Raw genomic sequence first — 57,671 nt, 5'->3', positions numbered from 1 at the left:
CATTCGCGGGCCATTCTTCGAGATTTTCGTGTGGACGCTCTCGTTTGCAGTCGCCACGGTTGTCTTTACCCTGGCGCTGGGCCTGTTGCTGGCCAACCTGCTGCAGTGGGACCAGATTCGCGGCAAGGGCTTTTACCGCACCATGCTGATTCTGCCATACGCAGTGCCGGCGTTTATCTCGATTCTGGTGTTCAAGGGCTTGTTCAATCAGAACTTCGGTGAGATCAACCTGGTTCTGGAGGGCCTGTTCGGCATTCGTCCGGACTGGTTCAGTGACCCTGCGCTGGCCCGAACCATGATTCTGATCGTGAATACCTGGCTTGGCTATCCCTACATGATGCTGTTGTGCATGGGTCTTCTGCAGGCTATCCCCCGGGACCTGTATGAAGCCTCGGCCATGGACGGGGCAGGGCCAGTGAACAATCTGTTCAATATCACCCTGCCGTTGATCATCAAGCCGCTGATGCCGCTGCTGATCGCCAGCTTCGCATTCAACTTCAACAACTTTGTCCTGATTGCACTGCTGACCGGGGGTGCCCCGGATATCATCGGTGCCAGCACGCCTGCAGGTACCACCGATCTTCTGGTGAGCTACACCTACCGCATTGCGTTCCAGGACTCCGGACAGAACTTTGGTCTGGCCGCCGCTATTGCCACTGCGATTTTCCTGGTGGTGGGCGCGTTGTCACTGATCAATCTCAAGCTGTCCAAGATCAAGGTGTAAGGAGCTTCTTATGGCCATGGTTGAACCCCGCTCCACCAAATACCGCGTGCTGGCATCCCACCTGGGGATGCTGGCGTTCATCGCGATCATTCTGTTCCCGCTGTTGATGGTTATTTCCATTTCGTTCCGCAGCGGTAATTTTGCATCCGGCAGCTTGCTGCCGGAGAACCCTTCCCTGGAACACTGGTATCTGGCGCTGGGTATTCCCTACACCGGAGAAGATGGTGTGACCACTCAGCCGCCGTTCCCGGTCCTGCTGTGGCTCTGGAATTCGATCAAGATTGCTGTTGTTTCGGCGGTGCTGATCCTGGCGCTTTCCACAACCAGTGCCTACGCCTTTGCCCGCATGCGTTTTGCCGGCAAGGGATTTGTCCTGAAATCGATGCTGATCTTCCAGATGTTCCCGCCGGTGCTATCTCTGGTGGCTTTGTACGCCCTGTTCGATCAGATTGGCAATCACGTCAGCTGGCTCGGGCTGAATACCCATGGCGCGGTCATCGTGGCCTCCCTGGGTGGCATGGCGCTGCATATCTGGACCATCAAGGGTTACTTCGACTCCATTGACCGCTCCCTGGAGGAGGCCGCTATCGTGGATGGCGCCACCACCTGGCAGGCGTTCCGTTACATCCTGCTGCCCTTGTCGGTTCCGATTCTGGTGGTGGTATTCATCCTGGCATTCATCATGACGATCATGGAGTACCCGATGGCGTCGGTGCTTCTGGTGGACACCGATAAGCTGACCCTGGCGGTCGGTGCCCAACAGTACCTCTATGAACAGAACTACCTGTGGGGTGATTTCGCGGCAGCGGCGGTACTCTCCGGCCTGCCGATTACCGTGATCTTCCTCTACTGCCAGAAGTGGATTGTCGGCGGCCTCACCGCTGGTGGTGTGAAAGGGTAGGCGACTTCTCTTTACGCGATCCCAGCGTCTTCCAGCGTTAACTTTCGCGACCCGGTCAGGTTAATTCCCCCCTGCTGACCGGGCTTTTTTGTGTCTGTCGATCCTGATGTTGCCAAGACTTGGACGCATGACTTGCCGCACATCGGCCGGGAGGTGGTTTTCAATCAAAGGAGCTTCGATTCTTATGGATCGACAGAGTTGATGTGGTTTCTAACGCGGCAGAAAAAAGGGGCCCGTCTGGGCCCCTGAGGAAGTCAGTGGGAATCAGAAATCGATGCAGGGCTCTCGGTAGAGGCGGGGGCAGGCGTTACCGTCCTGGCGGAACAGGTGGCATTTGTTGGCGTTCATGCCCAGGGTCATTCGGGCGCCTTCCTGAATCGGGTTGGAGCCGTCCGTGCGCATGGTGATGACGCCTTCGACGTTATTGACGTCCAGGTGCACCAGGGTCTGGTAGCCCAGGCGTTCAACCACGTGCACTTCCCCTTGCAGATACATGTCGGCTTCCTGATCTTCGCTCAGGTGTTCCGGGCGAATGCCAAGGGTGACGGATTCGCCCTCAGAGAGCTCGGCACCGTTTACCGGCAGTTCCAGTCGGTGGTCACCCGGCATGACGATGGTGACGGACTGGCTGCTGGCGGAAGCAACGGTGCAGTCAATGAAGTTCATCTTCGGGGAGCCGATAAAGCCGGCGACAAAACGGGTAGCCGGGTAGTGGTACAGCTCCATGGGCTTGCCCACCTGGGCGATGGAACCATTGTCCAGGGCAACGATTTTGTCGGCCATGGTCATGGCTTCTACCTGGTCGTGGGTCACGTACACCATGGTGGCGCCCAGACGTTTGTGCAGGCGGGAGATTTCGATGCGCATCTGGACCCGCAGGGAAGCGTCGAGGTTTGACAGAGGTTCGTCAAACAGGAAAACCTCCGGTTCCCGGACAATGGTCCGGCCAATGGCCACGCGCTGGCGCTGGCCGCCGGAGAGGTCCTTGGGCTTGCGCTCCAGGAGCTTGTCCAGTTGCAGCAGGTTGGCGGCGTCCTGGACCCGACGGTTGATTTCGGTCTTGTTGGTCTTGGCCAGTTTGAGGCCAAACGCCATGTTCTCTGCCACGTCCATGTGGGGGTAGAGGGCATAGGACTGGAACACCATGCCTACTTCCCGTTCCTTGGGCGGCAGGTTGTTTACCCGGTCGTTTCCGATGTACATGTCGCCGGAGGTAATGTCCTCCAGACCTGCGATCATACGCAGCAGGGTGGACTTGCCGCAGCCGGAAGGCCCGACAAAGACCACGAATTCTCCGTCCTGAATGTCCAGGTTCACGTCTCGGGTAACCTGGACTTCGTCATAGCTCTTGCAGATATTGCGTAAAGTGACGCTGGCCATATCTCGTGTCTTCTTGTTAGGTCATTGAATGTCAGAGCCGGGCAATGTCGATGCCCCAGGGCCCGAGTGTCAGATCCTTGCCGTGCCACTGGCCGCCCACGAAATCCGGGGTATCCGGTTCAGGCGTGCCGGCGCCGGGCATTGGAATGGTGACGGCGCTTTCACTCAGGTTCAGTGCCACCATCACGGTTTCATCACCCAGACTGCGTGTGTAAACCAGGGTATGCTTCGGGCTCTTGCTGAACTCGATGTCCCCTTTGAGCAAGATGGGTTGGTCTTTTCTCCAGCCCAGGAATGCCCGGTAAGCGGCGAGCACGGAATTGTCCTCAGCGTGCTGGACAGCGACAGCGGCGTTGTAATGATCATCATAAACCGGCAGCCAGGGGCGTGCATCGGAGAATCCCGCGTGGGATTCCTCGTGGTGCCAGACCATGGGCGTGCGACAACCATCCCGTCCCTTGTATTCCGGCCAGAAGGTAATGCCGTAGGGATCGACAAGATCTTCGTATTGCAACTCGGCCTCGGTCAGGCCCAGTTCTTCACCCTGGTAGATGCAAACGCTGCCGCGCAGGGTCAACAGCATGGCCATGTAGGCCTTGAGCTGTTGCTCCGAGGTTGCGTTCCAGCGAGTGGCCACACGGGCTACATCGTGGTTGCCGATGGCCCAGCAGGGCCATCCATCGGTCAGCTTGCCTTCGATGGTGTTCACGGTTTTGTGGAAGAAATCCGCCCCGTGCTGCTCGGTCAGCAGATCGAAGGAGTAGGCCATGTGCAGCTTGTCGCCACCGCTGGTGTAATCGGCCATGGTCTGAAGGGAATTGTCGTCGCCGATTTCGCCCACAGTCGTGGTGCCCGGGTACTGGTCCAGCAGGGCACGAAGACGCTTCAGGAAGTCGATGTTCTCAGGTTGGGTCTTGTCGAACTTGTGGAACTGGTAGGCGTAAGGGTTTTCCTTGCGGACACCAATGGAGCCTTCGGCGACGGCCTTGCTTGCCGGGTTGTCCCGCAGCTTGGGATCGTGGAAGCAGAAGTTGATGGCATCCAGACGGAACCCATCAACGCCGCGGTCGAGCCAGAACTTAACATCCGACAGAACCTGCTTCTGAACTTCCGGATTGTGGAAGTTCAGGTCCGGTTGGCTGGTCAGGAAGTTGTGCAGGTAATACTGCTTTCGGCGGCTGTCCCAGGCCCACGCCGAGCCACCAAAGACCGACAGCCAGTTGTTCGGCGGCGTACCGTCGGCTTTCGGGTCGGCCCACACGTACCAGTCTGCCCTGGGGTTATCACGGCTGGCACGGCTTTCGACAAACCAGGGGTGCTGATCCGAGGAATGGCTCAGCACCTGATCGATCATGATTTTCAGATCCCGCTTGTGGGCCTCGGCAATCAGCTCGTCGAAGTCGTCGAGTGTGCCGAAAATAGGGTCCACGTTCCGGTAATCGGAGACATCATAGCCGAAGTCTTTCATCGGAGAGGTAAAGAACGGAGACAGCCAGATAGCGTCCACGTTAAGGCTGGCGATATAGTCCAGCTTGGCGGTGACCCCGGGCAGGTCTCCGATACCATCGCCATTGGAGTCGTAAAAACTTCGTGGATAAACTTGGTAAATGACGGCGCCACGCCACCAGTCCGGGTTCTTGATCATGTAGCCTCGCTTGTACTTCTGGCGGTGAGAAGTTGTTATTGTTGAAAGTGGTAATCGGATTCCACCCAAATTGACTCGATCCATACTGCGTCTGGCGCGCATTCCCTTCATCCTCCTGCGCCACTTTTTGTTGGCGTAGACGGGGGGATGAGGGGGGAGTAGGAGGGGAGGCAGCATTTACCGGGGTGTAACCACTTCGAAATACTGGGATCGGGAAAACCTTCTGCGCGGAAATGGTGCGATGGCCGGCGAGCCCTGAGCGCTCTGCCTCAAAACAGTGCAATGCTTTCGTGAGAGATTACGCTACCTCGTTGCCTGGTCTTTGTCGGCGCTGGTCTCGGATAGGCTCCCAAATGCCGGCCTGAATTTTGCTACTACTCTGTTTTCGGTCCGTTCGCATGCTAACTCTTGTGTGCGCTCGGGAAGTACCGTCCCCAGGAGTACCTCAATGACACTCAAAAGCAACTCAATGAACCTCACTCCCACGGAACGTCGCTGGCTGCCGGTTTTCGGTGCTGGCGGCAAGTTGGCAATGGGGTGGTCCTGTTTTTTGAACAGGGATATGTACGAAACCAACGAACAGATTTTCGAGAGCATTGCCAGAACCCGTCGAGACGCGTTGATTAGTTGGGCAGAGCACAAGTGGGCGTTCATGGAATCCATGGCAAGCCGAATAACGGACCAGGACGAGGCGACGACCCGGGACATCATTTCGGCCTCGAAAGACCGGTTGCGGGAAATTTCTGAACTGTTCGTGATAGATGAAAACGGAAGAGTGATTGAATCAAGCGCCTCTGGCCGCAAGGGTACGAGCGATCTCCCTCAAGCCGCAGTCGCCGAAGGTCTACGGAACCGACTTTTGCACGGACCCTACAAAGATCCGGTGACACTTCGCCTAGGAGCGACAACATCCCGCTTCCATGATGCGGTCACTCTAATGTTCTATCAGCCAATCCGTCTCGCCGGTGGCGCCCCGGGAGCCCTGTGCGCGAGAATACCAAACGATGTCATGAGTGATCTCATCCAGCGCGAGGCGGGGCATGTTTTTGAGGAATCGGGTGACAACTACATCTTCATGAAGGAGAGTCACTTTGACCGATCTATTCTGCCAGGAACGGCCTTATCGCGGTCAAGGTTCGAGGACGCTACTTTTAGTCATGGGGATAATTTGAAAGATGGTATCCGCACCGGTTTTGGAACTGTCGGTGTCCGTGAACATACTGAATTCGAAATCCGCTTTACGGATCCGGCCACCGGTGAATTACACCCCGGGGTTCGCGAGACCATCGCCAAGGGCGAGAACCTGTATATCAAATATCCCGGCTATTCCGACTATCGCCACATTCCGGTCATTGGGAAAGGGCTCACCTTCCGTTTGCCCGGTTCCCCCGATCAGTGGGGGATGATGTGTGAGGGCGACCTTGAAGAAGTGTATCGCCGTCGTTCGCTGTCCTTCAGACTGTCTATGAGGTTTGCGCTGTTTGTTGCCGCACTGTGGGCGGTTAACTTTACGATGGCGTGGGCAGGTCTGCCGCTCTGGATTGAGGGGCTTGCCAATGGAGTCGTCGCTATCTCCCTGGTTTGGTTATTCAGAGTCATGGCTGTGCGTCCAGTCTCGGACAAACTGAGAGCTATGGCGGAGGTTATTCGCAACATCGCCGAGGGCGGAGGAAACCTCAGACAACGTATGGATCTTTCCGAAATGCGCAGGGACGAAACCGGCGATCTGGCGCGTTGGATCAATAGTTTCATAGACAGCCTGGATGGAATGGTAGGGCAGGTCATTACGCTGGCTTCAGATTCCCGCCAGGCGAGTGATCAACTCATGGAGCAGAACCGCGCCGCTGACAAGAGAATCCGGCATGTGCTCGCACACATGGAGGACATGCTAAAGGGGGCCAAGCAACAGGAGAATGAGATCCGTAATGCCTCAACCACCGCCCACGAAATGCGCTCGGGGATGGACGAAGTCGTTGAACGTGCAAGGGCTCAGTTCGAGCGTGTAAGTCATGAAACACAGAGCATTCGGGCAGTTATTAACCGTTCGGCAGAAGGGATTCGCGCAGCCAATGAAAGGACCGACGAGATTGCGAAAACGGCCTCAGTCATTAACGATATTGCCGCGCAGACCAACCTGCTTGCGCTGAACGCAGCAATTGAGGCAGCTCGCGCGGGAGAGTCCGGCAAGGGGTTTGCGGTAGTGGCGGATGAGGTCAGGAAACTTGCGAGCAGAACCGCCCAGGCCACGAGTGAAATAGGGGAGCGCCTTGATCGGGTGCAGGAGGAGACGCGTCGAGCGGTGATTACCATGGAAGACGGAATGACAGAAATGGAGGATCGTCTTCGAAAAGCCGAAGCTGCGGTTGACGATAATTCCGCTCTTCATCACATGGTTGAAAAACTTTTCAAGGCCATCGATGGAATCGAGGAAACCAATCAGCGTCAGAGCTCTCAGACCTCGGGTGTCGCGGAAAGCGCTTCGGCCATGAGCAGTGTCATCGACCAGCTGGTGCTCAGTTCAGAGCGTACCCAAGCCTCCGCTAACAAGTTGCAGAGGCTAACGGGGCAGTTCCAGGTAACCCAAGAGGTGGCGTAAAACAGGGTGTTTGGTTTCCGGTCCTGGACCGGATAGACTTCTTGTCGGGTGGCCGTGCAGGCTACTGTTTCGGTGAGAAGTCTGATGTATCCGGCGGCGGGAAAATGAATAACCTCGTGGTTTTGAAGTGCCGATTCACACTGTTGCTGCTGACAGGAGTCGTTCTCTGGCCGACGATGGCCTGCGCGGATTGGTACCGGTTCTCTGACACCGCCATGACGACGCCCATCGAACTGGAATTCTGGGCAGACGATGAGGATCTGGCGAAAAAGGTCGGGGAAGAGGTGCTGGCGGTTTTTCATCAGGTTGATGAGCAGATGAGTCGCTACCGGGAGGACTCGGAAGTTTCCCGACTGAACCGCAACGCCGCCAATGGTCCCGTAACCGTCAGTGACGACTTGTTCGCGGTGTTTAAGAAAGCGCGGGAGGTGTCGGTGCTCAGTGATGGAGCCTTCGATATCACCTTCGGCTCAGTCGGTTACCTGTACGACTTCAGAGCCGGCAAGAAGCCAACGGAGGACGAGCTTCGATCAGGCTTGCCCCGGGTGAACTTCCGGGATGTGATTCTTGACCAGGATGCGCAAACCGTTGAATTTCGCCAAGAGGGGATCCTGGTGGATCTGGGCGGTATTGCCAAGGGCTATGCCGTTGATCTGGGCATCGAGCGCCTGGTCAGCTCTGGCATTCGCCATGCGCGGCTCAGTGCAGGCGGTGATATGCGGCTACTCGGAGACAAGCGGGGGCGGCCCTGGTACGTGGGTATCCGGGATCCCCGCTCAGAGGGGCGCAATGCTGTGGTTCTGCCGCTGCAGGACGTGGCGGTGTCCACCTCCGGCGACTACGAGCGGTTTTTCTTGGACGAAGCAGGCGATCGGGTCCATCACATTCTGTCTCCCGAAACCGGTAAATCGGTTCAGGGTTTGCAGAGCGTGACCATTATTGGCGCGGACACTTTGACGACCGATGGCCTCTCCACGGCGGTATTTGTTCTGGGACCTGCGAAGGGGTTGGAAATGATTGAGCGACTGGCGGGTATCGATGTGGTGGTTATTGATGATCAGCGCATGATGCACGTGTCAGAGGGCCTCGTTCCGCCCGAAACAGAATAGGGGCGGAACGAGATTGATCAGCCGGTAATCGTACCGTTTACAACATTCGAGAAGGCTATCAGGCTGTCCTGAGAGGTGCTATTGCCCAACCCATGGCCGTTGAATCGGCTGCCGAAATCAGCCTGTTCCCCGTGTAATGCCATGTAGTTGAGCAACACGGCCTGGACCAGCTGGTTGACGTTGTTGGCCGCTGGGCTGGAAGCGGTTTCCACCGACGCATCAGAGCGCATGAAGCCGATCTGCCTGCGAATCGGGGTGGGGCGGCCAGCAGGGTTATAAACCAGGAAGAAGGAGGCAGCCGTCTGCTGGTTGTCGCCGGTCCATTCGCCCTTGCCACGTCCGTCCATGGAATCGTCGATCCGGCCGTTGCTCGATACCGAACCGTCACTGAACACATAGAGCATCAATGGCATATTCTGGCGAGCTGCGTATTCCAGACAAGCGCCCATACAGCGGCCTGCCAGTTCGTCACGACGTTCGCCGGTTCCGCGCTCACCGGTGTGGTAGTCGTAGCCGCCCATGGTGATTGTGCCGGCACCGGCGTAGCCGCTCAGAACCAGCTTCATCACAGAGGCGGTTTTACGGAATTCGCGGTTACTGTTGAACTCATCGCGGCTGAAGATGCCGGTGGGGCCAACGATTTCGAGATCCAGCTCGGGATCCAGGTCCGCCGGGTTGCCGAATCGGTCGGCGAGATCGGCGCTTTTTACATAGCCACAGCGAACGAGGTCCTTGACGACTTCATCCGTAGAAATGCCCGTATTGACCTGGTTCATCTTGGCGTCGCTGATGCGCTGGATGGATTCCATAACGGCGACTGCATCTTGCTGGTCCAGAATGCCGATCAGATCACCCACGTCCACCAGGCCGGTAACGTCCGACGGCCGGTCGATCTTGGTGGGGCGAACCTCCGGGTTAATCAGGTTCATCGGTGCCAGAGAGTTGCCACCGGATTCCGAACTCTGGGAGCCAACAAGCGAGAGCAGAGAGCCATCAGCACCTGCGCGATGAATGCCATACATCGGATTGTGCGGGTTATTGCCGGTGTCGTTTTCCGAGCGGGCTGCAATAATGGCGCCGTCGGTTGCGGCTCGGGTTCCAGCACTGGTGCTTTGAAGAATGCCACGCAGGAAACCACTGTCCGAATGGAAAGCCAGGCCCAGCTCGGTATTCACGAACGCCGGGTCGTTGGGCAGCATGTCACCGGGTAAACCAAGCTTGTTGTAGCCCGCGGTGCTCAGAAAGTCCATTTGCCCACCGGATTTGCCCATCAGTACGTTGGAGCCGGCAATGTTGGCGCCGCCTGCCAGGTCGAAACAGATGAACGGGATCTTGCCTGCGCCCTGAACCGCTATGCCACAGCTTTGCTTCAAGGTTTCCAGATCGGAAGAGAGCGCTGCGGACGCCATTCTGGGATTACCGAACAGACTGAACAAAGACGCACCGAACACAGTTGCCGAGCCAGCCATAAGGCCCTGGGCGATGAACTCTCGTCGGGTTCTCGGCTTGCCGTGATCGTCATGGAGCAGAGGGCTGCCATTGGCCAGAGGCTTTTTACGTGATTTGCGTATAAACATGATCGGCTTCCTCTACTGAACCAGGGTGGTGGCGCTGCCAAGCACGGCGGCACAGCTTGCTTTTACGACCGTTTCTGTGCGGTCAGGCTCGCAACCCGCGCCACAGCTGGTCAGTCTATCCATGAGCGAACTGAGCTCAGTTTCGATTGTGCTATCACCAGGCTGGGATGCCAGGTTGCTGCCGACAAAGCGGGACAGCAGCGGTCCGGTTACCAGGCTCTTGCCGCTGTGATCGAATGCTGTGCTGGCCGGGGCGGAGAAATCGAACCCGGGGAACATCTGGTCCCGAAGCTGCGCATTAGAGACCAGGGCATCGCAATACTGGATGGCCATTTGGGTAACCGCCATCTGATGAGAGGACAGGAAACCCTGGATCGTCTCTACTGTGGGCAATTGCTGCTTCACGGTGGTGTAAGTGTTGAATACAGCCTGATTGGTTGTGGGAACGCCGGTCATCCGTGACATGGACTCGTTGATCTCGTCAAACGTCTTCAAGCCAATCTCCGATGACGGAGGCAGGTCAGCGGGTTCCGGCTGAGGCGGAAGCGAGGGTTCGGAGCGGGCAAAGCTGTTTCCGCCAAGCTGGTCGAACGTCAGGAAGAACTCATCGTTACCGGGGCCATTCTCCAGAGCAATGATGGTACCCAGGGAGGATAGAGGTTGCCCGGTGCCGGGTTCATAGCTGCTACTGTCCAGGACAACGTCCAGGTTGGCCCAGGCCTGTCCGACAGTCGCTTCTTTGCCATTGATGCCCAGTCGCATGCCACGCAGCGGGATGTTTGATGGCTCGGCGGAGTCATCAAGGCTGATGAAGAAGGGGCTGGTGAACCGGTAGGCGTAACTGTCGAATTGGCTGACTTCGAACACGATGAAACTCTCGGGCACGTCGATCAGGTGAGAGACGCCGAACAGAAGATAGAACTTCTGGCCCACGCCCACCTCAAAGTTGGCCTGGACCTGTTCCGGTGTCAGCGCCCGATTGTGGATGGCGACCATCCGGATCGCGCCCTGCCAGGGCGAGTTGCCATCGGTCTCGTTGCCAAGGACCAGGGCAAAACTGTCGTCCCATTCGGTCAACAGTCCACCGTCGTCCGGATCAACATCGCCGGTTGGAACGCCATTCACAAAGATCTGACGCCCGGTCGCCGGGGTGTAGTTCACCACAACGTGCTGCAGGGTTGCCTGCAGAAGCATGTCGGCGTCCTGGGTCGCGAAAGGCGTATTTTCGTCACTGGTGGTGCTGCGGTGCAGTACCTCGTAACGCTGGAGCGACTGGCTGAGGGTAACGTTTCGCGTGGTGGATGAACCCGAGTAGGTCACGATGCGAGCGTCTTCCTGAGTAATATTCCCCGGGGCGACCCAGGCCTCGATGCTGTATTCACCGGAGGCGGTCAGCAAAGTGTGAAGCTTACGACTCGCGGTGGTGCTGCCCTGGGCCTTGCCGGCCGGCACCATAAAGCCCTGTTCGTTTTCGCCCGCCGGGCCAAGGTCGATGCCCCAGCCGCCAACCCAGTCGACATTGCCGCTGAGGGTCAGGTCCAGCGCCGGCGATACGCCGCTGGTGTCAAAGGCTGTCTGGCCTTCGCCAAACTTGAATTCGTATAGGGCAATCACGTTGTCCTCAAAGCGGCCGCCGGAGTTGGCAAGCAGGCCGTCTGCCTCAAGGTTGAGTGCCTTGCTCGCTACCATCGCCGGGTCGACGGGTTGGGCGCTCAGGTCCTTGACCATTTCAAGAATCTTCAGTTCCATCAAATCGGCGGAAGCTTCGCAGTCGTCGTCCCAGCAGTTGTGGAAGTCATAGCGCAGGCGCTCAACCAGGCGAGATGCGCCCGGGTTCATCGGATCAATACGGCTTTTTGCCTGATCATAGGCAGTGGTGACATCGGCACTGGCAATGTAAGGGGTCTGGCCACCATCAGCATGGCAGTCGCTGCAATACTGCCGGAGTTCGGGGTATACCGTGGTGGAAAACAGGCCAGTGTCGCTGGGCAGGGCAACCGTGGCGCCCGGTTCCTTGATTGCTGGAGCGCGAAGTTCCACGGTTTTGGCCGAGCCTTCCGAGCCGCCTGCCCAGTTGGAAATATAGGTGGTGAGAATGTCTACACAGGCTGACGTGCTCTGCAGCCAGCAATTGTGGCCACCCGCTACCTTGGTCACCATCGCAGACTGTGATGGATCAGACAGATTCACAATGGAGTTTACCTGAGCGTACGCCAGGTTAACGTCCTGCTCGTTGACGAACGTGGGTGCCTGACCATTGGAGCCGTGGCACGCACCGCATTTATCCTGGGTGACGAGATTGTCCCAAACGATGCGTTTGAAGTTGGCAACGTCATCCGTCGCGGGAGCAGGCCCATTGTAGGTAACCGTACCGGAATTCTGAGAGGTATTCGGCAGTTGTTCCGTGGATTCGCCACCGCAGGCCGACAGCAGCAAAGCCAGGGCGGTAACTGAAAGAATCGATCTGAGGGAGCTCTTGGTAATTCCTTTAAGTGTTTTCATAGCGTCCTCACTCCCCCATGCAGTACACAGCGGATTCTGCGAATACCTGCTTCAGGTCGTAACCCTGGCTTGCGAAGCTGGCAACCATACTGCTCACCTGGGAACGGTCTGCGCTGTTCGAGGGCGGTCGCAGACAGACATTCTCGAACACCTTCTTGACCTGACACTCGGCGAACGCCTCGGAGTGGGCGAACTCCATACCCAGGCTCTTGGCACCGCTACCGGACCCCGGGAGTGACTGATCCCAACCCAACCGGCGGTTGGCGCCCTGGCGCCAATAGTTATCCCAGCTGTCGTCCGGGGTGACATAGCCTTGCTCGAAGGTTGCAGCATTGATGTGGTACTTGGCCTGAACCCTGGAACCGGTTTCCGGGTCCATTTCGCCCATGGCGTTGTAGACCAGCCTGCCCAGCTCTCCATCGGGATCGGCATTGGCGTCATATTCGTAGTCGTAGTAGGCAAAGGCCTGGGCCATGGGATCCATGCCGCTGTGGCATCCGACGCAATTGTTCAGGAATACCCGGCTGTCACCACCGGGACTGCGGGAAACATCCTGGCGAATTCGGTCGGGCGGCAGAGTTACGTCTGCAACCTGCTCCAGGTCGTTGCACATATGATTGATCAGCGTGAACCTGAACATCGCCCGGTTGGTGCCGGCGCTGAAGAATGCCCGGGCTGACGCTCTGGACGTCATCACGCCCGCGGTGGCAGCGGGGGGAAGGCCTGTGTACGTCGACTGGTTTACCCGCTCCAGATTGTCCCTGAGGCTCGCCCCGCTGTTCTCCAGGGATTCGTAATGATTGTTGTTGCTGGTGGAGTAATTGGGCAGGTTCAGGGAAGCATCTCCGATGTACAGCACATCGTCGTAAAGGACTTTTCGGAAGTCTTGCCCGTCCCGCACCAGACCGATCACCGTGGCGATATAATCATTGAGGGGCACGAACTTTGACATCGCCTCGTTGGTCCAGGGAGCCGCAAAATTCTTCAGGGTAACGTCGTAGAAGGCGCTGTCATCCATGGCAGTGAACGCTGCGTCAATGGCGTTGCCCGAGGCAATGTCACTTTCCATGGCATCAAGTATGGCGGCGGAAGGGGGCACTCCGGCAATCCGGTCGTGGATTCGTTTGGCCTGTTCCCTGGCGCCTGCCTGAGCGAGGCCTGCGTGCCCAAACACCAATGCAACGAGAACTGCGGTACTGCAAGCCTTGCTGATCAGGCTTCTGATCCTGTTCCGGCCGGTCATGTCCTTTCCCTCGGTGATCATTAGCAATCGCACATTAATGCGTTTTGACATTTGTTAAAAGTTTACGGCTTGCTATATCCTCCGTTTTGAGTTGTAGGCCACGTTATTACATTAGGTTACGTAAAAGCCTTGGAGCCTGCCCTCGGAACCGACTTAATTTATGTCATGGAATGTCATCCAGAACAGGGTTTGTCACGTTGGAAATTAAGTCACCAATTCTCCCTATCCCGCTCACTGCTCGCGTTGCGATTGCGCTCGGCTCGCTGGCGCTGCTATCTGGCTGTCTTTCGAGTAGCGACAGCCAACAGGCGGACCCTGTCGTTGTCGAGAACCCGGTGGCTTATGTTGAACGGGCTCTTCTTTTTGACGAAAACACCGGCGCCCTGGTAGAGGACAATCTTGCCGACCCGAGCGCCTTTCGTCCCGGCGCCAGGCTGATCCTGAAAGCCAGCGCAACCCCCGATGCCGAAACACAGGATATTGCCTCCCGGGCGTTTACCGGTCCGCAATTTCTCGATGAGAACGGCCAGTTGCGGTACGACGTGAAGGATCTCCACGTATCCCACGATGGCTCCCGATTACTGTTCGCCATGCGCGCCCCGGAAATCGAGGACGCAGACGACGAGGATCAGCCAACCTGGAATATCTGGGAATACGACGTTAGTTCCGACGCTTTGCGCCGGGTAATTGATTCGGATGTCACTGCCCGGGCAGGCCAGGACGTTGCGCCTGCCTATCTGCCCGATGGCAGAATCGTTTTTTCCTCCACTCGTCAGCGTATCTCCAAGGCGATACTGCTTGATGAAGGCAAGCCCCAATACTCGGGTTTGGACGAGGAACTCGATACCGAGAGCTTTGTTCTGCATGTGATGGACGATGATGGCCAGAACATTGAGCAGATTACGTTCAACCAGAGCCATGACCTGGACCCTATGGTGGCCGATGACGGCACCATCGTATTCAGCCGCTGGGACAATGCGGGCCAGACCCGCAACAACGGGGTCAACCTCTATCGCGTGAACCCCGACGGAACCGGCCTGAGCTATCTGTATGGTCGTCATTCCCACGATTCGGTGCCTGAAGCGAACGATATTCAGTATCTCCAGCCCAGGAAGTCTGATAGCGGCAACCTGCTGGTGCAGCTGAGGCCTTTCGAGACTGATGATTATGCGTCCGTGTTGGCGGAAGTCGATGTTGAGCAATTTGTCGAGGCCAATCTGCGCATCGATGGGACTGAAGGATCCGGTCAGCGCGCGCTTGTACCCGGTGTGGGTCTGGACGGGCAGCTGTCGCTGAAAGGCAGTTATGCGTCGGTTTCACCGCTGCTCGACGGGACCAACCGCTATCTGGTGAGCTGGACACCCTGCCGGTTGCGGGAAACAGCAACGGACCGGATTGTTAATTGCACGGAAGATCGTCTGCAATCGGAAGATTATCAACCTGCAGAGCCTGCTTACGGTCTGTGGCTTCTTGATATCAGTAGCGAAACACAGCGACCGGTGGTCCCGCCGGTAGAAGGTGTCCAGTTTGATGAAGCGGTCCTGATGAAGGAGCGTGCTCTGGAGGGGTTTATTCCGGAATCCCAGTTTACGGGGGATGAGGGAACCCTTGGTGATGCCGGTTACGGGCTCCTGCACATTCGCAGCGTCTACGATATAGATGGGGTAGACACCACTCCGGCCGGTATCGCTGCAATGGCCGATCCGCTGCAAACTCCGCCGGAGGATCGCCCGGCCAGGTTCCTGCGCCTGGAGAAGCCCGTGGCCATTCCCGATGAGAATGTCCGGGACTTTGACAACAGCGCCTTTGGCCGTAGCCGGGCTCAGTTAATGCGTGAAATATTGGGGTACGTGCCCATTGAGCCGGACGGCTCAGTGAAGGTGGCGGTACCGGCGAACGTTGCATTCGCTATCAGCGTCCTCGATGAGCAGGGTCAACGAATCGGTGACAGGCATCAGAACTGGCTGACAGTGCGTCCCGGCGAGACCCTCGAGTGTTCAGGCTGCCATAACCCGAACAGCCCGACACCACATGGCAGAGCGGATGCCGGCCCGGAACCTGTGTGGAGTGGGGCGGCGACCACCAGCCTTCCTTTCCCGAATACTGACCCGGCTCTGTTTGCCGACATGGGTGAAACCATGGCCGAGGTCTTTGCCCGCATCAACGAGGTTCGCCGGCCGACGCCGGATGTGGTTTATGCCGATGAGTGGTCCGGTGATGTCGTTGATCCCAAACCTGACAGCTTTTCCTATGCCTATGCCGACCTGCAGACCCCACAACCCATATCTGGCGTTTGCGCGAGCGAATGGGCGCCGAATTGTCGGATTGTAATTAACTACGAGGAGCATATTCATCCGCTCTGGAGCCTGAACCGGGAGGTACTTGATCCGGACACCATGGCGGTGCTCGATGATGCCACCTGTACCAGTTGCCACAGTAATAGTGATGCAGCAGGCATGGCCCGGATCTCCGACGCACAATTGGATCTAAGTGATGGTCCGTCACCGGACGAACCTTTGCACTTCAAGGCCTACAGGGAGTTGCTGTTCCCTGACAACGAAGAGGAGTTGGTCGGGGGAGCTATTTTGGACAGGCGAGTAGATTCCGGAGAGGTGCTTAGGGACGAAGAGGGCAACCCCATTCTGGATGCCAATGGCAATGAGCAACCCATCCTCGTGACAGTGCCGGTACAAGCTTCAATGTCCGTCAACGGTGCCCGTGCCAGTAATTTCTTCGATGTGTTTGCCGAGGGGGGTACGCACCACGATTTCCTGACACCATCGGAGCTTAGACTGATCGCTGAATGGCTGGATATTGGCGGCCAGTATTTCAACAACCCGTTCGATGCCCCGGAAGACTGATTCAAGGACTGAAATTCGCGCCATGCCCATTGCCATTCTCGTGTTTCTGTTGATTCTTCCCGCCCAGAGCTGGGCAGGCTGGCTGTGGGGGCAGGGTGACGAGGACGTTGCCCGGGTTCAGGTGACCGAGCCCTACGTTGCCTGGCGGACCGGCCCGGCAACTGGCTACCCGGTTTTTCACACCAGCGAGCAAGGGGAATGGCTGACTATTCTTCAACGCAAGACCAGTTGGATTAAGGTAACCGACTCCCGGGGTCGGGAAGGCTGGGTCGCTGTTGCAGACATTGCCCGGACCGTGGATGCCACAGGAAACCCGGTGGATCTTCAGGTACCGGATTTTGCTTCCTTCAGTAACCGGCGGGTAGAAGCTGGTTTGATGATGGGCGAGTTTGATGGTGCCGCTGTTACGGCAGGCTACGGCGGTTTCTGGATGACGCAGAACCTGTCTGCCGAGCTCTGGGCCTCACAGATTTTGGGCAGTGCGTCGGAAATTCGAATGATCAATGCGAATCTGGTGCATCAGCCATTTCCGCACTGGCGGGTTTCACCCTTTTTTACCCTCGGGGTCGGGCATATCTGGGTTGATCCCAAGGCGACCCTGGCTCAGCCCGAAGAGCGGGATAACAGTATTGGCCATGCAGGCCTGGGCGTCCGCGCCTACATCACCGATCGATATTTCATCCGTGCCGAAGTGAAGGACTACAAAGTATTCACTACCCGGTCCACCAACGAAGAAGCGACAGAATGGAAAATCGGACTCAGCATCTTTTTCTGAAACCAATGTGCCTCGCGGCAGGGTTAAGTGTAGCCGCTGCCGCCCAGGCCCAGGATGATCGGCCATTGATCGAGCCGGATGTTACCCCGGTGCCGGTCACCGAGGCGCTGATTGACACCGAGAACTTTGAAATCGGCGCGTTTGTGGGCGTGCTCAATATCGAGGACTTCGAATCGTCACTGCTGTACGGCGGCAAGCTCACCTATCACCTCAGTGAGTCCTTCTTTTTCGAGGCCCGAGTTGGCTTCGCGGAGGGCGGGGAAACCAGCTTCGAAAAGTTGGCCGGTAACGTGGAGGTGCTTACCGACAGCGAGCGGGATTACAGCTACTACAACATTAACCTGGGCTACAACGTACTCCCGGGCGAGGCCTTCCTCACCGAGAACTATGCGTTCAACACCAATTTCTACCTGATCGCAGGGGCCGGAGCCACCGATTTTGCAGGTGATACCCGGTTTACCCTTAACCTCGGTGCGGGCTACCAGGTGCTGTTGACGGACAGCGTTGCCGTTCACATTGGCGTGCGGCAGCACTATTACCGGATAGATGTTCTGGGGGCCGAGAAAACCTCTATGAATACCGAGGTCAGCACTGGCCTGTCGGTCTTTTTCTGAGAACAGGAGCAATGGTTATGAAAGCATCCATTAAATCACTGGCAGCGGCGGGCATTCTGGCCTGCCTCAGCTCCCTGGCAGGCGCCGAAGCCATCAATGTCCCGGCTCCGGATTTCACCCTGGAAAGCCGTTCAGGTGAGAACCTGAGGTTGGAGGACCATCGCGGGGAAGTGGTGATGCTGAACTTCTGGGCCTCCTGGTGTGGGCCCTGCCGGCAGGAGATGCCCCTGATGGATGAGCTTTACAGCCAGTACAAGGATCTCGGTTTTACGATTCTGGCGGTCAATGTGGATGAAAATCGGGAGGAGGCACACCGTTTCCTGGACAAGGTGCCCGTGGATTATCCGATCCTTTACGATCCGGAGAGCTCGGTGAGTGAACTGTATGAAGTGCAGGCCATGCCGACGACCGTGATGATCGATCGCGATGGTAATGCCCGCTATATCCACTACGGATACCAGCCGGGTTATGAGGATGAGTACGAGCAGCAGATTCGCGAACTGGTGCGCGAGTAATTTTCGGACGGGACGTTTATGCGTAGTTTGTCGATCTTCACTGTCTCCGCTCTCCTGGTTGCCATGGTCTCGGTTTCTGGATGCAGTTCAGTCAAGCCATGGGTAAAGCCCTACGAGCGCGATAATCTGGCGGATCCGGTCATGAGTCTCAGTCGTCATGGCAAAGCGGATTCCTACATGCACCACGTCTATCAGGCCCGGGAATCTGCACGGGGAGCAGAAGGCGGCTCCGGAGGTGGTTGTGGCTGCAACTGACAGACGATGGTTGGTGCGGTCCGGGTTCCTTTTGCTGGCGCTGGTGCTGTTTGGGCATCAAGCCATGGCAGCAACCCTTCCGGTCGATAACGTGGATGTTCTTTACCATCGCTACGATGGCGGTGGCATGGTCATCGACGGACCGTCGGTTCTGGTGCGAAAGGGTATCGGCCCCCAGGTTTCCGTGTCTGGACAGTACTATGTCGATTCGGTCTCGGCTGCCTCGGTAGACGTTCTCGCCACAGCCAGCCCCTACGAGGAAGAGCGAAACGAGTACACCTTTGGTATCGATTACCTGCACGACAAATCCATTCTGAGTCTCGGTTTTACCAACAGTACCGAAAACGATTACGAGGCCAATACCCTCTATTTTTCGGTCAGTCAGGAGTTCTTCGGGGGCATGTCCACGGTGACCATGGGCTATGCCAGCGGCTGGGACGAAGTAGGCCGGGTTGGCAACGATTCCTTCAGTGAGGAAGCCGATCGTCGCAACTATCAGCTGGGACTAAGCCAGGTTATCACCCGCAATAGCCTGGTAGGTCTGGATCTTGAGGTGGTCACCGATGAGGGTTTCCTACAGAACCCGTATCGTCAGAATCGCTATATCGATCCCAACGATTCAACTTCGTTCCTGTACCAGCCGGAACGGTATCCGGAAACCAGAACGAGCACCTCGGTGGCCTTGAGAGCGCTTTATTACCTGCCTTACCGGGCCTCGATCCGGGGTGAATACCGCTATTTTTCGGATACCTGGGGGATCAACGCGCACACCATTGAACTGGGATACGTTCACGGGTTGAACCAGCACTGGACCCTTGAAGGTTCCGTTCGTTACTACGCCCAGAGCGAGGCGGACTTCTACAGCGACCTTTTCCCGTTCGAGAACTCCCAGACACACCTGGCCCGGGACAAGGAGCTCAGCTCACTTTCCGGAACAACTCTGGCGGTGGGCGCGGTGTACGAATGGAAACAGACGTCTCTGCCGGGCATTGATCGCCTGCAGTTCAGCCTCCTGCTGGACTGGCTGAATTTTGATTACGACAACTTCCGGGATGTGACCGCTGCCGGCGACTACCTCCCCGGCGAAGAACCCCTTTATTCCTTCGACGCGCTGGTCACCCGGGCGTCGCTGATTCTTGAATACTGAGCATGCAGGAAGAACGACCATGGCCACTTGCTTGAACTCACGATTTCCGGCGCTTTTAGCGGCATTGACCCTCGCCCTGACAGCCCCTGCATTCGCCCAGACCAATCCTGGTGGGGAAAAGGATGCCACAGCCGTTGCCGAACAGGTCGAGGCCCTCAAGAAAAAGGTAATCCGGCTCAACCGGGATCTGTTTATCCTCGAGGAGGATTTGCTGTTCCCCGCCAACACCCAGGTTGCGGTGTTTCTCAGTGTGGATACCGGGAAGTTTCTGAAGCTGGAAGCGGTGAAGCTGAAGGTCGATGACGAGATCGTTGCCTCTCACCTCTATACCGAACGTCAGGCAAAAGCACTTGAGCGCGGCGGCATGCAGCGGCTGTACGTGGGTAACCTGAAGACCGGAGCCCATCAGATGACGGCGTTCGTTGAGGGTATCGGGCCGGATCAGCGGCCGTACAAGCAGGCTGCGTCCCTGGAATTTGAAAAGGGCACTGGCACAGCCGCTCTGGAGATTCGTGTTGAGGATCGCTCTTCCAATTATCAGCCCTCAGTTTCCATCGTGGAGTGGGAGTAAGCCGCACCGTGGGATTGACAGTGTTCAAGCCGTTTCAAGCGCGCCCGGTGCTTTTCACCGGTGCTTTGCTATGGCTGACGATGATTGCTTTTGCCCAGACCCAGGCCCAGGCGGATGAACTGCAACCCGAGCGTGTGCAGGACCTTCGGTATGGTTGGGCGCTCTATGAATACCATCAGGGCAACGCTTTTGAGGCTCTGACTCAGCTGGCTGTTGCCCGGGAGCAGGGCGGCATCGACGGACATGGTGATCATCCGGCTCTGGTAGAAGGCGGGCTCATGCTGTCCTGGGGGATGACCCGCGAGGCCAGCCGATTGTTCACGCAATTGCTGGGCGATGACGGTTCTGGCAGCACGCTTTCGCCAGATGTTCGCAACCAGGCCTGGTTCTACCTGGGCAAGGTGTTCTACCTCGAAGGTGATCGCGAGCTGGCCGGCGAGAATCTGGGTCGCGTGGATGGTGACATCCTGGCTGAGGCCAACCATAACCTTTTTCGAGAGTGGATTTATCTTCGAGCGCGACTGGCCATGATGTCTTCGAGGCTCGGAGAAGAATCGGAGCTGGCGTTGCTCCAGGCGCAACTGGAAGACACGGATATCTGGTCCCTTTACCTCCAATACAATTCGGCCGTTTCCGCCCTGGCTGGAGGAGACGCCGTAACGGCCGAAGCGAAGCTGCAGGCACTCATTGCCATCATCGAACAGGCTACCGACTCTGTCGAGCCAGAGGCCGAACGCGAGGGCCTGTTGGACAGGGCCCGGCTGTCGCTTGCCCGATTGCATCTCAGGGATAACCAGTTCGACGCGGCCCTGGAGGTACTCGGGAACATGCCCCTGAATGGGGTGTTCGCCGATCAGGCCCTTTTTGACTACGCGGTGGCTGCTGCCGGTCAGGGCAGGCCGGAGCGGGCACTCGATGCTCTCGATACGCTCTCGAACCGGGATCTGTTTTTGCCGTGGCGCCAGCAGGTTCCGTTTGCTAGGGCCTATGTGCTGGAGCAGATGGACAAACCACAGCAAGCTTTGCCCGCGTTTAAACGGGCCGCCAACCATTACCAGACACGTATCGAGGAACTCGGTGACATCCGGAATCGGCTCAGTGAAGAGAGTTTGATGGCGCAGCTCGATTTCAGCCGAGATAGCGATGGGATTCTCACCGATTCCTACGGACGGCTGAGGGTTAAGCCGGTTGATTTCGGCATGGCCGAAGTTCTGGCTTCGGAAACCTTCCAGCAGGCGCTTGCGGAATTGAATGAACTCTACCGGATGCAGTCCTTCATCGCCGAGCGGCAGTCCCGGTTCGAATCCTTCCGGATCATGCTGGAGACCCGTGAGCAGCAGCGTCAGGTGCGTATCGCACAGACCCGCCAGGCACTGGAAAACCAGCAGGCGGACCAGTGGCAGCAATCGCACCGGGAATTCAGGAGGGCGATTTCTGCTGCGCTGGCGGATCAAGACGCCGGATTCTTCATGACCTCGGAACAGAAGGCTCTGAGAGACAAGCTCAACGAGGTTGAAGAAACGCTGGCAGGCTTGCCTGACGACGCCACCACGGCCAGCCAGCGTGCGACCTATCAGAGAATGCGTGCCTACTTCGACTGGTGGATTGCGGATGACTATGGCGTGAATCGCTGGGCGGCGCAAAAGCAGTTACGGGAGCTGGATCGCGAAATGGAGCGCTTTCAGGCCCAGCGACAGCGGGTTGAAAACCTCATGGGTGACGACGCCCGCCATGCGGAACTGGCGCGACGCATCGCTGCCAGTGAACGGGAACTCGCGACCCTTGGGGAAGAAGTTGCTGATGCATTGGGCAATGCCCGGCAAGCCCTTCTGCGCCAGGTAGACGAAATGCTTGCTGCCCAGCAGGAAGAGCTTAACGGCTACCTCCTGGCTTCCCGTCATGCCCAGGCGAGATTGGCGGACCAACTGTTCCGTGCATCGCAACGCGCAGGAGCCGGTGATGAATAACCGGGCGCCTGGAAATATCGTGAAAGGAATAGTCATCGCGGTGGCCTTTGTCATGATCAGTGGCTGCCAGATGCTGCAGTCGATGATGCCCGCCGGCGATGAGGAAATGCCACGGGTCCGTGAGGGGACCCTGGCGGCGCTTCCGGCTACCGAAGCCCGGCAAGCCAGAGACATTGGTGAGGCTGGCAGCGAATCGGCGAGCGATGTTTCCATCGAAGCGGTGATGGACAGCTACAAGGCACTCTTGCCCCTGGTGGACGATCCACGCAAGCAGGTTACTATCCGGCATCGACTGGCCGATCTGGAGTTCCAGCGGGCTGAGCGGAAAATGGCCGATACCGCCGTGGATGAGCTTTCCGGTGCGATTGAAGCTTACCAGCGCCTTCTGTCGGAATATCCGGAACGCGAAGGCAATGATCAGATTTACTATCAGCTCGCCAGGGCCTGGGAGCTTCGGGGTGCCACGCCCCAGCAACTTGATACCCTGAATACACTGGTCCAGCGGTACCCCGATTCGGATTACTGGATCGAAGCCCAGTTCCGGCGCGGCGACCTGCTGTTTATTGATGGCCGGTACGGGGATGCTGAACAGGCGTTCGACGAGGTTACCCTGGCCAGCCAGGAACGCATGGCCGATGCCTCGTTTCTTGTGAATGCCTATTACATGAAAGGCTGGAGTCTGTTCAAACAGGCGCAATACCAGGAGGCCCTGTTCAGCTATGTAGAGGTGCTTGATCTGTTGATGCCCGATGGGCGCCCGGTTGCGGACGTGGATCAGCGGAGCCAGACCCTGATAGAGGACTTATTCAGGGTGGTCGGGCTGTCACTGTCTTACCTTGACGGCGCGGAGACCCTTCAGGCGCTGTTCCGCCAGACCGGCGGGCGTCCCTATGAAATACTGGTCTACGACCGCTACAGCGAACTCTTGCTCGAGAGAGAACAGTACAGTGACGCGATCGATGTCTTTGAGGCCTATATCGAAGACCATCCGGCCAGCCCCTGGGCGCCGCGCTATCACATCCGGATCATCGATACCCTGGAGCTCGCCGGCTTCACCCGTACTATCCCGGAGCGAAAGGCCGGGTTTGTCAGTCTTTACGGGCTCTATAGCGATTACTGGCAGTCAGCGGACCCGGAGGCGATCGGTTTTATCGAACGGCAGCTGGAACAGCTGCTGCCTGAACTGGCAGACCGTCAGTACCTGTTGGCCGGCGAGGCCAAGGATGATCAGGAGGCCGACGAGCACTACCGCAAAGCCGCCAGTTATTACGCCGAGTTTGCGGCCACCTTCCCGGATCACCCCCGCACACCGGAGCGTCTCTTTCTCCTGGGTGAGACCTATCTGGAGCTGGAAGACTGGCCGGCGGCCATCGCCGCTTTTGAGCGGGTGGCCTATGATTATCCCGAGGACCCGATGCCCGGGCGAGCAGCAGAGGCGGGCTACGCTTCGGTACTGGCCTTTCGGGAGTACGCAAAGTCATGGGACAACCAACCCGTTTCGGAGCAGGTGGCCTATCGGGAACTGCAGCAGTTGAATCGACTGCGGTTTGCAAACGCATTTCCGGGCGACCCCCGGGCACCGGCCGTGTACTACATTGCGCTGCAGCGGGAATTTGACCAGAACAACTGGGAAGAGGCGGTCAACATGGCGGCCCGCCTTGTTGCCTGGCAGCCCGCGCCTCCGACTGAATTGACGACCGAAGCCTTGTTGTTGTCTGGCCACAGTCTGTCCGAACTGGCGCGGTACGCAGAGGCGGAACAGGCTTATCGCGATGCCCTGGCGATAATGACTGCAGACGATGAACGCAGGAGCGGGGTTCGCGAAAATCTGGCCGCAGCGGTTTATCGGCAGGCAGAGCAGTTGGCTGACGCCGGTAATGTGGAGGCCGCGGTCAGCGAGTTCCTTCGAGTCGGCACGGCCGTTCCCGAATCCGTCCTGCGGGCAAATGCAGAATACGATGCTGCCTCCCTTCTGATTACCGCCAACCTCTGGGATCAGGCCATCGGGGTACTGACCAGTTTCCGCAGGGCTTTCCCGGGTCACGAACTGATTGATACGGTCCCGGCAAAACTGGCGCTGGCCTACCGTGAAACCGGGCAGTGGGAACGGGCGGCTGACGAACTCCAGAAAATGGTGGCCCTGGCGAGAACGCCAGAAGAGCGAAGGGAAAACCTGTTAATTGCAGCAGAATTGTACGATCAGGCTGGCAATCGGGAAAAGGCAATCGACACCTGGCGCAATTACGCCAACACGCATCCGGAGCCGGCGGATGTCTACATGGAAGCAGCTAATCGACTGTCCGAGCTCTATCAGGAAGAGGGAGATACCGAAAAACGGGATTACTGGCTGCGCAAGCAGATGGAAACGGTGGACGAGGACCCAGCGGCGGCGGACGATCGTATGCGCTACCTTGCGGCCTCAGCCTCTGCAATGCTGGCCCGCGAGGCCCTTGCCCGGTATGACAGCATTCGCCTCACGCTCCCTCTGAACGAGAGCATGGTTGCAAAAACCAAAGCGCTGGAAAAGGCGGTGAATGCCTATCAAAAAACCGCCAGTTACGGACTCTCATCGTTTTCGACCGAGGCAGGCTACCAGATTGCCCATATCTACGGTCGCCTGGGCGCAGATCTGATGGATTCCGAGCGGCCCACCGGATTGAGCGAGCTTGAGCTGGCCCAGTACGAGCTGTTGCTGGAAGAACAGGCCTACCCGTTTGAGGACAACGCCATCGATATCCACGAGCAGAATATCCGGCGGGCCCGGGAGGGCATTTTCGATGAGTGGGTCAAGCGCAGCTACGAGGCCCTGAAAGTGCTGTTGCCGGGGCGTTACCGGAAAGAAGAAGTGACCTCGGGGGTTGTCTATGAACTCAATTAAGGTCGGTGGGCTCTGTCTTGTGGTAATCGTTGCGTTGGCTGGGTGCGTGACAGCCCCGACTCCGCCAGAGTCCGAGGGGCAAGACGAACAGGCGGTCCTTGAAGCCTCATTCAGCGAGGCAGTTCAGGCCATGGAGCAGGACAACCTGGCCGAAGCCCGTACCCGTTTTGAGCAATTGGCCCGCGACTACCCGGACAAGGCCGGCCCCATGGCCAACCTTGGCATCATTGCGTTTCAGGAAGGGGATACCGAGGCTGCGACACAATGGTTTGAGCGGGCACTGGCGGCAAATCCCGGACAGGTCCAGGCGCTGAATCATCTGGGCGTGATTGCCCGAAACGCCGGAGAATTCGATGAAGCAGAGCGATATTACCGCGCCGCGTTGGCCGCGGATCAAGACTACGCACCCGTGATTCTTAATCTGGCTTTCCTGCTTGATATCTACCTGGGTAAACCTGCGGATGCGGTTGAACTCTATGAGCGTTATCAATCGGCTGCCAGCGAGCCGCACCCGAGACTGGAAGACTGGATCTTCGATGCGAAAAACAGAATCTGATGTGGAAAACGTGATATGAAACGTCCCGCCCTGATCGCCCTGGCAGTTTCCGCCCTTATGATCCCGGCGCCGATACTGTACGCCCAGGACACCCCGAGTGTGGTTACCATTGAGGGCACGCGAATCCGTGGCGATCAGGAAGTGCCCACGGTGATGTATCTGGTGCCCTGGCAGCCACCGGAAGTGGACGAGTTGCGTGGGCCGGAGGAACGGCTGATGGTCGATCAGGGCCTTCGCCCCCTGGAGCGCTACGAGTTTCAGCGTTTTATCAGGTACCACGAATCGTTTATCGGCGAGACCCAATCATCGGACGGGGAATAGACTGTGACGATTGTCGCATCCTGAGTGTGTCCCTGCGCAAGATTAAACAAACCCTCACACAGACTTTCGCGAACTTACCCGCACACGGTCAGGTCGCGCATAGACTGATCTGAAAACCGGACCATGGAGTGCCCAGAAAATGATCGATACCGCCGTTCGCTTCTTTCAGGAAGGTGGCTTTTTTATGTTTCCGATCGCCGTTGTGCTGATCATCGGACTCATTGTTGCCATTGAACGTTATGTCTACCTTTCCGCCCAGAAACTGACCAATCGTCGGGACTTCAATCGCCTGCACCAGATGATTGCCAAGCGCGATCTCAAGGGCGCCCTGAATTATACCCAGGAGTCCGGTAGTGCCATGTCGACCATGATCGGGTTTGGTCTTCAGCGTCTGGCCCGGCGGCAGGGTCGGGAAGAAATTGAATACGCCATGGAAGAGGGGCTACTGGATGTCATGCCCCGTCTGGAGAAGCGCACTCAGTACCTGGCAACACTGGCCAATATCGCCACGCTGCTGGGTCTGCTTGGCACCATTATCGGTCTGATTGCCGCGTTCACAGCGGTGGCCGCTGCGGATCCGGCCCAGAAGGCGAGCCTGTTGTCCCAGAGTATCTCGGTCGCCATGAACACCACTGCCTTCGGCCTGATGTCTGCCATTCCGATGCTGCTGATTCACTCCCTGCTGCAGACCAAAACCAACGAGATTGTTGATAGCTTCGAGATGGCTGGCATCAAGGTTCTGAACCTCCTAAGCGACGGCTCCGGCAACAAGCCTGGCGCCCAACCACAGGCCCAGAATGCCGCTGCGCCGGCACAGGTAGCGACTCCGGCCGGTAGCCCGGCCTGATAACCAGCCAGAAGGATGTCAGGCCATGAGACGGAAACATCGTCGCCTACAAAGTGAGGCCGATCTCGACATTACGCCCTTCATGAACCTCATGATTGTGCTGGTGCCGGTACTGCTGCTGAACATGGTGTTTGCCCATACCAGCGTTTTGGAACTGAACTTTCCAACCGGTGAGAGCCTGTCGGCGGAGCAGGCGGAAGAGCTGCAGATCCAGGTGGTGATCTATGATGATCGGCTGGTTGTTGCTGATAACCAGGGCGGCGTCATCAAGAGCATTCCCCAGCGTGAGGGGGAGTATGATTTCTCTCTGCTCAAGGATGTCATGAAGGAAATCAAGAGCCGTGTGCCGGACAAGAAGGACGTGATCATCATGCCGTCCCGGCAGACGTCCTATCAGTCCCTGGTTTCCGTGATGGACACAGTGCGCTCATATGAAGCCGTTGTGGCGGGGAGTGTTGTTGAGGCAGAACTCTTCCCGGAGATCTCGCTCGGTGATGCGCCAGTTCCGACCTCGGGATCCGCGGAGGTGAGGTCATGAAAGAATCCGCCAAGGCCCGTCGTCTGAAACGCCACTACCGACGCAATAAGAGCCAGGGAAAGATGAACCTGGTGTCGCTGATGGATATCTTCACCATCCTCGTGTTCTTCCTGATGGTGAACTCTTCTTCGGACGTACAGGTACTGAACCAGAACAGTACCATCAAACTGCCGGATTCTACTGCCCAGCAACCCCCGGGCGATGTCCTGGCCCTGACCGTGACTGACAGGGATATCCTGGTTAACGGTCGGTTGGTGGTGAAACGCGATGCCTTTCAGACCTTCGACGGCCAGGTTGAGCCTTCCCTGAAACAGGAGTTGGACTACCAGGCCAGCCGTTCGTCGGCGCCTGCACCGGAAGCGGGCCGATCGATTACCATTCTTGCGGATCGGGAACTGCCTTACGAGCTGCTCAAGAAAATCATGTCCACCTGTGTGGACGCCGGTTATGCCAGCATTTCTCTGGCGGTTAATCAGCGTGCGGAACAGGGGGCCTGACCATGATGGATTATCGGTACGGATTACCCTGGAACCAGGAACGCGGCGAGCGCAAGCGGTTATTCGCTGCAGCCGTTGTGGTGGTGCCGTTGTTCCTCGCTTTCTCAGGCTATGTCAGCTGGATTGAGCTGCCAGAACGTGACAGGCAGGAACAGGAAGCCCTGCCGCCCCAGTTGGCCAAGCTGATCATCGAGAAAAAGGAGTCACCAAAACCCGTGATGCCGGAGCCCGAGCCGCCGAAGCCCGAGGAGAAGCCGGTGGAACAAGCCAAACCTGAGCCCAAGCCGGAGCCGATTCCTGAACCGGTAATGCCTGAAACCGGGCCGGAACCTCAGGTAGCAGAAAAACCGGAGCCCAAACCGGAGCCCAAGCCGGAACCCCAGCCAGAAGAGGTCGCCAAGGCGCGGGAAAAGGCAAAGAATACCGGTATTCTGGCAATGGGGAACGAACTGAAGAAACTCAGTTCCCTGGCAGAGTCGGTCAAACTCGATGGGCCGGTTGCCAATACCGCAGAACCGATTGCCCGCAAAACCGGTGACACCCTGGCCTCCCGCGCTACCTCGAGCGCGAAGAGCAGTGGCGTGAATGAGGAAGTGCTCAATCGGGAGGCTGGTCAGGTCGCGCTTGCTGAGCGCCAGCGCGCAGAAGTTGCGGAAGCCGAGCGGGTTGCTGCAGTTAAAGAGGCTGCCCGCAAGGAGCAGCAGGAAACCGCGGCCAGAACCCGGAGCAAGGAAGAGTTGCGCCGGACCATGGATGCCAACAAATCCGCGATTTACAGCATCTACAACCGGGAGCTGAGACGGAAGCCTTCGCTTCAGGGCAGTATTACGCCGGAGCTGGTTATTGAGCCGAATGGTGCGGTATCGAGTTGCTCGGTGGTGGAGTCCACACTGAATGAGCCGGCACTGGAGAGCAAGATCTGCAATCGTCTGAGATTGGTGGATTTCGGGGCCCGGCCGGGAGTCGATCAAACCAAGATCAGATACCCGATCGAATTGCTGTCCAGTTAAACAACTGGACAGCAACGCGTAATATTAGCGTTTCGGGGCCGCAACCGCGATCGCGAGACTGACCAAACCAGAGCCCGCAAGGGCGCCTACGAATGGCATCAGCGTTGGAATGCTGCCGGGGAAACTCGCAGCTTCCAGACCGGCCATCAGAGTGCCGCCCGACATCCAGCCGGGCAGAATCGACCCGACGAGCCCTGCCAGACAGCCCAGAATCGCTGCCCGTGTGGACATTTTTCCCCACAACCCCATCAGTACAGGCAGAACCGCCGTGGCGCACAAAAGGTCGGCTATCAGAAACAGCCGCAACACGGAAACGCCCTGAAGCGCTATGAGAACCACCGGAATCATCAGCAGCACGGTAAACCACCGGGCACTGACGATGGACAGGCCCTGTTTCTCGGTAACGGCCAGTGATGCAAGCGCATTCTGCAGGGTATCCACCGACGAGGCCACGAGCGTGATGGCCAGAATCAGGGCCGGTAAAGCAAGCCAGGCCGGTGCATCAGCAAGCAACGCAAAGAAGGGTATTGGTGGGCTACCAAGGTCGGCGCCGCTCATGGCTGCGAGTATTCCAAGCCCGCCAACCACGGCGACGACGCCGATGGTAACCACGCCACCAAGCAATGCGCCGCGGCTGAGGGCATCCGTATCCCGGGCTGACCATAAACGCTGCCAGTACCCCTGATGGAACAGGTTGGCGGCGGTGACGGCGATCACCAGTGTCAGCGCCACACTCAGGGCCGCCGACGCAGGGACGTCCGGCAGGGCCGAGGGTGCGGCGTCTGGAAGTTTGCCCAGGGCAACAAAACTGACGATAGCCAGCAGACCGATAAGTAACAACGCCTGCCATTGATCGGTGACGATGCTCGCCCGGAGGCCCCCGACAGCTGTGTATATCAGGGTGGTAACTGCCACGCCAATAACCACAATGCCGCCGTCAACGCCGGAGAGCAGCGAGGTAATGGCGCCGATGGCGGTGAGCTCGGCAGTCAGGAAACAGAGCATGTAGAGAACGGAGATCATTGAGACATAGCGCCTTACGCCATTGCCATAGCAGGCATTGGCGAACTCCCCGATGCTGCGACCCTCGGGCAGGAAGCGGCGTATAGCGGGGCCACAGAAGGCGAACACGATAAACGGCAACGCGGCACCCAGGGCATAGCCTGCCAGTGCCAGGGGGCCGACCAGCGCCCCCACTTCGGGCGGGGCAAACAGAATCCATCCGCCCATGCCGGAGGCGAGGAAAGAAAGCCCCAGGGCACGGGCGCCCTGACTGTTCCTTGCCGTTACATAGTCATCCAGGCCGCCGTCCGCGAGACGGGCCCTGAGCCCCAGCCAGGCAAACAGAATCATGGCGACTACAATCGCCGCGAGGGTGGTATAAAACATCGAGAGCTTCTCCGCTGGTCATCGAGCGGGCCATAGTGCCACAACGGCGAAAGCGGGGCGAGATCAGGCGCCCTCAGCAACCTCGGGCGTGAATAAGCGGAACAGATTCCGCCCGTCCTGCTTGGCCCGATACATGGCGATATCGGCACCTTGCAGAAGCTCAGATGCCGTGGTGCCGTCCTGGGGATAAAGGCTTATGCCAATACTGGATCCGACGCTCAGCGCATTACCATCAATGAAGTAGGGTTCCTGGTTTTTGGCAATCAGGCGCTCTGCAACCTGATAGGCATCTTCAACCCGCTCCAGGTCGGGCAGCAGGACAATAAACTCGTCCCCGCCCAGCCGGGCGAGGGTATCGTCCTCACGCAGGCAGTTCTGGACACGACTCGTGAACTGCAGAAGCAATTCATCGCCTGCTGCGTGGCCAAACCGGTCGTTCACGCTTTTGAAGTGGTCAAGATCCATGAACATAACGGCCAGAAGTGAAGACCGCCGATGGGCATGTCGTACCGCGTGCTCGAGGCGATCTTCCAGTAAGCGACGGTTCGGAATACCGGTAAGCGCATCGTAGTAAGCCAGTTGGCGTATTTGCTCTTCGTTTTTCCGGTTCTGAGTGATGTCAGTGAACAGGCCCGCGTAGTGGGTGGTCTCGCCGTCGTTGTCGGTAATGGCGGTGATCGTCAATAACTCCAGGTAGAGTTCCCCGGTTTTGCGACGGTTCCATATTTCACCCCGCCAATAGCCATGGTTGGCCAGGGAGTTCCACATCCGCTGGTAAAACTCGCTGTCGTGGCGTCCAGACGAGAGAATCTGCGGCGTTTTGCCAATAACCTCGTCCTGGCTGTAGCCGGTAAGATGCGTGAATGCTGGGTTAACGAACTCAATGTTCACGTTCTTGTCTGTCACCATGATGCCCTCGAAAGAGGACTCGATCACTCGTTCTGCCAACTGGAGGGTCTGGCGCGATTGGGCAAGGGCCCGATCTCTTTGCTCAAGGGCTTCACGCAAATCGTCCAGATACATCTGTTCGGCGCCAGCGAGCATATCGTTGTAGCCAATCAGGCCGGTAACCTCATCCTTGCTATTGATCACCGCCAGATGGCGAATCCGATGGTTGATCAGCAGGTCCCTGGCGTGAATCAATGGGTCGGACTCTCCGACGGTTAACAGCGGCCGGGTGGCGAGGTCGGAAGCCAGGGCGTTGCCAGTGTTGCGAGCAATCAGGCGCACGATATCTCGTTCGGTGAGGATGCCCAGACCCTCTTCCTGGCAATCCACGACAACAGCATCTGCCTGATGGCGGTGCATGATGGCCGCAACCTCAGAGAGCGGCAGCCTGCCATCGGTGACCAGCGGGGGGTGGGGGATCGCGGTACTGACTTCCCGCAGACGCAGGTAGGGTTCCAGCCCCTGATTCAGGGCAAGGTCGGTCTGGGAAAGAATTCCTGTGGGTGTGCCGCAATCGTCAACAATCAGAAAGTGACGCTTTCCGGTTTCCCTGAAACGCAGCGCCGCTTCCCCGGCATCCATGTCGCAGGGCAGCGTCAGCACCGGGGAACTCATCACCGAACTGACCGGCCGCTCGAAGCTTTCTGGCCGGGAAAAATCGATGGTCAGAGCATCCCGCTCGGTCCAGATTCCAATAACAGTGTCTTCTTCTGTGACCAGAATTGAACTGACTGAATTTTCAGCCATCCGCGCGGCGGCATCAGCGATTGATGTCTGCGGCGGGCAGCGCAGCAGTACACCGCTGTGCATAATGCGCGATATCGGTAGCGGCCGCCCCATGAAGTCTCCCGATTGTTCTCTTGTTCTTTGTTGGGTGCTTTTCTCGTGCACCTGACGTGCAGCGCCAAGTCTAATTTTTTGCAGCATCTGCTGCTTTGACCTTCACGTAGCTACCCGGTGCGTTTTCAATGGCAGGCAGTTTTCCTTCGCCCGGGATGCGAGCCGGTACTTTACCGTCTGAGAAGCGTGCAATCCATTCAAGCCAGTGGGGCCACCAGGATCCTGGATGGTGTTCGGACTTCTCGAACCAGGCGTCGGCATCCGGTACCAGTGTGTCGTTGGTCCAGTAACCGTACTTTTCCTTGTAGGGCGGGTTGATCACGCCGGCGATGTGGCCCGAGCCGGAGAGTACAAAACGGACATCACCGCCATGGGCCAGGGCGCCTTTATAGGTGGTTTTCCATTTGGCGATGTGATCCTGTCTGGCGGACAGGAAGAAAGAGGGTACATCGATTTCGGAAAGATTGATGGACTCGCCAAGCAGGCTAAGGGAATCTGGCTGCACCAGACGATTGTTCAGGTACATCTGGCGCAGGTAAAAACTGTGCATCCGGGCCGGCAGGTTGGTGCCGTCGGTGTTCCAGTACAGCAGGTCAAAAGCCGCCGGTTTCTGGCCTTTCAGGTAGTTATTGGTCCAGAACGACCAGAACAGCTCGTTTTCCCTCAGCAAGTTAAACGTGAACGCCATGGCGCGACCGTCCAGGTAGCCTTTGCGTTCAAGCATTCTCTCAATGCCCCGGATCGAATGATCGTTGATAAACACCCCGATTCCGCCCGGGTCCGAGAAATCCAGCAGGGTGGTCAGGTACGTGGCGGTCGTTACCGGCTTGCGGCCTTTTTTCTTCAGCCAGGCCAGCGTCGAGCCCAGAAGAGTGCCACCGATGCAGTAACCGATCAGATTCATCTGTTCTTCGCCGGTAGCTTCGGTAACGGCATCCATGGCAGCCAGCGGTCCCAGCTCCATGTAGTCTTCCCAGCCTTTGTCCCGTTGGGAGGGGCCAGGATTGCGCCAGGAAATAATGAAAACGGTCTGTCCCTGGTTTACCAGCCACTGGATAAAGGAGTTTCTGGCGGTCAGGTCCAGAATGTAGTACTTGTTGATCCACGGCGGAACAATCAGCAAGGGGCGTTTGCTGACGGTGTCAGTTGTTGGCGAGTACTGAATCAACTGCATCAACTCGTTCTGGTACACCACCTTGCCCGGCGTGGTTGCCAGGTTGCGTCCCACCTCGAAGGCGGAGCGATCGGTCATCCCAACATTGAACAGGGATGGATTCTGGCGCAGGTCTTCGATCAGCTGTCGACCACCGTCCACCAGATTCATCCCCTTACGTTCCCAGGTAATCCGGAGTACTTCCGGATTCGTCGCAGGGAAGTTCGACGGTGACAGCGCACTGGTCAATTGCCGGGCGTAGAACAGCATCTGGTCCCGTCCGGCCTGGGGCATCCCCTCCATGCCGGCTACCCAGTTCAGGAACGTGCGGGAGTTGATCAGATAAGCCTGGTGGAGAACATCAAAAGGCAGATGCTTGTGCCAGTCCTCGGCCTGGAAACGCCGGTCGTCGGGTTCTGGCTCGACAACAGGCTGTTTGTCCTTGCCCACCAGCCGGGCGAGGGTGTAGTACCCCAGCGCAGCATGCTTGCGAGCCAGATCCAGCTCCGCACCGGCGAACCGGAGCGGGTGGAGTAGCAGGTCCTCTGCCATGGTCCGATAGGCATCGGACATTTCCGCTATCGTGGAGAGGGTTGCATCATCCAGGACACCAGCATCCCCCAGAAATGTCTCCAGTTGCTGCTGCCCCTGACGGACGTTGGTTTCAAAGCCTTTGACGAGCTGACCAACCGCTTTCCCGAGCGTATCCAGACCGAACATCGTAATCCCTTATTTGGCGGCTTTCGGGCCGGACTTGGCGGTTTCTTCCGGGGCTTTTTCGAACACCTTCTGAATCTGTTCCCGGCTCTCGTTGAAGTAGTCCTGCCAGGCTTTCCAGTCTGCCGTGAACTGCTCGCTCAGGGATTTTAGGGTTTCCGCCTGATCACCGGTAAGGCTTTTCAGGCCTTCAAGATCGCGGACTTCAGACACCTTTTTGGCCTGCTCCATGGTGACATCGGCGTAACGGCGGAAGGCATTCATCTGCATTTCCGCAGCTTTGCCAAACTGCTCAAACAGGGTCTCGTTCAGACGTGTCGCTTTCTCGAAAAGCTCAGTGTTCATGGCCACAACTCCTTTGCATACAAGTTTGATGAACTTCTATTCTGCCTCACCCGGCATGACGCAATTTTGACAAGCATCAATCCCGGGTTCAGCTTATGCTTTACTGTAGGAACATGTTTTCCCGGCAAGGCAGGAGGCGCCACATGACTGACCGGAAATCCGAACTGGAAACACTGAGGGCAGACCTGACGGCCAGGCTTTCCCGTTATGAAGCGCATCAGCACCGGGAGGGTGGTGCACTGGACAAGGATTTCGAGGAGCAGGCCACCCAGACCCAGAATGACGAGGTGGTCGACTCGCTTGAAACGGAAACCCGTGCCGAACTCGCCCAGATTGAACACGCGCTCACGCGGATTGAGAACGGTGTTGGCGACGAATGCGAATCCTGCGGCGAGGCCATAGATCCCCGCCGTTTGCAGGTGTTGCCCTACACCACGGTTTGCGTGGACTGTGCCGAAGACTGACCGACACCATGGAGCCAGGAAAGGCAACCAGTACCGGCCCCGTGGTATTCCAGACCCGGGGCCTCACGAAAACCTATGATCAGGGAGAGGTTCAGGTTCATGCGCTCCGTGGGGTGGACCTGGAGCTTTATGAGGGCGAAATGGTCGTCATGCTGGGCGCTTCCGGTTCAGGCAAATCCACACTTCTGAACATTCTTGGCGGGCTGGATGTGCCATCGTCCGGCGAGGTCCGGTATCGGGCTATTGATCTCAGTGCAGCCGGAGACCGCGAGCTTACCGGTTATCGACGTGAGCATGTTGGTTTTGTATTCCAGTTCTACAATCTCATTCCAAGCCTGACCGCGCGGGAAAATGTTGCGGCAGTCACCGAGATCGCGTCCAACCCTATGTCTCCTGAAGAAGCCCTTGAGCTGGTTGGGTTGAAGAGCCGCATCGACCATTTTCCCGCGCAGCTGTCCGGGGGCGAACAGCAACGGGTTGCTATCGCCAGGGCCATTGCCAAACGTCCGGACGTACTTCTTTGCGATGAGCCGACCGGAGCCCTGGATTCGGCCACGGGTGTTCTGGTTCTTGAAGCTCTGGAAAAAGCCAATCGGGAAACGCATACCACCACCGTTATCATCACCCACAATGCCTCCATCGCTGGCATGGGGGATCGCGTCATTACTCTTTCCGACGGCAATATCAGCGGTGAGCGTCATAACGAATGTCGCCAGGATCCCCGGACACTGTCCTGGTAACGGCGCCAAATAGTGGAAATCATGGCCACGAAAGGTCTGAACACGGTTCTGAATATCAAGCTACGACGGGAGCTCTGGCAGATGCGGGGCCAGGTGCTGGCCATCGCACTGGTGATCGCCGGTGGTGTGGGTGTCTGCGTCATGTCACTGGTGAATTATTCATCGCTATTGGCGACAAGAGCCCAGTACTACGACCAGCACGAGTTTGCCGATGTCTTTGCCCCCGTTAAACGTGCGCCACGCCATACCCTGCAGGAAATAGCCACACTGCCTGGTGTGGCAAGGTACGAGGGGAGAGTCGAGGGAGCTGCAAAACTGGAAATGCCGGGGTTCCCGGACCCGGTGTCGGCCCGATTGGTGTCTGTTCCGCCGGAGGGGCAGCCTGAGGTCAATCGTCTGTTTATTCGTCAGGGGCGGCTTCCGGGGACAGGGCGCAGCCAGGAAGTCGCGGTCATCGGAAGTTTTGCCGAAGCGCACGAATTGGCACTGGGTGATCAGTTCCAGGCAATTATCAATGGACGGAGGCAGGAGCTTACCGTAACCGGCATTGTTGAGTCACCGGAATTCATATACGTCATTCCACCTGGCGGTATGCTACCCGATTATCAACGCTATGGTGTGCTGTGGATGAACAGGGAAGCCCTGGAGTCCGCCATGGACATGCGGGGCGCATTTAACAGCCTGGTGTTGACACTCAGACCGGGGCATTCCGTTGCCTCTGCGGTCGATGCCTTGGATCGGCTGTTGGACCGCTATGGGGCAACGGGAGCCTTTGGCCGGGATGATCAGTTCTCTCATCGCTTCCTGAGTGACGAGCTGAACCAGCTGAAAACCATGGCGACGGTTTTTCCGCTCATTTTCATGAGCGTGGCCATGTTTCTGCTGAATGTGGTGATCGGTCGCCTGATCAGTACTCAAAGGGATATCGTTGCCGTGCTCAAGGCCTTTGGCTACAGCAATCGTCAGATCGCCTGGCACTACAGCAAACTGGTCATTGTGATTGCCGTTATCGGGTTGCTGGCCGGGCTTGCTCTGGGCCTGTGGCTTGGGCGGTCACTGGGTGAACTCTATATGGATTACTACCGGTTCCCGGGTTTGTTATTCCGTATCGACCCTTCATGGTTGCTGTTATTGGCTGTGTTGACGATCACGGTTGCCTGGCTCGGTGCCTGGCGGGCTATCAGGCAGGCGGCCTCTCTGCCGCCCGCCGAAGCCATGAGGCCTGAAGGTCCCGCCAGATACCGGGTAACTGTTGTGGAAAAGCTGCTCTCGGGAATCCGTTTTTCCCAACCTTCGCGAATGATCGTGCGTCAGCTCTCCCGCCGTCCGGTTCGCACACTGCTATCCATGAGTGGGGTCGCCATGGCCACGGCCATCGTGATGGTGGGTAACTTCCAGTTTGATTCGGTATCGTTGATGGTGCACACCCAGTTTGCACGGGTTCAGCAACAGGATCTGACCGCCACCTTTATTGAACCGGTGAACAGCGCGGCATTGTTCGGCTTGCAGAGGCAGGCCGGGATCCGGTATGCGGAAGGGCGCCGCTCAGTGCCCGCACGTCTGGTTTCCGGTCACCGTGAGTGGCGCAGTGCGGTCACCGGAATACCCTCCGATGCGCGGCTGCAATTTGTCATCGACAGCGATCTGCAACCGGTCACGCTTCCCCGGGAGGGGCTGCTGTTGACCGACTATCTCGCCGATGAGCTGGGTGTCGGTCCTGGTGATGTCCTGCAGATGGAACTCCTCGAAGGTGACAGGCGAACAGTTAATGTGCCAGTCGCTGGTATCACCAGCGAGTTTCTCGGGGTAGGCGCCTATATGGATCTGGAGGCTCTGAACCGTGCACTGGGTGAGGGCCCGCTGATCAACCAGGCCATGATCAACCTGGAGCCTGACAAGGCTTCGGAAATCTATAACAGGCTTCGTGAAACGCCCCGGGTGCTCGGCCTGAGCATCCGTCAGGCCATGCTGGACAGCTTCTATGACACCCTGGCCAGAACCTTCCTGACATTCACTTTTTTCAACAGCCTGATGGGCGGAATCATTGCCTTCGGGGTGGTTTACAACACCATCCGGATTTCCCTGGCTGAGAAAGGTCGGGAACTGGCCAGCTTGAGGGTACTCGGGTACACCCATAATGAAGTTGCGCATATATTGTTGGGAGAAGTTGCGCTGCTGTTGTTGCTGGGTATTCCGCTGGGTTGGCTGATTGGTCAGGGCCTGGCACTCATGATCGTTACCGCCATGCAAACGGAGCTGTACCGGGTGCCCCTGACGATAACCACCCAGACACTTGGCATGTCTGCGCTGGTCGTGGTGGTGTCGGCAATCGCTTCCGGGATGATTGCCTGGTGGCGACTGAAAGAACTGGATCTGGTAGCCGTGTTGAAAACGCGGGAATAGGTGTGGATGCAATCAGGGAGTGAGCTGAGGGTATGGCGAAAAAACGGTTTGCCGGAAAATGGCTGTTCTGGGGCGTGTTTGTTCTGCTTGCCGGTGCGGCCGTCGTAATCACGATCCGGCCGGATCCGGTTTGGGTGGATCTGGCACCGGTAACCCGTGGCCCCATGGAAATCACTATCAAGGAAGAGGGAAAAACCCGGGTACGGGACCGCTATGTGGTGTCTTCCCCGGTTGCCGGTTATTTGCACAGGGTATTACTGGAGGTGGGGGACCCGGTGATTCCGGGAGAGCTGCTGACAGAGGTGGATCCGATGCCAGCCAGTACCCTGGACGCTCGCAGCCGGGCAGAAGCCGAGGCCAAGGTACAATCGGCCCGCTCAGCGCTCAATTCTACCCGTCAAAAAGTCGCAGCTGCTGAGGCGGAAGCAGACCTGGCCGTCCGGGAACTGGCCCGCCTGCAGGCTCTGAGTGGGGACCACTTCGTTTCCGACGAGCGGTTGCAGCAGGCCAGGGCGGCTGCGGACAGGGCAAAGGCCATTCTGCGTTCTGCCCGCTTCGACGAGGAAGTCATGGCCCATGAACTGGCAGCGGCCAGAACCCGACTTGAGGTGTCTGCCGCGCGGGCTAATGGCGACGGCGCGGTCGAACGTGTGCCGGTAAGGTCTCCGGTAAACGGTTCGGTCCTCGGAATCGTCCGCAAAAGTGAGGGCGTCATCCAGGCCGGTGAGGCCATTCTGGAACTGGGAGATCCCGGGGCGCTTGAAGTGGTTGTCGATGTGTTGAGTTTTGATGCCGTGAACCTCCGGCCCGGTATGGAGGCACGCCTCACTGGATGGGGCGGCGGCACCCTGGATGCAGTTGTCCGCCGGGTTGAACCGGTGGGCTTCGAGGATGTGTCGGCCCTTGGAGTGGAGGAAAGACGGGTACAGGTCGTTGCGGACATCACGAGTCCCCCGGATGCATGGCAGAGCCTGGGAGATGGCTACCGGGTGGACGCCGAGTTTCTGCTCTGGCGGTCGGACGATGTTCTGCAGGTGCCGGAATCGGCCATCTTTGTCAGGGGCGGCCAGCATCAGGTCTTCCGCGTTGTCGATGACAGGGCGGTTCTTGCAAATGTGTCGGTCGGCCGTACAAACGGTTTTCACACAGTAATCCAGGATGGATTGAATGAGGCGGACAGTGTCGTCCGGCACCCGGATCGTCAGTTGGAAGATGGCAGCCGGATCAGGATTCGGTAATGGCCTGCATTGCCAGGTTCGAGCGCTAAAATGAGAGGACATATCACGTTTCGCTGGCTAGACTGACGGCAGAAAACAACAAAAAAAGGAGTCTTGCACGGTGGACCAGTTCGACACTCTCATCACCGGTGGCCGCTATTTTGACGGCACTGGCGGCCCCTCACGCATCGCCCATGTTGGCGTCAAAGATGGGCGGGTTGCTGCGGTATTTGATGAACAGCCCGACACCAGCCTTGCGACGCGCACGATCGACGCCAGCGGTTGCTGGGTGACGCCGGGATTTCTTGACACCCATACCCACTACGATGCCGAGTTGCTGGTAGCCCCCTCCCTGTCAGAATCCGTGCGTCATGGCGTTACCACTGTCCTGATTGGCAGCTGTTCCCTGAGCATGGTCTGTTCCGATCCGGAGGATGCCTCGGATATTTTTACCCGGGTGGAAACTGTCCCGAGGGAAAAGGTGCTGCCCATCCTTAAACAGTACAAGACCTGGCGGACACCCAAAGAGTGGGTAGCGTTCATGGACCAGCACCCACTGGGACCGAATGTCATCAGCTTTCTTGGCCACAGTGATCTCAGGACCGCGGTCATGGGGCTGCATCGCGCCACCGACCGGAGCGTGACTCCGACCGCACAAGAGCAACGACAAATGGAAGTCCTGCTCGAGGAGGCTCTGCAAGAGGGGTTTCTCGGTCTTTCGACCATGTGCCTGAAATGGGACAAGGTAGATGGTGACAGGGAGTGGTCCAAGAGTCTGCCGAGCACCTACGCACGATGGCGTGAGGTAAGCCGTCTGAATTCCCTTTTGCGCTGTTACGGACGGGTACACCAGGGCGCTCCCAACGCAGCCAATCCGCTTCAGGTCACCCAATACCTGAAAGAGACGCTGGGTTGGTTGAGAAGGCCCCTGAAAACCACCCTGATTGCCATGATTGATCTGAAAGGCAACCCCACGGTCAAACCCATGGCGAGCCTGGTGGGGTGGCTGGCCAACAGCTTTGGCGGCAACTTTCGCTGGCAACTGCTGCCAACGCCGTTCACGGTTTATGCCGATGGCATGGATATCGTGCTGTTTGAGGAATTCGGCGCCGGTGAAATGGCCCTCGATATCCGCGATCAACTCGAGCGCAACGAACTTCTGAAGGACGAGCAGTACCGCCGGAAATTCCGGAAATTCTACAAGGAAAAGCTCTCGCCCCGGGTTTGGCAGAGGGATTTCGGCGATGCGGTAATTCTCGACTGCCCGGATAAAACCGTGGTCGGGCGCAACTTTGCTGAGCTCGCCGCTGACCGTGGCATCCATGTGGTCGATTTCTTCCTCGACATGGTGGTTGCCCATGGCCGTTCGCTACGCTGGTTTACAACGGTAGGCAACCACAGAAAGGATCGGCTCCGGAAAATGGTTACCAACCCCGGCGCCCTGATCACCTTTTCCGATGCCGGTGCCCACATCCGGAATATGGCTTTCTATAACCTGCCGTTACGGTTTCTCAAGCTGGTTCACGATAGCCATGGCGAGGGTGAGCCAGTCATGTCGCTGGAACGTGCCGTACATCGGCTGACAGGCGAACAGGCAGATTGGCTTGGCGTTGATGCAGGTCATATCAGGGTAGGGGATCGGGCCGATATAACGGTACTTGACCCCCGGGGCCTTGATCAGGATCTGGAACAGGTTGAGTGGGCCGAAATGGAAAACTTCGGACTGGAGCGAATGGTGAACCGGGTACCTGGCTGTGTCAGAGAAGTGCTGATCAATGGCCGACCCGCCGTAACCGATGGTGAAGTGGTACCTGCACTGGGCAGGGAACCCGGATATGGGCACTTCCTGCGCGCCGGGGCGTCAGGACAATAGCGGACAAAAGGGAAGCTATGAACCAGCGATTTGCACCGGCAGTCTGGGTGGTGGTGTTTCTTGCAGTATTTATCTGGTCTGCCATAGGACCCAGGGATCGGGCCACATGGGTGCTTGAGGTTCTGCCTGCGGCTATCGGTTTTGTGCTCGTCGTCTGGTGTTTCTTCCGTTATCCGCTGACGCCACTGGTTTATTTCCTGATTCTGATCCACGCCGTCATCCTGATGGTTGGAGGGCACTACACCTATGCGGAGGTGCCTCTGTTCGACTGGTTCCGGGACTGGTTTGGTTGGGAGCGCAACAACTACGACAAGCTGGGCCACCTGGCGCAGGGATTCATACCCGCAATGGTCGCCAGGGAAGTGGTCATTCGCAGGGACGTGTTCGCCAGCCGCCCCTGGGCGGCGTTCTTCATTGTCTGTTTCTGTCTGGCATTGAGCGCCTTCTATGAGCTGATCGAATGGTGGGTGGCCTTGCTCAGTGACGAAGCCGCCGAGGCTTTTCTGGGCACCCAGGGTTATGTCTGGGATACCCAGTCGGATATGGCCTGGGCGTTGTCCGGCGCCATTCTGGCTCTGGTCCTGCTCGGGCGGTTGCATGATCGTCAGCTTAATGCGCTCTGACATCTCACTCGCCTGCTGATGTTGAACGTCTGAATTACGGAACTGAATTGTATGCTCGAAGAGCCCAACGCTGACAAACAAACGGAGGGGCTGCCCCGCAGCCAGATGATCGGACTGATCCTGGGGGCTGCGTTTCTGCTGGCAACCATCATACTCCCACCTCCGGAAACCATGGCGGCGGAAGCCTGGGCAGCCCTGGGCCTGATGCTGCTCATGGCGACCTGGTGGTCTACCGAAGCCATTCCAATTCCCGCCACGGCCTTGTTGCCGATCGTGCTGGTTCCCGCCCTCGGGCTGGGGACGGTGGGTGACGCGACAGAGCCCTATGCCAATCCAATCATTTTCCTGTTTCTGGGTGGCTTCACCCTTGGGCTTGCGATGCAACGATGGAACCTGCATCGCCGGATCGCTCTTATGACCCTGAAGGCTGTCGGCAGCAAACCCAGGCGGCAGATTGCGGGATTCATGCTGGCAACCGCCTTTTTGAGCATGTGGGTCAGTAACACCGCAACGGCCATCATGATGTTGCCGATTGGTCTGTCGGTGGTGGCAATGATGGATAGCAATGACAATCCCGAGGGCATTCGGCGCTATGCCACGGCTCTACTGTTGGCCATTGCCTATTCGGCCAGTATCGGTGGCATAGCCACACTTATCGGCACACCGCCAAATGCCTTGTTGGCGGCCTACCTGAGCGAGAACCAGGGTATTTCTGTGGGCTTTGCCCAGTGGATGTTGCTGGGAGTTCCAGTGACGGTTGTGATGCTGGCTCTGGCCTGGTGGTGGCTGACGCGGCACGACTTTTGGCTGGATAGCACTGCAGGCGGTGGTAAGGCGATACGCGAGGAGCTTGACGCCCTGGGGCCGCTGGGCAAGGGCGAAAAGCTGGTGGCCCTGGTGTTCCTGATCACTGCCGCCGCCTGGATCTTCAGGCCTCTGCTATCCGAGAACCTGATGCCCTGGTTGAGCGACACCGGCATTGCCATCGCGGCGGCCATTGCTATGTTCCTCCTGCCCGTCAATACCCGGTCCCGAGAATTCGTGCTCGACTGGGAGACCGTGAAGGGCATTCCCTGGGGTGTGCTGCTGCTTTTCGGTGGCGGGCTGGCCATGGCTGGCGTGATCAGCAGTTCCGGTCTTGCTGAATGGATCGCCCAGAGTCTGGGTGTGGCCGGCGCTCTGCCAACCCTTGTCATGATTGTGCTGGTGGCGGGCATCATCATTTTTCTGACGGAAGTGACCAGCAATACGGCAACTGCAGCGGCGTTTCTGCCCTTACTGGGGGCGCTTGCCATAAGTCAGGGGGTGTCACCATTACTATTGACAGTGCCTGCCGCCATCGCGGCCAGCTGCGCCTTCATGATGCCTGTGGCCACGCCACCCAATGCCATCGTGTTCTCCAGTGGCCACATGCAGATCAGCGATATGATCAGAGCCGGATTTGCACTCAACCTGATGGGCATTGTGGTGGTGACACTGGTCAGTTATCTGCTTCTCGGTCTGGTGTTCTCCATGTAAGCAGAGGCACGCTAGTCCCCCTGGATCTTGCTCAGCAGATCTTTGGCCAGTTCGATGGCTTCTGAACGGTGGCTGATGTTCTGTTTCTGATAAAGGCTGCGGATATGTGTCTTGACCGTTGTCGAGGCCACTTTCAGGTGCTCCGCAATCTGGTCATTGGAGAGACCGGCGTGTATCAGACTGAGGATCTGCCATTCCCGGCGAGTGAGCGGTGATGTGCGGATCAGTTCCGGTACATCCGGTCGGTCGATGATGTCCTGGATGATGGCCTCATCCAGCGAGATCCGGATGGCGCGGCTGAAATCCCGTTGTTGCTGGGCCAGTTGAATCAGGCGCTCCGCCCTCTGGAGTTCCATGCCCTCGATGGCTTCGTCGTTGATCAGCGCCTTGAGCAGAACAATCAGCTCCTTGCCCAACCGCAGGAAGCTACCGACCGCACCGGTGGTGCTCGCCAGTTCCAGTGCCGTTTTCATATGATCGAGAGCCAGGTCGCGCTCATCCAGTTGCCAGTAAAGGTAGGCGAGGGCGATGTGGTTACGGTTCAGATCGGTTTTCAGGCCAAATTCCCGCGCTACCGCCGTCAGTTCTTCCAGGAGCGGTCGGGCCAGTTCGTACTGGCCCAGGCTGATCAGCGCCCGGGCCTGGTTACGGCCATTGCACTGATTAAAATGGTTGGTGGCCTTTGCCGGCTCACAGGGCGGTGCAATGGTGAGCCAGCGCTGGATCGAGTCGTGATCCCGGACCGCATCCCAGTAGGACAGCATGGTGGCCTGGGCATTGGCTACCCAGTCCAGGTGGTAGTCCTCGGCTGCCAGCATCTTCTGTATCTTGGCAATGTAATCCGCACACAGGCTCTGCCGGCCGCGGGCCTGGGCGACCTTGGCCAGCGATGTGTAGCTCTGCACATACCAGCGCTCCCCCTGCGCCTCGAGTATCTCGATACCCTGCAGCGCGCAACGCTCGGCACTTTCCAGGTGGTGCCACTCCCACATGATCTGGCTACGGATGCGGAACAGGAACTCCAGGATTGGCAGATGGTTCAGCTGGTTTTCTTCCGCGTACTGGAACGCACGTTCCTGAATGTTGTAAGCCTTTTGCAGCAGGCCCATGGCGACACTGATTTCGCTTTGCTGACAAAGTGCCCAGATAACGTTCTGGTGGGCCTGATGGGCCCGGGCCAGATGCTCGGTGTCCTGCATGCGAGCCAGGGCTTCCTCGAGTTCTCCGCGTACAAACAGGGCTTCACCGATAACCGAGGCGGCGGCCACCCGGGATGTAGGCAGGTAACGTGCCTCCTGTTCGATGGCTTCCCGTGCAAGAATCAGGGCGCGGTCGCCGTCGCCATAGTTCATGGCCACCTGGGCGCGGATGGCACTGAATTCGCCATGAACGGCCCGCTGGGTGTCTTCGTTCATGGAGGCCTGCAGACGGGCTTCCGCTGCCGACAACCAGTTTTCCACTTCATCAAACTTGTACTGGCCCTGGGCAACCCATGCCCTGAGCAGTGTCAGCGTAGGATCTTCGGCAATGATTTCCTGGGGCAGCGTATCGAGGCAGCGCTGCAACAGATGAAACTGACCTTCGGTGAAGAATTTTCGCCCGTGAATGGTGAGCACCCGGGTTATGCGTTCCGGGTCTTCCGCGGCAATGGCGTGTTTGGCTGCCTCTTCGGCATGGTCCAGCTCGAGCCAGGCGTCCGCGGCCCGTTGATTCAGGTCTCTCTGGTTTTCGCGAGTGGTGCAGGTCAGCAGATGGCGCAGATACACCGAGAACAACGGGTGGTAGCGGAACCAGAGGGCAGAATTGTCCACGGGCGTTATGAACAGCCCCATGGAAAGCAGGCTGCTTAGCAGCGCCTGGCCGTCGGTATCGTCCATGACACGCATAACCATGCCCGCGTTGAAACGGTCCAGAATGCTGGTGCGCATGAGAAACCGCATTTGCTGTTCGCTCAGATCATTACCCACCAGCTCATCGAAATAATCAAAGATGTTCTGGTTACCATGTTCCAACTGATCGACAAACTCGCTGAATTCGACACTGGTTGCGGATGAAGCAGACAGCAGCTGGAGGGCGGAAATCCAGCCTTCGACCCGGCGGACAGCCCGCTCAATGTCTTCGCGCGCAATCTCGAAAGGGAGCCGGCTCTGTAGGTATTGCTGGGCTTCATCCGCTTCAAAGCCCAGGTCACGGCTGGTGATTTCGCTCAGGCGCCCCTGCATGCGGAGCTGCGCGACGCCAACAGGTGGCATGGTTCTGCTGATGAGAACCAGTGTCAGATACCCTGGCAGATGCCGCAGAAGAAAGCGCAGCGCTTCGTGGATTTCACCGTTAGTGATCAGGTGATAGTCATCAAGTACCAGACAAAGTGGCTCATCATCCTGGGGCAGACCGGCGAGCAGCTCGGTCATGAAGGTTTCAAGGCTGTCATAGCCTTCGGTCTGGAGTCTCTCCAGTGACGGTTGGCAACTGCCCCCTGTGGCGCTGGCCAGGGCATTGGCGAGATACCCGGCAAAGCGGCCCGGGATATTGTCACTGGTTTCCAGGCGGAACCATGCAGAACGGGCTTCAAGGCTCGTCAGTCGTTCGGCAATGGTGGTGGTTTTGCCATACCCGGCCGGTGCGTGAACCAGAAGCAGACTCACCGGCTCAAGGCCATGCAGCAGATCGTTGAACTTTTCTCTTGGCAATAGCGCGGGGGGTGGCACCGGGCTCTGGTTCTTTGCAGTGATAAAGGTGATCTGTCCCGGATTCAGTGTTGTTGTCATCAGGATCTACATCGGAAAATTGGGTGTCTGGACTGGTGTTGATACCGGCTTTGCGCCGTTGCGTCAACTCCCGAGGCCTTCTCGGGCGGCGCCTTGAACCAGTTCTCAAATCCACCCAGCAAGGCCCCTCCTGCAGCGACAGATTTGAGGCACAGTTATCTTTAAGGGCGCAGGCTTTTCGGTATCTTACCGTAACAACATGTAACCCGATTAATACTGTGGCCAATAAAAACAGGGACTTCGTCTGACATGCTGCTGGTGCTCGCTGGATCCATTCTTACATTCACCATGGTGCAGGAAGCGACCGTGGTGGAGCCTTTTGAGAAGGGCCAGATCGTTATCGAACAGGACGTGGATTCAAGCCCTGTTGAAATACGCTCTGATGTCCGGGTCGAGCCGCTGGTTGAGCAAAAATTCCGGAATATCGTACGGCAGGCCTATGACTACAGCTGCGGAAGCGCGGCACTGACTACGGTCTTGAACTTCTACCTCGGGCGGACCTTGTCCGAACGTCAGGTCATGGAGGGCTTACTCCACTACGGGGAAAGTGAGCGCATTGTTGAGCGCCGGGCGTTTTCAATGCTCGATATGAAGCGGCTGGTTACGGCGCTCGGCTACCCATCAGGTGGCTTCCGGGCCACGATTGATGACCTCAAGGACCTGGACCACCCGGCAATCGTGCCCATCCATCATGCGGGCTTCAAGCATTTCGTGGTGTTACGGACGATCCGCGACGGGCGCGCCTATGTAGCCGATCCTTCCGTAGGCAATATTTCCTTTACTCTGGCGCAGTTCGAGGAAAAGTGGGACGACAACGTGCTTTTCATCGTCTTTCCAGGCAGTGACAAGCCCCTGGACAACCTCGAGCTGAAGGAGGAAGACCTTCGCTTTGTGGATGACCAGACAATGACCCTTCTGGCGCTGGAACGGATACCGGCGTTTCACGAGTCCACCCAGAGGCGGATCCAGAATCTGCTGGAACGCCAGAAAAACAATCCCGACGGCAGTGTCGAGAACACAAGAAAGCAGTTGCATTACCGTCGTAACTAATTCACCGGGCAATCCCCGGGTCAGGAACACTACAAATAAAATAAGGGAGTCAGGATGAATCGTTGGTTTGTGCGAGGTTTTATCCTTGTTTCCACGGCAGGTCTGCTTCCGGGCATGGCCCTGGCGCAGGAAGGAAGTGTGGATCAGGCGCGGGAAGCGCTGGCCAAGCAGGAGGGAGACGAGGACGCTTCACAGCAGCTTGAAGAAGTGTTCCAGGCGGCGGAGAAGAACTATTCGTTGCAGAAGAAGGGCTCCCATTCCCTGAACTATTCTTTCGACTATTCCTACACGGCGGACCAGCGGCTGGACCTGGCCATTACCAATGGATCGGTGAGAAATCTGGACGTGGTGCCATCAGCAACACACAGCTTCACCAACGCTTTTTCCTACGATTATGGCCTTCTGGACAACCTGACGGTAGGGACCCGTATTCCCCTGGTAGTCAAATACGATACCCAGGACGAGCTCAATATTTACGACTTTGGCGACATTTCCTTTACCGGGCGCTGGCAGCCGTTCGCCTATGTTCCGGGCAAGATGTCGACCACACTGTTCGGAACCCTGTCCACCAAGACCGGTGTCAGCCCCTACGAGATAGACATCAACGAACAGCTGTCCACTGGCAGCGGATACTATTCGGTTGGTGGGGGCGCGAGCCTGTCGAAAGTTCTCGATCCGGTGGTGGTTTTTGGTTCGGTAAGTGCTACCTATAACCTCCCGGCTGAAAATCTGCAGCAGGTACGAGGTGCACGCCTTCTGGAAGAGGTGGACCCCGGCTTTGGGCTATCCGGCTCGGCCGGTTTTGCCTATTCCCTGTCGTACGACATCTCCCTGAGTATCTCGGCTCAGCTCAGCTACAGCGATGAAACCATTCTCACCTTCTCCAATGGCGACCAGGCCGTCGCCCAGGACCAGATGACAGGTTTCCTGAGCATGTCGCTCGGTACCCGCGTCAGCGACACCACCATTGTCAACACCAGCCTGGGTATTGGCCTGACCGAAGATGCTCCGGACTTCTCCCTGGGGGTCTCCCTGCCCATTAACTTCTCCGGTCTTAAAGAGTGATTGGTGTCGTTGACGATCTACGGGAAGGGAAGGACTTCATGGGACAAAAAAGCCACAACCGTCGGATTCTCGCGGCCCTGATCGCCACGACCATCTCCTGTGGCGCACAGGCCCAGCTGGCGCAGAATTTGACCATTCATCCCAAGGCACTGGCGCTCGGTAACGCCGTGACTGCTGATCCGCCGGGGATCATGGCGATTCACTATAACCCTGCGGGTCTGACCAAGCTGGACGGCCGGCAACTGGAAGTGAACCTGATGAGCGTCTATCTGGACATTGACGCGGACTTCACGGCACCGGACGGCTATGAGATTTTCGGTATTGACGGGCTGGAGATTGATCCTCAGACGGGAAAACAACGGGACCCGGTTGCCAATACCCACAGCCACACCAACAACGTGGCGCTGTATTTACCCGGATACGGAATTCTGCGTGCGCCTCCGGGACCGGCCCTGGCACCTTCAGCTGGGATCAGCATCAACCCGCCGGGCTCAAAGCTGACCTTCGGTAATGCCTTCTACCTGCCGCTCGCGGCTGGCTTCTACCGTGACAAGGATGACCCCGGCCGTTATCAACCCCAGGCCACGGCGTTGCAGCGCACCACCTATCTGTCACCAACGGTGGGTTACGAGATAAATGACGATTGGTCGGTGGGAGCCGGCATACACCTCTCCCATATGGGGATCGCGGCAGATCAGTACATGCGTGCGCCCAACCTGCTGCTGGGGGTGGCGGAAGTACTGCAGGACGCCTTCAACTGCGAGAGTGGCGATGAGCCCCTTCAGCCCTGGCTGGCGCTGTGTGGTGGTAACGTTGGACCCTGGGATGACATCGGCGCGCTGAACATCAACGTTCAGGAAACGCTGTCCCCCACCTATGCTCTGGGTGTTATGTGGGAGCCGACGGACTGGTTCAGCTGGGGCGCAAGCTACACCTCCGAAGCTGAAATGAATATGAAGGGCACGTTCGAGATCCAGTACACCGACGACTGGTCCGGCTTCTGGCAAAGCGTGAACGGATCCGTGCTTGGTGCTATTACCTCGGCGATTCTGAGCCTGCCGTCCGGTGCCCCCAAGGAGTCCGGCAACGTCAGTATGGATCTGGTTTACCCCCAGCACTTCCAGACCGGTATCAGTGTTGACGTGCATCCGAAACTGACCCTGAACGCTGATATTGGCTGGACCGATTACAAACAGTGGGATGCCTTTGTTTTCCGGTTTGATCGCAACCTGGAGTTTCTCAATGCGGCCCGGATCCTGTCACCGGACAATGCCACGCCGAATACCCTGAGGCTGCCCCTGGGTTTCAAGAGTCAGTGGAACTGGGCGTTTGGCATGGAGTTTCACGCGTCTTCCCGTCTGGACCTGCGTGCCGGGGTGGAGATACGGGATTCCGTTATCCCGGATGATCAGCGACAGGTAATGGCACCGTTTGGCGGGGCCAACCTTTATAGTATTGGTATGGGGTACCAGTGGGACAAGGATACCGAGATTGACATGAATCTCAGCTATCTACATTCGGTGGAGTCGATTCCCGCGGATACCAGCTGTAACGTAAACTGCGACAACATCACCAACATTATCTACAACCCTTATGCCGGGCTCGATATCAAGACATCGCTGAGGGTTGTCATGGCAGGCCTCAGTTTCCGGACCAGGTTCTGAGTGGTGCCATTGAACAAAGGGTAGTCATTCGCAGTGATCAGTGGCTCTGTAGGAAAACCAGCCTTGTGCCTTTTTCTGGCAGCACTTCTCGGAGGTTGTCAGATTGGCGGATCGACAGTGTCGGAACGGGACGGCTATTTTACCTGGGTGGACGAGCAGGGCCGTGTGCGGTATTCGCCCATCGCCAGAGCCGACAGTACAGACTCTGAAAAAGACGCTGAAGAGCGGGACAATGCGGGGCCCGGGGTAGAAACAGCACAGTCGGGCAATGGGGCGAGTGCTGAATCAGGGCTGCAGGAGGAAACCGAGTACACGCTTGAGAATTACCCCGATGCCGGCGAGCTCGAAAAAAATGGCTACATTCGGCCCGGTGAGCCGCAACCCTATTTCACGTGGCGAGACGCCGAAGGTAATGTACGGGTCAGCTATTATCGGCCGGACACCCGCTCTGACATTGAGAAAGGGCTGGTTGAGCCACCGGTTCAGATCACCGAAGCCAGCGTCTACCATGCGGGGCCCGATGGAGCAAAACAGACGCCGGTAGAGGGTTATGACCCGGACGCCTTTGCCATTTTGGGTGTTGAGGCTCCAGCCGATGACTTTTTTACCCGGTTTTCAGCTACCTGTTGCGAGTCAATGGATGGTGCCGATCCGAAAAAGTGGCAATCGGGGCGCGAGTTCGGCGTTACCCTCTCGGACGATTCAGCAACCCACCCGTTTCTCTCCGGAACCAGCCCTTACCAATTGATTGCGCTCCCGGGCGCGGACGAGCATGCCAGTCTGGTCATCCGCCTGCGCTCCTATGCCAAAAACGGGGTGTTCGTGCCTTCCCTGGCGTTCCTGGATGAAACGATGGCACCCTTAAGATTGGTGACCGACCTGGTGATGGACTTCACCCCGGAAAACTGGCACCGGCGCGGCTACTTGGAAGCGTGGGTTCCCGCGTTCCCGGGTCAGGGAGAGCGTTGGCTGGTCGTTTTTACCCGGGAGGAAGATCTGAAGGGCCAAACCGTTACAGAAACCAGTACCGGCCCCCGTAAAATCCCCCACATCAGGCGCGGTGAGATCGGCCTGATGCAGGTGGAGGAATGAGGCTTCAGTCCTCCGGCTTACTCAGATCCAGCCATTGCTGGGACAACCAATAGTAGCTGCCATCACCGGCAGGGTGCGTGCAGTTGTAACGGAATCGCCGGCTGTTGAAGGCCTCTGGTGCCTCCACTTCCACATTGCCGTCAATGACGTCAAAGTCAATTCGCCCCTGACCGGAGGCAAAGCAGGTCAGTCGATTGGCATCAATGGGGGCCACGAGTGGGAAAACCAGTTTAGGCGGATTCTGCGAGATCACGCCGTCTGGCAGCTTATCGGTATCGACAGGGAAGGCTTTGCTGCGAAGCTTGTTCTCAAGGCTCCCGAGTTGGCCATAGGCGTTCGCCATCGGAAAGCGAGGCAGTCGGGTTTTGCCGGTTTTCTCGCCAATGGCCCCTGACTGCTGGCCAAAGCCGTACCAGCCACGCTCGGCAACTTTGCGCTCCAGTGCCTTGTCAAACTCTCCGTAGGGATACGCGAACATGGGCGCCGGTGCGTCCAGTTCCCGGTTGAGGGCCTGCTGGGCCGAATCAAGGCTGTTGGTGGCCCGGGCCTGCCAGTCACTTTCGCTTTCGTTTGGCTTCCTGGCCAGGTGACCATGGTCTGCGCTGTGGTTGGCAATGGTTACGCCCGGGCGCTCGGCCAGCTCCCGAATTTGATCCCAGGTCATGTAGCCGTTGCGGCCAACGGCTTCGGTGTTTACAAAAATCGTGTAGGGGTAGGCCTTGTCAGCCAGCATTGGCGCCGCGGTATGGTAGACGGAGTCATAAGCGTCATCGAAGGTAATGGCGATGCGATTACCTTGTTCATCGTTGCCGGCCAGGCTTGTCTCGGTGCCTTTCTGAAGATCCACAACTTTCAGCTCCAGATCAGCGATCATGTCCAGTTGGCCTTCAAACAGAGAGACTGACGTGCTGGTGGCGGGCGGCGTTGAATCACTGACGTGATGATATTGCAGGACAACAAGATCTGCGCGCGCTGAGATGGCTGTCGCCATAAAAGCGACGATCATGGAAATCTTAAGGAATGCATTGAACGGCATATCGTCTCCTGTGGTTCTGTTCCCCGGCCAGCCCGAACAGGCCGGTCAAATGCTGTGGCGGAAATGGGCTTTCAGTACGGCGAAGGCCTGATTGAGATGCTGAATGGTTTCGGTCTTGCCGCCGCGGTCCGGGTGGGCATGCATCACTGCGCGGCGGAAACGTTTCTTGACCGTAGGAAAATCGGCGGGAACCGCATTGAAGCCCAGTGCTTCCGCCGCCTCCCTTGTTTCGGACTGTGCAGGTGCCTGGCCAGGGGCGCCTGCCCAGAAGTCATTCATTATCTGCTGGATGGCTTCCTCTGGCAGACGGTACTGGGAGAGGTCCAGATAGAAATGGCGAAGTGTGTCGACACTGTCGGGCATCCCTTCGCCACTGACCACAGTCTGCGCTTCGATGCGGATACTGAGAGGCGAAATCCGAAGGCTCTCGCCGGCCTCGGACAACTGGTCCCGCAGGCGGTAAAGCACATGGAACAGGAGAAAATGAACCGGGTATAGCTTTTCCGGTTCGCTGAAAATAACGTTACCGAGCAGCTCCCAGGGCGGCTTCTGAAGTGCCTTGATCAGGGATAATTCATTCATGCCTGCCGGTGCTGACCGCAGTTCGTGCTCAACGGCCACCAGCAGGTGTTGAATCTGCTGTTCCAGGCAGTCATCTTCATTTGCTGCTCCAGGGTAGGAGGCATTTATCGGAGAATGGCGCTCTGTCATAGGGCCCATGTTAGGCCACTCCCGGCTATCAGGGAAGTGCAGACAGCCCGGGAAGGCCGCCCATGAACAGAGCGCTTGAAAACCGGGTTGCGGCCAGGGCTTCAGCATCCGCTGATTCCGGGTTCCTGTGGGCGCGCCTTGCGAGCGTCAGGCTGATCTCGTAGGCGACGCCGAAAAATGCGGCGCACAGATATTCATGATCGAGCCGGGGGAGCAGCCCTCGCTCCATTGCCTCGCGGACGTCGTCTTCCAGGGAGAGCATGGTCAGACCGAGAATATCGGAACCGAACAGTTCCCGAAGCGCGCGATCATTGCGATGCGCCAGCTCGTAAACCAATGGATCCCTCGCTGTTGCGGTGAAAAGGGCCAGATAGGCGTAATGGAGGAAATCCTCGGTGGTATTTGCCGAGCGCCGATGACGGATAAGATTGTCGTTCAGGTGGGTGAGGAAGTCGGTGAGCAGGGCGGCAAATATGTCTTGTTTGCTGGAAAAATAATTGTAAAAAGTACCGGCGGCAAGCCCCGTGCGACGTACGATGTCGCGGATCGTGGAGTTTTCGTAACCGCGTTCCCGAAAACACTCCCGGGCGGCATGCAGGATAGCCCTTCGGTTCCGTATGCGGTTCTGTTCCCGTTTGCCTGCGGCCTCTTCACTCGATTGCAACATATCCATGTCGGTATCCTGTCCCTGAATCCATGTGACGCGTATAATCCCACGTCCACTTGCCTTATGAACGTAGTTGGTATGTCCGAAGCAATGATCGCCAGTTCCGAACAGTCCCTCAACCCAGAGCGGGAGCGCCGCCAGAAACTGGAGTTGAACAAGCTGCAGAAACGTCTGCGCCGCGAAGTCGGGCAGGCGATTGCCGATTTCTCGATGATTGAAGCCGGCGACAAAGTCATGTGCTGCCTCAGCGGTGGCAAAGACTCTTACGCCATGCTTGATATTCTGCTCAACCTGCAGAAAAGTGCCCCGGTTTCGTTCGAGCTGATTGCCGTCAACCTCGATCAGAAGCAACCCGGCTTCCCGGAACATGTATTGCCCGAATACCTGTCCTCCATGGGTATCGAGTATCACATCATCGAAAAAGACACCTACAGTATTGTTAAGGAAAAAGTGCCGGAAGGGAAGACTACCTGCGGTCTGTGTAGCCGGCTACGACGCGGAATTCTCTATAATTTTGCAGAGGAGCACGGGGTTACCAAGATAGCCCTGGGCCACCACAGGGACGACCTGCTGGAAACCCTGTTTCTGAACATGTTCTACGGCGGCAAGCTGAAGTCCATGCCTCCGGTTCTGCACAGTGACGATGGCCGCAACACGGTTATCCGGCCGCTGGCCTACAGCCGGGAAAAAGATATCGCCCGCTATGCGGGGCTTCGGGACTTCCCCATCATCCCGTGTAACCTGTGTGGTTCCCAGGAGAATCTTCAGCGCCAGGTGATAAAGGACATGTTCCAGACCTGGGATAAACAGCACCCGGGTCGGCTCGAAACCATGTTCCGCGCCATGTGCAATGTGGAACCCTCGCACCTGGCGGATACCAATCTCTACGATTTCAAGGAAGGCAAGCGCCTTGGTGGTAAGCGCCAGGCCGTTCAGACGGCGGAACCTGAGGCACAAACGGACTTCGGGCGTTTGGATGTTCTGAATATCTAGCCGGTTAGTGTCCGGCCAGAGGCAGGAAAGGAAGCGTCCACAGGCCGAACAGGATAAGCAGGCCGCCAGTGACCTTGCGGAACACCTGGTGGCTCTGCAAGCCGCGAATCCAGTTGGCCGCGAAACCCGTGGCCAGCATCGACGGCAGGGTGCCAAGCCCGAAAAACAGCATGGTGAGCGCAGCCGAGCCCACGGTCGGCTGTAATGCCGCCCATCCCAGAGTGCTGTAGATCAGCCCGCACGGCAGCCAGCCCCATAGTGCTCCGAGGGCCAGAGCCTGTCCTCCGTGATTCACTGGCAGCAAGCGACGGGTCAGGGGTGAAAGGCGTGCCCAGATTGGCGCACCGATCCGTTCCACATAGCGGATTCCCTGCCACCATTGCCCCATGGACAGTCCCATGAAAATCAGAAGAAGCCCCGCCAGAGTTCGTAGTACAAGGCCGGCAGTCGCCCATTGGCTGGCGGCCGAGGTACTGGCAAGCGCGACCAGTGTGGCAATTAGAACATAGCTGCCGATTCGCCCGAAGTTAAAGGCCAGAAGCATTAGCGTCTGCCGGAGCCGGAAACCCCGACCCACTGGCAGGGCCATTGAGAGGGAAGCACTGATACCGCCGCACATGCCGAGGCAGTGGGCACTGCCGAGCAATCCGATCAGGAAGGCGCTGGGGTAACTGAGGTAGAGTTCCGGATTCATCCTTTCTGGGACTTGTCCTCATCCGGATTGGCGGTCTTTCCGAGTTCGGCTTCGTGCTCCGGGGTTTGTTTCTCTGCGGCCGGTTTATCGGTACGGGCGTCGTCGGGGATCATGTCCTTGTCGTCATCGTAAAGTATCCGATGGGCGGGGCCTTCGAGATCATCGTACTGACCGTTCTTGACCGCCCAGGAAAACAGAACGATGCCCAGGGCCACCAGGATGAGCATCACCGGTACCAGGAACATTACAATTTGCACGGTGAAACCTCGCCGAGAATGAGTATAGGGTTACGGTATCAGGACACAGCCTGGGCGCCAACCGCCGGATTGTGCTGACTCCGTTGCTTCGGGGCCTTGCCAAGTCTCAGCGCATTTAACACAACCACCAGTGAGCTGAGGGACATGCCAATTGCCGCCAGCCAGGGAGGGACCATACCAGCCGCCGCCAGAGGTAGGGCGCAGACATTGTAGGCAAGTGCCCACCAGAGATTCTGCCGGATGATGCGCCGGGTCTGTCGGCTGGCCTTCAGGGCCTCGACCAGCTGCAATAGCTGGCCGTTCAACAGAACCGCATCGGCTTTCAGTTGGGTCAGGTCAGCGGCTGTGCCCATGGCAACGGAGATTCCGGCGCCGGCCATGGAGGGCAGATCGTTCAGTCCGTCGCCGACCATCATGATGTGCCGGCCTTCCGATTCCAGCTTCTGCAGTACTGACAGTTTTTCTTCCGGAGAGGCCTGTCCAATCGCTTCGTCAATGCCGAGCATTCCGGCAACCTGCTCAACATGCCCGGAGCGGTCCCCGCTCAGCAGTATTGTGCGAATGCCGGCTTCCTGAAGTGACTCGATGGCTGCTCGGGCGTCATCCCGGGGTTGATCGTCGAGCCTGAAGCAGGCCAGCCATTCTCGGTCCGAGGCAAGCCAGATCTCCATGCCCTGATGATGCTCTGCCTGCGGGACTGGTGCAGCTGTATGCGATTCTACGAATCCGCGGTGGCCGATGAAGAGTCGCATGTCTCCCAACTGCCCGGAGAGTCCGCCGCCAACATGATTTTCCACATGTTCAACCGCAGCAGTGGTTCGCCGATGGAATACCTTGGCGATTGGATGTTCGGAATATTTCTCCAGGCCGGCTGCGAGCTTCAGGCAGCTCTTTTCATCCATGCTTCCGACAACCTCTGTTGCCGTGAGACTGAGTTCTCCGCGAGTCAGTGTTCCGGTTTTGTCGAACACCACAGTATCGATGGTGTTCATGGATTCCAGGGTATGGCCCCGAGTAGGCAGGAATCCAAGGCGACGGAGCCTGACGGTTGCCGAGGTAATAGCGGTGGGGGTGGCCAGAGACAGTGCGCAGGGACAGGTGACCACCAGTACCGACAGGGTAATGTCGAAGGCATTGTCGGCGCCGGCCAGCCACCAGCCAATCCAGACCACCGGGGCCAGTATCAGCACCCGCCCGACAAATTTCCCCGCCATCCGGTCGGCCATCATCGCGACCTGGGGCTTTTCGGATTGCACCCGGTCCAACACCCGGAGAATGCCTGAAAGCCGGGTTTGCGCACCAGCCTTCACTACCCTGACATCGAGCGGGTTTTCGCCGTTGACACTGCCGGCGTGTACGGAGTCCCCGGGGTATCGGGTTTCGGGCAGATATTCGCCCGTCAGCGCCGCCTCGTTCAGGGTGGACTCTCCCCGAACGATCTCTCCGTCCACCGGCAGAGTCTCACCAGGCCGAACCCGAACGATATCGCCGGGCCGAATCTGGTGGGCCGGAACAATGTCCGTTTCCTCACCCTTCACCAGAGTGGCAACGGTCGGCTGGAACCCCGCAAGGGCGTTACCGGTGAGCCCGGCACGATAACGGGCCTGCACTTCAATATAACGACCAAGCAGCAGGAAGAAGGTAAACATGCACACGGACTCGAAGTACACTTCCTCGCCGCCAACTATGGTTACCCAGGCGCTAGCGAGGTAGGCCAGCCCTATGGCAATGGCAACCGGCACATCCATGGTCAGGTGCCGGCTCTGGATGTCCCGGCGGGCATTACGAAAAAACGGGGCAGCGCTATACAGAACCACCGGGGTGGCTACCAGCAAGCTGAACCAGCGGAAAAAGCTGACGAATTCCGGGGACAGATCGTTGACCAGTTCAAAGTAAAGGGGAAATGCCAGCATCATGCTCTGGAACGAGCCTATGCCCGCAATGGCAACCCTGATCAGCATGGAACGATGCTCGGCTTTCAGCGCCTGTTCTGCTTCGTCTGCCTGGTAGGGGCGGGCGGTGTAGCCAAGTTCGTGAATGGCTATCAGAAGGTCACTCAGCGGTGCCTGGTCCTGGGACCAAACCAGCCGGGCCCGCTGTGTGGTGTGATTCACCGAAAAGGACACGACACCCGGCTGCTGTTTCATGTGGTTTTCAAGCAGCCAGATACAGGCCGCGCAGGTGATACCACCAATCAGCAACTGAGCTTCCTGCGCGCCTTTGACCGGGACAACAAAGGTTTCCTGGACCAGGGGGTGGTCAAGCTCCCGCAGGCGATTCACTTCGGCAGTCGTCAGTTGCTTCGGTGTGACAGCCGGTCTGGTGCGGAAATCGTAGAAACCGGTCAGCCCCTCACTACGGATGGTCTGACAAACCGACTTGCAGCCCTGGCAGCAGAAGTGACGGGTTTTCCCG

The 57,671-nt window shown here is 57.8% G+C and carries 47 protein-coding genes (2 of these 47 cut by a window edge); 31 read left to right on the top strand and 16 right to left on the bottom strand.

Annotated features, from left to right (window positions below):
* Together malF and malG are read left to right on the top strand one after the other, a co-directional pair.
* Positions 1 to 724 carry the final stretch of a maltose ABC transporter permease MalF gene (gene malF / locus QZ534_RS02445; protein WP_296931078.1) on the top strand. Its footprint begins 818 nt before the window's first position, so the window shows 724 of its 1,542 coding nt (coding positions 819-1,542); its start codon lies off the left edge, out of view; it ends in the stop codon at positions 722 to 724.
* 10 nt (positions 725 to 734) lie between these two features.
* Positions 735 to 1,625, top strand: coding sequence for a maltose ABC transporter permease MalG (gene malG, locus QZ534_RS02440; protein WP_069183322.1), 891 nt, complete (start codon positions 735 to 737; stop codon positions 1,623 to 1,625).
* A 264-nt stretch (positions 1,626 to 1,889) separates the two neighbouring features.
* On the opposite strand, the gene malK is transcribed toward malG, so the two are convergent.
* Together malK and QZ534_RS02430 are read right to left on the bottom strand one after the other, a co-directional pair.
* Complete coding sequence (gene malK / locus QZ534_RS02435) at positions 1,890 to 3,005, bottom strand: maltose/maltodextrin ABC transporter ATP-binding protein MalK (protein WP_296931076.1); 1,116 nt, start codon at positions 3,003 to 3,005, stop codon at positions 1,890 to 1,892.
* A gap of 31 nt (positions 3,006 to 3,036) precedes the next feature.
* Complete coding sequence (locus tag QZ534_RS02430; RefSeq protein ID WP_296931074.1) at positions 3,037 to 4,650, bottom strand: alpha-glucosidase family protein; 1,614 nt, start codon at positions 4,648 to 4,650, stop codon at positions 3,037 to 3,039.
* A 469-nt stretch (positions 4,651 to 5,119) separates the two neighbouring features.
* Here QZ534_RS02430 and QZ534_RS02425 point away from each other — a divergent pair, with 469 nt between their 5' ends.
* Positions 5,120 to 7,246, top strand: coding sequence for a methyl-accepting chemotaxis protein (locus tag QZ534_RS02425; RefSeq protein ID WP_296931072.1), 2,127 nt, complete (start codon positions 5,120 to 5,122; stop codon positions 7,244 to 7,246).
* Positions 7,247 to 7,350: 104 nt separating this feature from the next.
* A complete protein-coding gene (locus QZ534_RS02420; protein WP_296931071.1) occupies positions 7,351 to 8,355 on the top strand; it encodes an FAD:protein FMN transferase in 1,005 nt (334 codons plus the stop codon).
* A gap of 17 nt (positions 8,356 to 8,372) precedes the next feature.
* Here the strand turns inward: QZ534_RS02420 and QZ534_RS02415 are convergent, their stop codons facing one another.
* The 3 genes from QZ534_RS02415 to QZ534_RS02405 are packed head-to-tail and all read right to left on the bottom strand — an operon-like array spanning position 8,373 to position 13,677.
* Complete coding sequence (locus QZ534_RS02415) at positions 8,373 to 9,932, bottom strand: general secretion pathway protein GspF (protein ID WP_296931069.1); 1,560 nt, start codon at positions 9,930 to 9,932, stop codon at positions 8,373 to 8,375.
* Between the two features lie 12 nt (positions 9,933 to 9,944).
* Positions 9,945 to 12,434: a LamG domain-containing protein gene (locus QZ534_RS02410; RefSeq protein ID WP_296931067.1), complete on the bottom strand. Its 2,490-nt coding sequence runs from the start codon at positions 12,432 to 12,434 to the stop codon at positions 9,945 to 9,947.
* A 7-nt stretch (positions 12,435 to 12,441) separates the two neighbouring features.
* Positions 12,442 to 13,677 (bottom strand): hypothetical protein, encoded by a 1,236-nt coding sequence (locus tag QZ534_RS02405; protein WP_296931065.1) that lies wholly within the window; start codon positions 13,675 to 13,677, stop codon positions 12,442 to 12,444.
* Positions 13,678 to 13,847: 170 nt separating this feature from the next.
* Here QZ534_RS02405 and QZ534_RS02400 point away from each other — a divergent pair, with 170 nt between their 5' ends.
* The 15 genes from QZ534_RS02400 to QZ534_RS02330 all read left to right on the top strand — a co-directional run bounded on the left by QZ534_RS02400 (position 13,848) and on the right by QZ534_RS02330 (position 29,029).
* Complete coding sequence (locus QZ534_RS02400; RefSeq protein ID WP_296931063.1) at positions 13,848 to 16,538, top strand: hypothetical protein; 2,691 nt, start codon at positions 13,848 to 13,850, stop codon at positions 16,536 to 16,538.
* 22 nt (positions 16,539 to 16,560) lie between these two features.
* Positions 16,561 to 17,313, top strand: coding sequence for an SH3 domain-containing protein (locus QZ534_RS02395; protein ID WP_296931061.1), 753 nt, complete (start codon positions 16,561 to 16,563; stop codon positions 17,311 to 17,313).
* Complete coding sequence (locus QZ534_RS02390) at positions 17,283 to 17,927, top strand: outer membrane beta-barrel domain-containing protein (protein WP_296931058.1); 645 nt, start codon at positions 17,283 to 17,285, stop codon at positions 17,925 to 17,927. The genes QZ534_RS02395 and QZ534_RS02390 overlap by 31 nt, the downstream gene beginning before the upstream one ends.
* 11 nt (positions 17,928 to 17,938) lie before the next feature.
* Positions 17,939 to 18,442 carry a TlpA disulfide reductase family protein gene (locus QZ534_RS02385; protein WP_296931055.1) on the top strand — a complete coding sequence of 168 codons (504 nt, stop codon included), beginning with the start codon at positions 17,939 to 17,941 and terminating at the stop codon, positions 18,440 to 18,442.
* Between the two features lie 18 nt (positions 18,443 to 18,460).
* Positions 18,461 to 18,697, top strand: a complete 237-nt coding sequence (locus QZ534_RS02380) for a DUF4266 domain-containing protein (protein ID WP_296931053.1) — start codon at positions 18,461 to 18,463, stop codon at positions 18,695 to 18,697.
* Positions 18,678 to 19,844 (top strand): DUF3570 domain-containing protein, encoded by a 1,167-nt coding sequence (locus tag QZ534_RS02375; protein WP_296931050.1) that lies wholly within the window; start codon positions 18,678 to 18,680, stop codon positions 19,842 to 19,844. Before QZ534_RS02380 ends, QZ534_RS02375 begins: the two co-directional genes overlap by 20 nt.
* A gap of 19 nt (positions 19,845 to 19,863) precedes the next feature.
* Positions 19,864 to 20,415, top strand: a complete 552-nt coding sequence (locus QZ534_RS02370) for an AraC family transcriptional regulator (RefSeq protein ID WP_296931048.1) — start codon at positions 19,864 to 19,866, stop codon at positions 20,413 to 20,415.
* A 20-nt stretch (positions 20,416 to 20,435) separates the two neighbouring features.
* Positions 20,436 to 22,382, top strand: a complete 1,947-nt coding sequence (locus QZ534_RS02365) for a hypothetical protein (protein ID WP_296931045.1) — start codon at positions 20,436 to 20,438, stop codon at positions 22,380 to 22,382.
* Between the two features lie 19 nt (positions 22,383 to 22,401).
* Positions 22,402 to 25,260, top strand: a complete 2,859-nt coding sequence (locus tag QZ534_RS02360) for a tetratricopeptide repeat protein (RefSeq protein WP_296931042.1) — start codon at positions 22,402 to 22,404, stop codon at positions 25,258 to 25,260.
* Positions 25,247 to 25,816 (top strand): tetratricopeptide repeat protein, encoded by a 570-nt coding sequence (locus QZ534_RS02355; protein WP_296931039.1) that lies wholly within the window; start codon positions 25,247 to 25,249, stop codon positions 25,814 to 25,816. The genes QZ534_RS02360 and QZ534_RS02355 overlap by 14 nt, the downstream gene beginning before the upstream one ends.
* Positions 25,817 to 25,831: 15 nt before the next feature.
* Positions 25,832 to 26,137 (top strand): hypothetical protein, encoded by a 306-nt coding sequence (locus tag QZ534_RS02350; RefSeq protein WP_296931036.1) that lies wholly within the window; start codon positions 25,832 to 25,834, stop codon positions 26,135 to 26,137.
* A gap of 139 nt (positions 26,138 to 26,276) precedes the next feature.
* Entirely contained in the window at positions 26,277 to 26,984 is a 708-nt protein-coding gene (locus QZ534_RS02345; protein ID WP_296931033.1) for a MotA/TolQ/ExbB proton channel family protein, read from the top strand.
* A gap of 25 nt (positions 26,985 to 27,009) precedes the next feature.
* Entirely contained in the window at positions 27,010 to 27,522 is a 513-nt protein-coding gene (locus tag QZ534_RS02340; RefSeq protein WP_296931030.1) for a biopolymer transporter ExbD, read from the top strand.
* A complete protein-coding gene (locus tag QZ534_RS02335) occupies positions 27,519 to 28,019 on the top strand; it encodes a biopolymer transporter ExbD (protein WP_296931028.1) in 501 nt (166 codons plus the stop codon). Before QZ534_RS02340 ends, QZ534_RS02335 begins: the two co-directional genes overlap by 4 nt.
* Before the next feature lie 2 nt (positions 28,020 to 28,021).
* Positions 28,022 to 29,029: an AgmX/PglI C-terminal domain-containing protein gene (locus QZ534_RS02330; protein ID WP_296931026.1), complete on the top strand. Its 1,008-nt coding sequence runs from the start codon at positions 28,022 to 28,024 to the stop codon at positions 29,027 to 29,029.
* A gap of 24 nt (positions 29,030 to 29,053) precedes the next feature.
* Here the strand turns inward: QZ534_RS02330 and QZ534_RS02325 are convergent, their stop codons facing one another.
* The 4 genes from QZ534_RS02325 to QZ534_RS02310 form a co-directional block, all read right to left on the bottom strand.
* Positions 29,054 to 30,418, bottom strand: coding sequence for a sodium:solute symporter (locus QZ534_RS02325; protein WP_296931023.1), 1,365 nt, complete (start codon positions 30,416 to 30,418; stop codon positions 29,054 to 29,056).
* Between the two features lie 63 nt (positions 30,419 to 30,481).
* A complete protein-coding gene (locus tag QZ534_RS02320; protein ID WP_296931151.1) occupies positions 30,482 to 32,176 on the bottom strand; it encodes a diguanylate cyclase in 1,695 nt (564 codons plus the stop codon).
* Positions 32,177 to 32,276: 100 nt separating this feature from the next.
* Complete coding sequence (gene phaC, locus QZ534_RS02315; protein ID WP_296931020.1) at positions 32,277 to 34,079, bottom strand: class I poly(R)-hydroxyalkanoic acid synthase; 1,803 nt, start codon at positions 34,077 to 34,079, stop codon at positions 32,277 to 32,279.
* A 9-nt stretch (positions 34,080 to 34,088) separates the two neighbouring features.
* On the bottom strand, positions 34,089 to 34,421 hold the full coding sequence (locus QZ534_RS02310) for a phasin family protein (RefSeq protein WP_296931017.1): 333 nt from the start codon (positions 34,419 to 34,421) through the stop codon (positions 34,089 to 34,091).
* Positions 34,422 to 34,564: 143 nt separating this feature from the next.
* On the opposite strand from QZ534_RS02310, the gene QZ534_RS02305 reads away from it, so the two are divergent.
* The 7 genes from QZ534_RS02305 (at position 34,565) to QZ534_RS02275 (ending at position 43,259) form a co-directional block, all read left to right on the top strand.
* On the top strand, positions 34,565 to 34,885 hold the full coding sequence (locus tag QZ534_RS02305) for a TraR/DksA family transcriptional regulator (RefSeq protein WP_296931015.1): 321 nt from the start codon (positions 34,565 to 34,567) through the stop codon (positions 34,883 to 34,885).
* 8 nt (positions 34,886 to 34,893) lie between these two features.
* Positions 34,894 to 35,625, top strand: a complete 732-nt coding sequence (locus QZ534_RS02300; RefSeq protein WP_296931012.1) for an ABC transporter ATP-binding protein — start codon at positions 34,894 to 34,896, stop codon at positions 35,623 to 35,625.
* A gap of 21 nt (positions 35,626 to 35,646) precedes the next feature.
* A complete protein-coding gene (locus QZ534_RS02295) occupies positions 35,647 to 38,028 on the top strand; it encodes an FtsX-like permease family protein (RefSeq protein WP_296931009.1) in 2,382 nt (793 codons plus the stop codon).
* Between the two features lie 32 nt (positions 38,029 to 38,060).
* A complete protein-coding gene (locus QZ534_RS02290) occupies positions 38,061 to 39,266 on the top strand; it encodes an HlyD family efflux transporter periplasmic adaptor subunit (protein ID WP_296931007.1) in 1,206 nt (401 codons plus the stop codon).
* Between the two features lie 100 nt (positions 39,267 to 39,366).
* Positions 39,367 to 41,118, top strand: a complete 1,752-nt coding sequence (locus QZ534_RS02285; protein ID WP_296931004.1) for an amidohydrolase family protein — start codon at positions 39,367 to 39,369, stop codon at positions 41,116 to 41,118.
* A gap of 17 nt (positions 41,119 to 41,135) precedes the next feature.
* Positions 41,136 to 41,741 carry a DUF2238 domain-containing protein gene (locus QZ534_RS02280; protein ID WP_296931001.1) on the top strand — a complete coding sequence of 202 codons (606 nt, stop codon included), beginning with the start codon at positions 41,136 to 41,138 and terminating at the stop codon, positions 41,739 to 41,741.
* A gap of 51 nt (positions 41,742 to 41,792) precedes the next feature.
* A complete protein-coding gene (locus tag QZ534_RS02275) occupies positions 41,793 to 43,259 on the top strand; it encodes a DASS family sodium-coupled anion symporter (protein WP_296930998.1) in 1,467 nt (488 codons plus the stop codon).
* An 11-nt stretch (positions 43,260 to 43,270) separates the two neighbouring features.
* Here QZ534_RS02275 and malT read toward each other — a convergent pair whose 3' ends face one another.
* Positions 43,271 to 46,027, bottom strand: coding sequence for an HTH-type transcriptional regulator MalT (malT, locus tag QZ534_RS02270; protein ID WP_296930993.1), 2,757 nt, complete (start codon positions 46,025 to 46,027; stop codon positions 43,271 to 43,273).
* A gap of 249 nt (positions 46,028 to 46,276) precedes the next feature.
* Between malT and QZ534_RS02265 the strand changes: the two genes are divergently transcribed.
* The 4 genes from QZ534_RS02265 to QZ534_RS02250 all read left to right on the top strand — a co-directional run bounded on the left by QZ534_RS02265 (position 46,277) and on the right by QZ534_RS02250 (position 50,898).
* The gene (locus tag QZ534_RS02265; protein WP_296930991.1) at positions 46,277 to 47,077 is read left to right on the top strand and encodes a C39 family peptidase; all 801 of its coding nucleotides are present in this window, start codon (positions 46,277 to 46,279) and stop codon (positions 47,075 to 47,077) included.
* A gap of 54 nt (positions 47,078 to 47,131) precedes the next feature.
* Entirely contained in the window at positions 47,132 to 48,142 is a 1,011-nt protein-coding gene (locus QZ534_RS02260; protein ID WP_296930988.1) for a transporter, read from the top strand.
* Between the two features lie 38 nt (positions 48,143 to 48,180).
* A complete protein-coding gene (locus tag QZ534_RS02255; protein WP_296930985.1) occupies positions 48,181 to 49,806 on the top strand; it encodes an outer membrane protein transport protein in 1,626 nt (541 codons plus the stop codon).
* Positions 49,807 to 49,923: 117 nt separating this feature from the next.
* Positions 49,924 to 50,898: a MalM family protein gene (locus tag QZ534_RS02250; RefSeq protein WP_296930982.1), complete on the top strand. Its 975-nt coding sequence runs from the start codon at positions 49,924 to 49,926 to the stop codon at positions 50,896 to 50,898.
* A 4-nt stretch (positions 50,899 to 50,902) separates the two neighbouring features.
* Here the strand turns inward: QZ534_RS02250 and QZ534_RS02245 are convergent, their stop codons facing one another.
* From QZ534_RS02245 to QZ534_RS02235, 3 genes are read right to left on the bottom strand one after another with little or no spacing between them, the layout of a single operon-like run.
* Positions 50,903 to 51,934, bottom strand: coding sequence for a polysaccharide deacetylase family protein (locus tag QZ534_RS02245; RefSeq protein WP_296930979.1), 1,032 nt, complete (start codon positions 51,932 to 51,934; stop codon positions 50,903 to 50,905).
* 45 nt (positions 51,935 to 51,979) lie between these two features.
* On the bottom strand, positions 51,980 to 52,645 hold the full coding sequence (locus tag QZ534_RS02240) for a DNA-J related domain-containing protein (protein ID WP_296931149.1): 666 nt from the start codon (positions 52,643 to 52,645) through the stop codon (positions 51,980 to 51,982).
* 28 nt (positions 52,646 to 52,673) lie between these two features.
* Positions 52,674 to 53,318, bottom strand: a complete 645-nt coding sequence (locus QZ534_RS02235) for a TetR/AcrR family transcriptional regulator (protein ID WP_296930976.1) — start codon at positions 53,316 to 53,318, stop codon at positions 52,674 to 52,676.
* 72 nt (positions 53,319 to 53,390) lie between these two features.
* Here QZ534_RS02235 and ttcA point away from each other — a divergent pair, with 72 nt between their 5' ends.
* Positions 53,391 to 54,305, top strand: a complete 915-nt coding sequence (gene ttcA, locus QZ534_RS02230) for a tRNA 2-thiocytidine(32) synthetase TtcA (protein WP_296930974.1) — start codon at positions 53,391 to 53,393, stop codon at positions 54,303 to 54,305.
* Between the two features lie 4 nt (positions 54,306 to 54,309).
* Here ttcA and QZ534_RS02225 read toward each other — a convergent pair whose 3' ends face one another.
* The 3 genes in view from QZ534_RS02225 to QZ534_RS02215 are tightly spaced (at most 38 nt apart) and all read right to left on the bottom strand, a layout consistent with a single transcriptional unit that may run on beyond the window.
* Positions 54,310 to 54,999 carry a sulfite exporter TauE/SafE family protein gene (locus QZ534_RS02225; RefSeq protein ID WP_296930972.1) on the bottom strand — a complete coding sequence of 230 codons (690 nt, stop codon included), beginning with the start codon at positions 54,997 to 54,999 and terminating at the stop codon, positions 54,310 to 54,312.
* The gene (gene ccoS / locus QZ534_RS02220; protein ID WP_296930968.1) at positions 54,996 to 55,256 is read right to left on the bottom strand and encodes a cbb3-type cytochrome oxidase assembly protein CcoS; all 261 of its coding nucleotides are present in this window, start codon (positions 55,254 to 55,256) and stop codon (positions 54,996 to 54,998) included. The genes QZ534_RS02225 and ccoS overlap by 4 nt, the downstream gene beginning before the upstream one ends.
* A 38-nt stretch (positions 55,257 to 55,294) precedes the next feature.
* Positions 55,295 to 57,671, bottom strand: the 3' portion of a protein-coding gene (locus tag QZ534_RS02215; protein ID WP_296930965.1) for a heavy metal translocating P-type ATPase. Its footprint extends 71 nt past the window's final position; 2,377 of the gene's 2,448 nt are visible here — the last part of the coding sequence; the start codon falls outside the window, past its right edge — the gene reads right to left on this strand; it ends in the stop codon at positions 55,295 to 55,297.

Origin of the sequence: uncultured Marinobacter sp. (assembly GCF_913055835.1) — a bacterium.
Classification (GTDB): domain Bacteria; phylum Pseudomonadota; class Gammaproteobacteria; order Pseudomonadales; family Oleiphilaceae; genus Marinobacter.
Note: the sequence above shows the minus strand (reverse complement) of the source record. Positions and strands in the feature narration are given on the sequence as shown.

Bases quoted from the DNA above. Each gene is read 5' to 3' on its own strand.
- malG (WP_069183322.1), top strand. From the start codon at position 735: ATGGCCATGGTTGAACCCCGCTCCACCAAATACCGCGTGCTGGCATCC.
- malK (WP_296931076.1), bottom strand. From the start codon at position 3,005: ATGGCCAGCGTCACTTTACGCAATATCTGCAAGAGCTATGACGAAGTC.
- QZ534_RS02430 (WP_296931074.1), bottom strand. From the start codon at position 4,650: ATGATCAAGAACCCGGACTGGTGGCGTGGCGCCGTCATTTACCAAGTT.
- QZ534_RS02425 (WP_296931072.1), top strand. From the start codon at position 5,120: ATGAACCTCACTCCCACGGAACGTCGCTGGCTGCCGGTTTTCGGTGCT.
- QZ534_RS02420 (WP_296931071.1), top strand. From the start codon at position 7,351: ATGAATAACCTCGTGGTTTTGAAGTGCCGATTCACACTGTTGCTGCTG.
- QZ534_RS02415 (WP_296931069.1), bottom strand. From the start codon at position 9,932: ATGTTTATACGCAAATCACGTAAAAAGCCTCTGGCCAATGGCAGCCCT.
- QZ534_RS02410 (WP_296931067.1), bottom strand. From the start codon at position 12,434: ATGAAAACACTTAAAGGAATTACCAAGAGCTCCCTCAGATCGATTCTT.
- QZ534_RS02405 (WP_296931065.1), bottom strand. From the start codon at position 13,677: ATGACCGGCCGGAACAGGATCAGAAGCCTGATCAGCAAGGCTTGCAGT.
- QZ534_RS02400 (WP_296931063.1), top strand. From the start codon at position 13,848: ATGTCATCCAGAACAGGGTTTGTCACGTTGGAAATTAAGTCACCAATT.
- QZ534_RS02395 (WP_296931061.1), top strand. From the start codon at position 16,561: ATGCCCATTGCCATTCTCGTGTTTCTGTTGATTCTTCCCGCCCAGAGC.
- QZ534_RS02390 (WP_296931058.1), top strand. From the start codon at position 17,283: ATGGAAAATCGGACTCAGCATCTTTTTCTGAAACCAATGTGCCTCGCG.
- QZ534_RS02385 (WP_296931055.1), top strand. From the start codon at position 17,939: ATGGTTATGAAAGCATCCATTAAATCACTGGCAGCGGCGGGCATTCTG.
- QZ534_RS02380 (WP_296931053.1), top strand. From the start codon at position 18,461: ATGCGTAGTTTGTCGATCTTCACTGTCTCCGCTCTCCTGGTTGCCATG.
- QZ534_RS02370 (WP_296931048.1), top strand. From the start codon at position 19,864: ATGGCCACTTGCTTGAACTCACGATTTCCGGCGCTTTTAGCGGCATTG.
- QZ534_RS02355 (WP_296931039.1), top strand. From the start codon at position 25,247: ATGAACTCAATTAAGGTCGGTGGGCTCTGTCTTGTGGTAATCGTTGCG.
- QZ534_RS02350 (WP_296931036.1), top strand. From the start codon at position 25,832: ATGAAACGTCCCGCCCTGATCGCCCTGGCAGTTTCCGCCCTTATGATC.
- QZ534_RS02345 (WP_296931033.1), top strand. From the start codon at position 26,277: ATGATCGATACCGCCGTTCGCTTCTTTCAGGAAGGTGGCTTTTTTATG.
- QZ534_RS02340 (WP_296931030.1), top strand. From the start codon at position 27,010: ATGAGACGGAAACATCGTCGCCTACAAAGTGAGGCCGATCTCGACATT.
- QZ534_RS02335 (WP_296931028.1), top strand. From the start codon at position 27,519: ATGAAAGAATCCGCCAAGGCCCGTCGTCTGAAACGCCACTACCGACGC.
- QZ534_RS02330 (WP_296931026.1), top strand. From the start codon at position 28,022: ATGATGGATTATCGGTACGGATTACCCTGGAACCAGGAACGCGGCGAG.
- QZ534_RS02325 (WP_296931023.1), bottom strand. From the start codon at position 30,418: ATGTTTTATACCACCCTCGCGGCGATTGTAGTCGCCATGATTCTGTTT.
- QZ534_RS02320 (WP_296931151.1), bottom strand. From the start codon at position 32,176: ATGCACAGCGGTGTACTGCTGCGCTGCCCGCCGCAGACATCAATCGCT.
- phaC (WP_296931020.1), bottom strand. From the start codon at position 34,079: ATGTTCGGTCTGGATACGCTCGGGAAAGCGGTTGGTCAGCTCGTCAAA.
- QZ534_RS02310 (WP_296931017.1), bottom strand. From the start codon at position 34,421: ATGAACACTGAGCTTTTCGAGAAAGCGACACGTCTGAACGAGACCCTG.
- QZ534_RS02305 (WP_296931015.1), top strand. From the start codon at position 34,565: ATGACTGACCGGAAATCCGAACTGGAAACACTGAGGGCAGACCTGACG.
- QZ534_RS02300 (WP_296931012.1), top strand. From the start codon at position 34,894: ATGGAGCCAGGAAAGGCAACCAGTACCGGCCCCGTGGTATTCCAGACC.
- QZ534_RS02295 (WP_296931009.1), top strand. From the start codon at position 35,647: ATGGCCACGAAAGGTCTGAACACGGTTCTGAATATCAAGCTACGACGG.
- QZ534_RS02290 (WP_296931007.1), top strand. From the start codon at position 38,061: ATGGCGAAAAAACGGTTTGCCGGAAAATGGCTGTTCTGGGGCGTGTTT.
- QZ534_RS02280 (WP_296931001.1), top strand. From the start codon at position 41,136: ATGAACCAGCGATTTGCACCGGCAGTCTGGGTGGTGGTGTTTCTTGCA.
- QZ534_RS02275 (WP_296930998.1), top strand. From the start codon at position 41,793: ATGCTCGAAGAGCCCAACGCTGACAAACAAACGGAGGGGCTGCCCCGC.
- malT (WP_296930993.1), bottom strand. From the start codon at position 46,027: ATGACAACAACACTGAATCCGGGACAGATCACCTTTATCACTGCAAAG.
- QZ534_RS02265 (WP_296930991.1), top strand. From the start codon at position 46,277: ATGCTGCTGGTGCTCGCTGGATCCATTCTTACATTCACCATGGTGCAG.
- QZ534_RS02260 (WP_296930988.1), top strand. From the start codon at position 47,132: ATGAATCGTTGGTTTGTGCGAGGTTTTATCCTTGTTTCCACGGCAGGT.
- QZ534_RS02255 (WP_296930985.1), top strand. From the start codon at position 48,181: ATGGGACAAAAAAGCCACAACCGTCGGATTCTCGCGGCCCTGATCGCC.
- QZ534_RS02245 (WP_296930979.1), bottom strand. From the start codon at position 51,934: ATGCCGTTCAATGCATTCCTTAAGATTTCCATGATCGTCGCTTTTATG.
- QZ534_RS02240 (WP_296931149.1), bottom strand. From the start codon at position 52,645: ATGACAGAGCGCCATTCTCCGATAAATGCCTCCTACCCTGGAGCAGCA.
- QZ534_RS02235 (WP_296930976.1), bottom strand. From the start codon at position 53,318: ATGGATATGTTGCAATCGAGTGAAGAGGCCGCAGGCAAACGGGAACAG.
- ttcA (WP_296930974.1), top strand. From the start codon at position 53,391: ATGTCCGAAGCAATGATCGCCAGTTCCGAACAGTCCCTCAACCCAGAG.
- QZ534_RS02225 (WP_296930972.1), bottom strand. From the start codon at position 54,999: ATGAATCCGGAACTCTACCTCAGTTACCCCAGCGCCTTCCTGATCGGA.